The sequence below is a fragment of the Mycobacterium sp. pR1184 genome, from assembly GCF_041287235.1.
In the GTDB taxonomy this organism is placed as follows: Bacteria; Actinomycetota; Actinomycetes; order Mycobacteriales; family Mycobacteriaceae; genus Mycobacterium.
Window position 1 is genome coordinate 1 of sequence record NZ_JBGGKR010000021.1, and the last position, 57,671, is coordinate 57,671.

Below are 57,671 nucleotides of genomic sequence, written 5' to 3' on the forward strand. Positions count from 1 at the left end.
CGCGACAACCGCACCTGGCAACCCGACTCACCCCCGATCACCCAGTCGGCGGCTTGACATCGTCATTGAGAGTCCTTTCGATTGCACGCCTTTACATGCCAACGACCGAAATGGCACAGTATGACCCGCTGGCAGTCACTGTCAATAATGGCTCCGGGTAGGAAGGTCTGTTCATGAGCGTCCTCGAGGGCAAGATCGCGATTGTCACCGGAACCAGCCGGGGCGTCGGTGTCGGCATCGCGCATGAACTGCTGCGCGCCGGTGCCACGGTCATCGGCTGTTCGCGCGGGCCGTTGGACACCATCCCGGGTGTCGACGCAGACTCCGAGTGGGCGCCCCGGGCCTCGCAGCGCGTCTGCGATCAGGGCGACTGCGGCTCGATCGATTCCTTCGTTGCCGACGTGGTCGCCACCCACGGTCGGGTCGACATCCTCGTCAACAATGCCGGCGGCACCGTACCCGCGCCGCATGTAGAGAGCATTCCCGAACTCGTGCAACGGATTCAGGGTGCACCGCCGAGCGACGACGAGTACGAACGCACCGCGCTGTTCCACGCGTTCGCGGTACAGATGAACCTGATCAGTCCGCTCTGGTTCGCCATCCGGGCCTATCGGCAGATGGCAACCCAGGACGGCGTCGGCTGCGTCATCAATATCTCCAGCGGCGCCGGGCACCCGGCGGGCTCGCCGACCCTGGTCTCCTACGGGGCGGCCAAGAGTGGCCTCAACCACCTCACCCGATCACTGGCCGAGGAGTGGGGCCCGAAGGTGCGCGTCAACTGCGTGGCCCTGGGTCCCACGATGACCGAGAACTTCCGCTCGTTCGTGTTGCCCAAAGACGATCCCACCGGAGAGAAGTATTTCGCCGCCGTCCCGATGCGCCGTGCCGGCGAACCCGAAGAGGTCGGGCGCGTTTGTGTTTTCCTCGCCAGTGGCCAGGCCGACTTCGTCAACGGCACCACGATCGAATGCGACGGCGGCATGATGCCCGGCGTGCTCTACGAGGCCGGCCTGAAAACGATCACCGACCTGCTGTAAGCGTTGACCGTGCTCGCGGGAAGACCGTGGGCGCTTTCGCGCCTCAGCGGTGACGGAGTCGCGGTACTTTCGTCTCGGATGTGAACGCACGACGGCAGGGAGATTCAGATGAGCGAGCTGCAACCCACCCACGAGCAATTCGCGGCGCTCGCCGCGCGGCCGGCTGACGCGCCGGTGGTGATGATCAACCTCCTGAAGTTCAAGGCCGAGGACGGCCTGGAGCGCTACGCCCAATACGGGCGCGAGGTCACACCGCACCTCCAACGCGCCGGTGCGGCCGTCCGCTATATGGGCGGATCACCGTCGGTAGTGATCGGTGAGGGTGAAAGGCCTTGGTGGGATGCGATTCTCGTCGTTGAATACCCCTCGCCACAGGCCTTCATCGACATGGTGACGAATCAGGACTACCTCGAGGTCCACAAACATCGCGCCGCCGCCCTGGACCGCGGAGACCTTATCGCCACCTCGGTGTGGTCGATTGGCGAAAGCTGACGCTATGGGTCCAATGGGCCCTCGAGGCCGGGACCTATGGCCACTAGAACCCCGCGGTCGGTGCGGTTAGCGTCGGGCCAGGAATATCTACAGCCAGGAGGTGGGTCTCGTGGATACCCACTGTCTTCGAGGGTCGTCTGATCATGCGTGAATTCAGCGTTCCCACGAATTTCAGCATCGACGAGCGCGACAGCATCGTCGCCAGCGTGTACGCACATGAGCGGGACGACCCCGATCATGTGATCTTTCAGCGTCTGGTCAATGACGCGTGGCGGGATGTGACCTGCGCCCAAGCCGCTCAGCAGATCCGGGAAACTGCGCTTGGTTTGATCGCTGAGGGGGTGAACGCCGGGGACCGCGTGGCGATCCTGGCGGCTACCTGCTACGAGTGGGTGATTCTCGACTACGCGATCCTCTCGGTGGGAGCGGTCACCGTCCCCATCTACGACACCTCGTCGGCCGAGCAGGTCCGCTGGGTGCTGGAGGATTCGGGTGCGGTGTTGGTGATCACCCAAAGCGATGCTCACGGCCAACTGGTCAAGGAATTGAGCACCGAACTCCCCGCACTGCGCAAGATCCTGCACCTCGAGACGGGCGGGCTATCCGCGCTCGAGGAGCTGGCCACCTCCGGGAAATCAGTCGACGTGAGCGAACTGAACAAGCGGCTGGCGGCATTGCGGGCCGCGGACCCCGCGACGCTGATCTACACCTCGGGCACGACGGGCCGGCCTAAGGGCTGCCAGTTGACGCACTCCAATCTGCTTTACGAGACACGCGGTGCGGCAATGTATTTCCCGACGTTGCTGTGCAAGGGGCAACGGCTGCTGGTGTTCTTGCCGCTGGCCCACGTATTGGCCCGCGCGTTGTCAATGTCGGCCTTCGCCACCAAAGTCACCATCGGCTATACCAGCGATATCAAACACCTGATTCCAACCTTGGCCGCATTCAAGCCTACTGTCGTCGTGTCGGTACCTCGTGTCTTCGAAAAGGTATACAACACAGCGGAATTGAAGGCCCACGACAGCGGGCGGCGGGGCATCTTCGATGCGGCCGTGCGGACGGCGATCGAGTGGAGCATGGCTCTAGATGCCGGTGGCCCCGGGCCGCTGTTGCGGGCCAGGCACGCCCTTTTTGATCGGTTGGTCTACCACAAATTGCGCACTGCGCTCGGCGGCGACTGCCACGCCGCGGTTTCCGGTGGGGCCCCGCTGGGGAAGCGCTTGTGCCACTTCTACCGCGGTGCGGGCCTGACCATCTATGAGGGCTATGGCCTCACCGAGACCAGTGCCGCGATCACGGTGAACCTGATCGGCGAAGAGCGTCTAGGCACGGTGGGAAAGCTGTTGCCCGGCAACAGCATGGCAATCGCCAACGACGGAGAGGTGCTGGTGCGCGGTGGCGTCGTGTTCAGCGAGTACTGGCACAACGAAAAGGCGACTCGAGAGGCGATCACCAACGGGTGGTTCCACACCGGCGATCTCGGCACGATGGACGACGACGGTTACTTGTCGATCATCGGCCGCAAAAAGGAAATCATCGTCACCGCGGGCGGTAAAAACGTTGCCCCGGCCGTTCTCGAAGATCAGTTGCGGGCGCACCCGCTGATCAGTCAGGCGATGGTGGTCGGCGACAACAGGCCCTTCGTCGCCGCCCTGATCGCGATCGACCCCGAGGGTTTCGAGGTGTGGAAGCAGCACCACGGCAAGGGCGCGACCGACTCTGTCGCAGACCTGACCGACGACCCGGATCTGGTCGGCGAGATCGGCGGCGCGGTCGAACAAGCCAATCGCGCGGTGTCGCATGCCGAATCGATCCGCAAGTTCCGGATCTTGCCGGTCGACTTCACCGTGCTCACCGGTGAACTCACTCCCACTTTGAAGGTGAAGAGAAACATCGTCAGGATGCGGTTCGCCAACGAGATCGAGGCGATGTACGCAAAGGGGTGACCCGCGGCGTCGCGGTCAGCCCGGGCGCGAGATGCGCCGACATAGCGGTGCAGGATTGTGCCTTCGCTTCGCACCGCGATCGCGGTCTAATTGGGTGATGGAACTGATGAACCCCACCGACGGGATTTTTCTGCTGGGCGAATCCCGTGAACACCCCATGCACGTCGGTGGTCTGCAGCTGTACGAACCCCCGGATGGCGCCAGTCCGGAGTTTGTGCGGGAGTTCTACGACAGTCTGGTGGTCCAGCGCGATTTCCAGCCCACCTTTCTCAAGCGTCCGGCGACCTTCTTGGGCGGCATCGCCAACCTCGGGTGGTCCTACGACAAGGACCTCGATATCGACTATCACGTCCGGCGCTCCGCGCTGCCCTCGCCGGGCCGAGTCCGCGATCTGCTCGAGCTGACCTCGCTGCTGCACAGCGCCCTGCTCGATCGCCACCGTCCGCTGTGGGAGGCGTACGTGATCGAGGGACTCAAGGACGGCCGGTTCGCGATCTACACCAAGATGCACCACTCACTGATTGACGGCGTCTCGGCGCTGAAGCTGATGCAACGCGCCCTGTCGGCCGATCCCGAGGACACCCAGATCCGGGCCCCCTGGAGCCTACCCAAACTCAAGCGCACGTCCGCGCCGACCTCGCGGTTGAGTTCGTTGCTGCATACGGCGGGATCCCTTGCCGCGCTTGCCCCGTCGACGTTGTCATTGGCCCGTGCCGCGCTGTTCGAACAGCAACTCACGCTGCCATTCGGCGCCCCGCGCACGATGCTCAACGTCAATATCGGCGGCGCCCGCCGGTGCGCCGCGCAGTCATGGTCGGTGGATCGCATCAAGAACGTCAAGAACGCGGCGGGCGTGACGCTCAACGACGTCGTCCTGGCGATGTGTTCGGGTGCGTTGCGTTATTACCTGCTCGAGCAGGACGCGCTGCCGGAAACGCCGCTCTTGTCGATGGTCCCGGTGAGCCTGCGCCGGGAGGACGAGGCCGACGCCGGCGGCAACCTGGTCGGGGCCATCCTGTGCAACCTGGCCACCGACATCGAGGATCCCGCCCAGCGGCTGGAGGCGATCAGCGAGTCGATGTACAAGAACAAGACGGTGTTCTCCCAGCTGCCGCGGACACAGGCCTTGGCGCTTTCCGCGGTGAACATGAGTGCGCTGGCGATGTCGGCGGTTCCCGGATGGGTGAATTCGACGTCACCGCCGTTCAACATCATCATCTCCAACGTTCCGGGACCGCGTGAGCAGATGTACTACGGGGGCGCCCGCCTGGACGGCAGCTATCCGCTGTCTGCGATTCTCGACGGCCAAGCGTTGAACATCACCTTGGTGAGCAATGCCGACAAGCTCGATTTCGGGTTGGTCGGGTGCCGTCGTAGTGTCCCGCACTTACAGCGGCTGCTCGCGCATCTGGAGGAGTCGCTCAAAGACTTGGAACGCGCCGTCGGAGTCTGAGCCCGTTGCCGAAATTCAGTGCGGGAGTGCTGCTGTACCGGGCGCGCGACGGTGTGGTGGAAGTCCTGATCGCACACCCGGGTGGTCCGTTTTGGGCCCGCAAAGACGACGCGGCGTGGTCGATTCCGAAAGGCGAGTATTGCGACGGTGAGGATCCCTGGGCCGCCGCGCAGCGCGAGTTTTCCGAGGAGCTCGGAGTACCGATCCCGGCCGGACCGCGCCTCGACCTCGGTGCGCTGAAGCAACCCAGCGGAAAAGTGGTCACCGCCTTCGCCGTCCGCGGCGACCTCGACGCCCGTAACACGCGCAGCAACACCTTCGAGGTGGAGTGGCCGAAGGGCTCGGGCAGGGTGCGCGAGTTCCCCGAAGTCGATCGGGTCGAGTGGTTCCCGGTGGCGCAGGCACGCGTCAAATTGCTTAAGGGACAACGACCTTATCTCGACTTGCTGATGGCTAGCCCGGACGTGGCGGGACTCAGCGAAGGGTGTTAGTGCGTCGCCTGCGACGGCGGATCGCGAAGATGAGCACCACAGCGATCACGACGAATACGAACACCGCGAACCCAGCCAGCTCGACCGGGATGACCGTGTTGCGGTCGACGTAAATCACTTGCCGGTACGCGTCATCGTTGGCCGCGTTGGCAAAGGTGAAATCCGACGAGATCTGTTCCGGCTTAGGGATATTCACCTGCAGCTTGGTCAGATAGCCGCCGTGGTCGGCGGACAATTCGCGCAGCAGCGGGTTACGTACCTCGGCCGCGACATTGCCGGCGAATTGGACTTGCACCCTCTGGCCGACCGCAGGTGCGGCATCGGGGTCGGTGCGCTGTTGTCGATGATCGGACAGCGTAAAGACCGTGACTTGTTGGGGACCTGCCGCCGCGACCGATAGCCGCATCGGATAGACCAGTTTCGTCGACGGGAAGGTCATCCGCACCGGGTTCAGGCCCCCCACGATGGGGTTCGAACTGGTCAGTCGGATCGCGACGAACGACCATCCGTCACGCACATACGGACCCAGCGCCGCCGACACCGCCGGGCGGACGGCATAACCGTTGTCTTCCAACCACTTTTGCAATCCGCTCAGATCGCCGCCGGCCAGCGTGGTGGCCTCCAGCGGCCCGAGCTGGACCTGGTTGACGACCGTCGGTCCGCGAGGGGCCGCAGCAGCGTCAAGTGGCGCAGGCGCGCTTTGGCCAAACCCGCCCAGGACCCAGTGCCGGCGCTGCTGCACTCGGGGGGTAGTGAGCGTATCCAACTCGGCGAAGGTCGCCTTGTCGCCCTCGGTGACGTTTGCCGGGGTCGGCGTGGGCACCACCAGGGCGACGTTGTTCGTGTCGGCGTTCAAGGCCAGCTGCATGACGATGGTTTCGCTGGATCCGTTCCAATGCAGCAGCGCGACTTCGTGGTTCATGGCCGCCTGGCCGCCGACAGGAGGGACGATCGCGCCGCACGCGCAGGCGTAGCCCGGAGCAGCCGTGGCCACATTGGCCAGGGTAGCCAGGAGAACCGCGACCAGACCCAACCCGCAAGTGCGGGGCATCTTCATGCCGCACATGCTAGTTGCTGACGAGCGCGTAGTCACCCACTTCTCAGGGCCACCTAAGGTGCGGAATGCACAATATGGCCATGACGACTGTGCCGATTCAGCCGCCCGCCGAACCCGACGACCAGGCCGAATCGCAGAAGTTGCTGTTCGCATTCCTCGACCCTGCGACGCGAGCCAACCCGTATCCGCTGTGCGCACAGTTTCGCGACCGTGGACCGATCCTGTTACCCGAGGCGCACCTTGCCGTCTTCTCGACCTTCCGGGACTGTGACGACGCGTTGCGGCATCCGGCGTCGAGCAGCGACCGGATGAAGTCGGCGCGCGCTCAAGAACAGGTAGCAGCGCAGATCCGGGAGCTCACCGCTGCGGGTGCGCCACCGCCCGCGCAACCTCCGCCGGGATTTCTGTTCCTCGATCCCCCCGACCACACGCGCCTGCGCAAGCTGGTCAGTAAGGCGTTCGCGCCGAAGGTGGTCAATGCGCTGCGGCCCGACATCAGCGTCCTGGTGGGCGGATTGCTCGACGTGATTGCCGAGAAGGGCAGCTTTGACGTCATCGAAGATTTCGCGTACCCGCTGCCGGTCGCGGTCATCTGCCGACTGCTCGGCGTACCACTGGAAGACGAGCCGAAATTCAGCCACGCCTCGGGACTGCTTGCGCAAGCACTGGATCCGTTCGTCACCTTCACCGGTTCGGCCTCCGATGGTTTGCAGGAGCGCCTCGACGCCGGAACGTGGTTGCGGGGGTACCTGCACAGCCTGATCGACCGGCGTCGTTCTCGGCCCGGCGAGGACCTGATGTCGGGTCTGATCGCGGTGGAGGAATCCGGTGATCAGCTGACGGAAGAGGAGATCGTCTCGACTTGCCTGCTGCTGCTGGTCGCGGGTCACGAGACCACGGTCAACCTGATCGGCAATGCCGTCCTGGCGATGCTGCGAGATCCGGAGCACTGGACGGCGTTGGGCGCCGACGCGAACCGCGTTTCGGCGGTGATCGAGGAGACCCTGCGGTACGACCCGCCCGTACAAATGGTTGGCCGAATTGCCCTCGATGACATGTTGATCGGGCAGGTCGAGGTGCCCGCGGGTGATGTGATGATGTTGTTGCTGGCCGCGGCACACCGCGACCCTGCCGAATTCGACCGCCCCGATACGTTCGATCCCGATCGGGGAACGTTGCGGCACTTGGGCTTCGGTCGCGGACTGCACTACTGTCTGGGCGCACCGCTGGCGCGAATGGAAGCCGGCATTGCCCTGTCGGAGGCGGCTGCGCGATTCCCGAACGCGCGACTCGACGGCGAGCCGCGGTACAAGGCGAACGTCACGCTGCGGGGGTTATCCGAGCTGACGGTCGCGGTCTAGCCGCTTCGCCGCTCTAGTGGGGGCCCAGCTTGGGGGCGAACTGCGGGCAGAAGTAGGTGACCGAAGCGGCGATGAAGAACGCGGACTGATTCCGGTCCAGCCCGGAATGCTGATTGAGGTATTGGTATGCGTTCTCTTGATAGTCGAGCATGTCGCATATTTCCTTGGCATCCTCGATCACCGAGCCGTCCGGTGCATTGACGCCAATCCCATTGGCCCGTACCTGCCGGAGGAAGTCATCCGTTGGAGTTGCCTGCGCTACCGGGGCCGCCACTCCCGACAAGAGTCCGATAGCCGCCAAGATTGCCAGGGGCTTGCACGCGGCCGCCGCAGCGTTCATTCGTTGACTTCCTTTCGCCCCATCCATTAAGGATCGGGTTCCGCCGCAGGTCAATACGGAGGGAGACCATAAGCGGCTGTAGTGCACGTGGACCAAACAAGCGGTAAAGAATTATGACCTACGACGACGGCATTTGCCTGCCCGTGAAGCCGGGGGGCGTGGTCGTGGATTATCAGCTTGCCGATTTTTATCCGGGCGTGAACTGCGGGCAGAAGTACTTCACCGAGGCGGCGACGAACATCGCGGCCTGCTGGTCATTCAGGCCGGACTGCTGGTCAAGATATTGGAAGGCCGACTCCTGGTAGTCGAGCATGTCGCACACTTCCTCGGCGTCCTCGATCAGGTCGGCGTTCGTTTTGTGGAGTCCAACCCCGTTCGTGCGCACCGTGCGGAGGAAGTCGTCTGTTGTAGTCGCATGTGCGACCGGGCTCGCGCCTCCCAGTGAAAGCGCGAATGCCGCCAAGGTTCCTAGGGCCGCAGCCCTCACGGACAGCGCAGTGTTCATCTTTTAACTTTCTCTGTTCATTATCTAGACACCAACAATCGACCTTTGCTTTAGAAGGCGCAACAGATTTTCGCTTCCAGGTCGCTGTGCAAATACTGGACAGTCAGTCGCGGAACAGCTGCTGAATGCGCTCTGAGTTCGCGAAAACGCGGCCTTTTCAGCCCAGGCCGGGCACGATGTCGCCCAGGCTGAAGGTGACTGGCTGTTCGAGCTGTTCGTAGGTGCACGAGCGGGGGTCGCGATCGGTACGCCACCGGCTGAACTGCGCGGTGTGCCGGAACCGCCGGCCTTCCATGTGGTCGTAGCGGACCTCGACTACCCGCTCGGGTCGCAGCGGGACGAAGGACAGATCCTTGCCGGCGTTCCACCGCGAGGTTTCGTTCTTACGCGGGGTGCGCTCGCCGGCCTCGTGCGCGGCCCAGTTCCACGGGTGGTCGTCGAAAGTGGTTATCAGCGGCTGTAATTCGGTGAAGAGGCGCCGCCGTTCGGCCATCGGGAACGCGCCGATGACGCCGACCGATGCCAGCTGTCCATCGTCTTGATAGAGCCCCAGCAGCAGCGACCCGATCGCTTGGACTTCTGGGCCGCCGGACTTGTGCACCCGATAACCGGCGATCACACAGTCGGCCGTCCGCTCGTGCTTGATCTTGAACATGACACGCTTGTCCGGCTGGTAGGTAATGGTCAGTGGCTTGGCGATGACGCCGTCGAGACCGGCTCCCTCGAACTCCTCGAACCAGCGCTGCGCCGTCTCGAGAGCGGTGGTCGCCGGCGTGACGTGAAACGACGGCCCAGACCCGGCCAACGCGTCGACCAGGGCGGCGCGCCGGTCACTGAACGGGCGTCGGGTGAAATCCTGGTCGCCGAGGGCCAGCAGATCGAATGCGATGAATGCCGCCGGAGTCTGCTCGGCCAGCATCCGCACCCGCGAATCCGCCGGGTGAATGCGCTGTTGCAGCGCCTCGAAGTCCAGGCCATGGTCGGTCGCGATGACGATCTCACCATCGATCACGCACCGCTGAGGCAACTCGGCCTGGGCCGCGGCGATCAGCTCGGGGAAGTAGCGGGTCATCGGGCGCTCGTTGCGGCTACCCAGTTCGACCTGATCGGCGTCCCGGAAGCAGATGGACCGGAAGCCGTCCCATTTGGGCTCATAGGAGGCTTCCGGGGGTATCGCCTTGACCGACTTGGCCAGCATCGGCGAAACCGGCGGCATGACGGGAAGCTCCATTGGTCCATTCTGACGCGGGGCGTGCTGGAATCGAGGGATGGCTGCGGCATCCGAAGAGCTCGACGTCGACGGCGTCTCGGTACGTCTCTCCAGCCCGGACAAGGTGTATTTCCCGAAGCTGGGGTCGAACGGCACCAAGCGGCGGCTCGTCGAGTACTACCGCGCCGTGGCAGGCGGCCCGATACTGGACGCGTTGCGCAACCGGCCTACGCATCTGCAGCGCTTCCCGGACGGCATCGACGGCGAGGAGATCTATCAGAAGCGGATACCGCAGCATCATCCCGACTATTTGCAGACCTGCCGGGTCACGTTTCCGTCCGGACGGACCGCCGACGCGCTGATGGTGACGCATCCCGCCGCGATCGTGTGGGCGGCGCAGATGGGCACGATCACGCTACATCCCTGGCAGGTGCGCTGCCCTGACACCGAGCACCCCGACGAGCTGCGCATCGACCTTGATCCCCAGCCCGGTGTCGGTTTCGAGCAGGCGCGTTCGGTCGCGGTGGACGTGCTGCGTCCGTTGCTCGACGAGCTCGGCCTCGTCGGGTATCCCAAGACCTCCGGGGGCCGCGGGATCCACGTTTTTCTCCGGATCGCCACCGACTGGGATTTCATCGCGGTGCGCCGCGCCGGCATCGCACTGGCACGCGAAGTCGAACGCCGCGCGCCGGATGCGGTGACCACGTCCTGGTGGAAGGAGGAACGCGGCCAGCGCATCTTCATCGACTTCAACCAAAACGCCCGGGACCGCACGATGGCCTCGCCCTACTCGGTGCGACCGACGCCGATCGCGACCGTGTCGATGCCGTTGACATGGGATGAGTTGGCCGGCGCGGAGCCCGACAATTTCACGATGGCCACCGTGCCGGATCTGCTAGCCGGTCGCGCCGACCCGTGGGCCGGCATGGACGAGGTCGCCCAATCGCTGACCCCACTGCTGGAGATGGTCGAGGCGGACGAAGAGCGCGGCCTGGGCGATATGCCCTATCCGCCGAATTACCCCAAAATGCCGGGCGAGCCGAAACGAGTGCAGCCGAGTCGAGACACCGACCTGACCAGGAAAAACAAACCGAATTGATTAAAGTGTTCGTTGGGCGCGCACCGGTCGGCTGATTATTTCGTGCAATTGCCGACGACGTCCGCGGCCTATTCTGGCAGTCTGATATCAATTCATCGCAGCGTTGCGGTCGGGGGAAGTACGCGGTCGAACCGGGGGCGGCCAGGAAGGAACGAAGTAGTTGTGTCCGGTTTGAAGAGCAAACTCCTCGTCGCGGCGATCCTCGCCGCTGCCGCCACCGCGACCGCTGGGTGCACAACGCCCCTCACGATCGACTGCACCCCCTACGTCTGCACCGGCGGCTAAGAGTTCCTGACGGGCGAGGCGCCTGTCGGCAGGATCAGCATCGTCGGCGGGAACTTGAGCGCAGCGCTGGCCGTCGATTAGACAACAGTCATGACTGTGCCGGTTGCGGCACAAATCCCGCTTGGCCCGCCAATGCGCTCGGTGCGCCGTCGCGCGACGGCAATATCCAGGCGGCGACCAGTGCAATCAGGGCACCCGCCATGCCGGCTGTCGGCGCCGGTCCGGCCGGTCCACAGAGCACCATGTAGCCGAACGCGGAGCCGACCACCAGCAATGCCGAGTGCACAAAAGTCCAGCGGATGATGGAGCGCAGTCGGAACGACACAGCAATACCCAGCAACAGCGCAACAACGTGACCGATCGCGGTGAAATCTGCGCTCAACGCCGCCGCGACGGCGTTGCCCATCCACCACCCGACCCACACCGGCCGCCAGCGTGACGGTATCGATGCCGTGAGCGCCCCCAGAACACACACGGCGCCATAGCTGATCCCCACATCGGTGGCGCGCGCCAAGGACATCGGCAGCCAGCCCGCGGTCAGCGCCGTGGCGAGCCAGACGGCTACGACCAACGTGGCACCAATATGACCGAGTGCGAATGCGATGACCAAACCCTTACTGCGCCAGATCAATTCGCCCAGCGCCAGCAGACACACCAGGCCCGGTAGCCAAAGCAGCACGTGGCCGCCGTCGCTGACGAACGCGCTGCCGACCAGCGTGACGATTTGGCCGCGCGCCAGATTGTGCAAATTGGTGCTCATCTCCCGCACCGCGACGTCGTGCACATGCGGACCGAGTGCCGTCAGCAGGAAAGACACCCCGAGCAGCATGGCGGCGTACACGAGGGTGGCGGGTAGCCAGGCCGCCACCGACAGCACCCGCGAGCTCCACGCTGTCCGGCGATTCTCAATGCGAAGCACGGCGGTTGCACCTTCGTGAGTCCGGTCGACTATTGGCGGCCAATGGTCACCGTGTGGGTCAACAGCCATGTCCGACATGCCTATTCCCCCCTCACAGCGTTGACCACCATTGTGACGGAACCGGCGCGGTGCGGCCGGTGAGACCAATCACAGTCGCGGGCCCGCACATCGGCGATGGTTTCTCGGTCATTCCATCGATGCATAGCCGGGCCGGCGGCGCGCAACGACCGGATGGCGCGAACGAGGTGCGGGCTCAATCCGTGCCGGAGCGACAGATGCAGCTCGAACAGCGTCATGCTTCCAAATTGAGGTCTGCAGCGCCGGCGTGCCGCGTTCTTAACGGATTCTTCACACCCGGGTGCTCAATCTTCACGGTTCCGGCAACGATGCCCCGGAAGGCGGGCTAAGCCGCCAGCCTCGGCATGACGAACTGGACGTCGGCGGCAGACCGATGCTCATGTTGCTGCAGCCACGCCGACAGCGCCCTTGACGTCGTCGTCCCGCGGCTGTTACACATGGCCCTGCGTGACCTATTTGGGCGATCGCTCAAACGCGATGCGGTGGAGGTGCGGTGGGTAAGGGAAAGCATCGATGACTGTCGCCGAGGACACCGAGGTCTACTACGACCCCTATGACGTTGCCATCAACTCCGACCCGTACCCGACGTACGCGCGGCTGCGCGAAGAGGCTCCGCTCTACTACAACGAGCAATACGACTTCTGGGCGGTGTCAAGGCATTCCGATGTCGAGCACGGATTGGCCAACTGGCAGACGTTCTCGAACCGTCGCAGCGACATTCTCGAACTGGTGCACTCGAAGTTCGATATGCCCCGCGGCGTGATGATGTTTCAGGACCCGCCCGAACACACGATGCTGCGCGGACTGATGTCACGGGTGTTCACGCCGCGTCGGATGGCCGAACTCGAAGACCAGATCCGGCGTTATTGCGTGCGCTGTCTGGATCCGCTCGTCGGGTCGTCAGGGTTCGACATCATTGCCGAGCTTGCCTCGATGATGCCCATGCGAGTGATCGGCATGCTCTTGGGAATTCCCGAGTCCGAACAGGTTTCGGTCCGCGACGCCAACGACGCCAACCTGCGCACCAAGCCGGGGGCGCCGCTGAAGGTTTCCAACGCCGATTCCATCGCCGATGGCCGCATCTACGCCGATTATGTCGAGTGGCGATCGAAGAACCCGTCCGACGACCTGATGACCACGCTGCTCAACGTTGAGTTCGACGACGAGGAAGGTGTGCACCGAAAGCTGACCCGCAAGGAGGTCCTGCACTACACCCAGGTGGTGGCCGGCGCGGGCAACGAGACCACGGGACGGCTGATCGGATGGCTGGCCAAGGTGCTCGCCGAAAACCCGGACCAGCGTCGGGAAATCCATCAGGACCGCTCACTGCTGAACCGTACTGTTGATGAGACATTGCGGTTCGAACCCACGGGGCCGCACGTAGCCCGTTGGATGGCAAAGGATTTCGAGTGTTACGGGAGGACTGTTCCGGCGGGCAGCGCGATGTTGCTTTTGTTCGGCGCTGCCAACCGCGACCCGCGCCGGTACACCGATCCGGACACCTTCAATATCCACCGCGACAATATCTCCCACATCACCTTCGGAAAAGGCGTGCATTACTGCCTGGGGGCGAACCTGGCCCGGCTGGAGGGTCGCGTCGCGCTGGACGAGATCCTCAACCGCTGGCCGGAATGGGATATCGATTACGACACAGCACAACTCGCCTCGACCTCGACGGTGCGCGGCTGGGAGAGACTGCGAGTCGTGCTGCCGTAGCCCCGGCGCTGCAATCTGCGTGGCGGTTGTGGTTTTGCCCGCCTCATAGCGACAACCGATGCACGCGCACCTAGTTGTCGCTACGAGGCGGGCAATAGGACACACCCGCCTGTCCGGTCGGTACACCCGCGGGTGCGAATCAGTCCTGCGTGTCGCGACCGCGGCGGGTCTTCGGCTCCGGCATCTCGAATCGGTCCAGCAGCCGGTTCACCACTGCGATGGCCTCGTCGTGGCCCCCGGACGTACCCAGTCCCTCTTCCAGGATCAGGGTGCGGCCGATCGAGGCGATGAAGACCGCGATCGCCGCCGGCGGGAACTCGTCGGTGTCGATGTCGTGCTGGCGGATGATGAAGTTCAGCGCGGTGATCTGTTGCTCGCGCCACCGCTCTGACCATGCGGCGATCTCCGCGCGAATCTCCTTGCGGTGGTTGGCAAGTCCCATGAACTCTAGCAGCAGTCGGGTGTCCTTGGGTGCGATCAGCGTTTCCCAGAAGGCGTGCAGCGGGCGGTCGGATGACAATGCTGTTTGTTGGCGCTCCAGGTAGACGGCGGCACCGTTGCGGAAGACGGCCAGATACAGCTCGTCCATCGTCGGAAAGTAGTAGTGCACCAAGGCCGGTTTGACACCGGCCTTGGCGGCCACCCGACGCGATGTCGCTGCGGCGTAACCCTCCTCGACCATGACCTGACTCGTCGCGGCAACCAGCATGTCGCGCGTCGTGGAGTCGCGCGCCTTCGGTCGCTCGGATGCAGCCACAGTCCGGTCATATCACACAGCAGGTGTGGCGAGGAAAAGCGTTGAATCGCCCGAATCTTCGGTTTGGCGCACGGGGCCGTGCCGTCCGCGCCTGGCGCTCGATCGCTTGCACCCCGAAGCGAAGGCCGGCCCAGCGGCTTGACCGTGGTCGATGCCGGGTGATAGGCATGTGAAGCCGACCGTTGAGCGATCGCTCAGGAAAGGTGGACGACGGCTTGAGCGCGAAAACAGCGGTGGTGACCGGCGGTGCCTCGGGGATTGGCCGGGCCTGCGCCGACAGGTTGCGCAAAGACGGATTTCAGGTGGCCGTCATCGATCTCTCTGCCACCGACGACGGGTTCGGCCACGTCGCCGACGTCACGGATCGGGCGCAGGTCGACGCCGCGATGTCGGCCATCCGCGGCGCGCTGGGCCCGATCCTGGTGCTGGTCAACGCGGCCGGAGTGGAGGGCTTCAAGAAGTTCTTGAGCATGTCGTTCGAGGAATGGTCGAAGGTGATCGACGTCAACCTCAACGGTGTGTTCAACACCATCCAGTCGGTGCTGCCGGACATGGTCGAGGCGGGCTGGGGACGCATCATCAACATCTCGTCGTCCAGTACGCATTCCGGTCAACCGTTCATGGCCCACTACGTGGCGGCGAAGTCCGCCGTCAACGGGCTGACCAAGTCGCTGGCCCTCGAGTACGGGCCGAGCGGGATCACCGTCAACGCGGTGCCACCGGGATTCGTGGACACCCCGATGCTGCGCAGCGCCGAGAGCCGGCATCTACTCGGCGGAACCGTAGAGGACCACATCGCCCGCACCCCGGTTCGACGAGTAGGCAGACCCGAAGATATCGCCGCCGCGTGCGCCTTCTTCGCTTCCGAGGAAGCCGGCTACATCACCGGACAGATCCTCGGCGTCAATGGCGGCCGCAATACCTGACGGGCCAGATCTCAAGAGATCCAAGGAGTTTCATGTACGACAGGGACCGACTCTTCATTGACGGGAAATGGGCGGCGCCGATTGACGGCCATAATTCCATCTCAGTGGTGTCCCCGCACAGTGAGGCCGTCATCGGCCACGCGGTCAGTGCCGGACCTGCGGACGTGAACCGCGCCGTCGACGCCGCCCGGGCGGCCTTCGACGTCGGGCCGTGGCCGCGCATGCAACCGCCCGAGCGCATCGAGGCGATCACCCGGCTGGCCGGCCTCTACAACGAACGGCGAGCCGATATGGCCGCGCTGATCTCGGCCGAGATCGGAGCTCCGATCACCTTCGCCAAGCGGGCGCAGGTTCGGCTGCCGCTCACCATGATGTCGGCGTTCTGCGATCTCGCGGCCGGCTACCAGTGGTGCCAGGATCGTCCCGGGCTGTACGGCAAGAACATCCGGATCCGCAAGCAGCCGGTGGGCGTCGTCGCCGCGGTGGTGCCCTGGAATATGCCGCAGTTCCTCACTGTCACCAAGGTGGTGCCGGCGTTGCTGGCCGGCTGCACGGTGGTGCTCAAGCCCGCGCCCGAATCGGTGCTCGATGCGCAGCTGCTCGCGGATCTTGTTGCGGCAGCTGATCTTCCGCCCGGTGTGCTCAACGTGGTGCCCGGGGGCCGTGACGTCGGCGAGCTGCTGGTGCGGCATCCCGGCGTCGACAAGGTGTCGTTCACCGGTTCCACCGCGGCCGGCCGGCACGTCGCCCTGGCGTGTGCCGAAGGGCTCAAGCAGGTCAGCCTCGAACTGGGCGGCAAGTCGGCGGCCGTCGTGCTCGACGACGCGGACCCCACAGCCGTCGCGACCGGCATCCAGATGGCCAGCCTGGCCAACAGCGGGCAGGTCTGCAACGCGCTGAGCCGGATCCTGGTGCCGCACCAGCGCAAGGACGAATTCGTCGACGCGCTGGCGGCTGGTATGGCCTCGATGACCGTCGGTGACCCGGCCGATCCCGACACCCAGATCGGTCCGCTGGTGGCCCAGCGTCAGCAGGCGCAGGTCCGCGGCTACATCGAATCCGGCAAAAGCGAAGGGGCGCGGGTGGTTACCGGCGGCAGCGAGATGCCCGACGGCCTCGACACCGGTTGGTATGTGCGCCCGACGCTGTTCAGCGACGCGACCAACGACATGCGAATTGCGCGTGAGGAGATCTTCGGCCCGGTGCTGACGGTCATCTCTTACCGCGACGAGGATGAGGCGATTCGGATCGCCAACGACTCCGAATACGGGCTGGCCGGGTCGGTGTTCACCGGTGACGTCGAACGTGGGTACGGCGTTGCGGTCCGGGTCAGGTCCGGCACGTTCGGCGTCAACGAGGGCTACATCATGGACCCGGCCGCACCGTTCGGCGGCGTCAAGAACAGCGGATACGGCCGCGAGCTGGGCACCGAGGGAATCGACAGTTACACAGTGAGCCAGTCGATCTCGACGGCCGGCTGATTTAGAGCTTTTTGAGGCCGCCGACGACCTTTTTGAACGGGACGACCGATGCCAAGCCTTTACGCAGACTGCGCTGCAGCAGGCTTACATTGCTCATCACGAGGTAGCGCACTCCTGCGTCACGCCAGTGCGCGACCGTCTCGATGATCTCGTCGGGCGTTCCGTTGAGTAGGAACTCCCGCAGCACCGGCGGCGGAATCTTGGCTTGATGGGACAGGGCGGTTTGCTCGTCCCAGCCGTGCGGCACCAGATCCTGAGCACCGGCGAAGCCCGCCCCGAGCGGGTGCTGCACGCCGTGGCGAACGAAGACGTCGTCCGGTGCGTTCAGCCCGAACGCCCGCACAACTTCGGAATCGAGGGCCTCGTCGACGTCGTCGCGGCTGCGGCCGGTCACGACGAACACCTGAAGCGCCGGGAGGATCGACAGGGGATCGCGACCGGCGTCGGACGCGGCCGAGCGGACCACGTCAAGTCGTTGCGTGTAGTCCTCCGGCAGGTGCGCAAAGCTCGGATAGTAGGCATCGGCGTAGCGTCCGGCGGCACGCAGCATCCGCGGACCATGCGCACCGATCCAGATCTCGGGCCACTTGCCGCGATAGGGCGGCAGCTCGAACAGGGCATCGCGGAGGGGGAAAAACGGCGAATCCCTGTTGACCAGCTCGCCGCCCGAATTCCACAGTGCGCGGATGGTGGCCATCGCCTCCTCGAACCGGGCGACGGGCTTGGACCAGTCGACACCGTAGGGTTCGTTTCCCTCGCGTTCGCCCGGGCCGATGCCCAGAATTGCCCTGCCCCGGCTGATCAGGTGCAGCGTCGCAGCGGCCTGCGCGGTCACCGCGGGGTTGCGCCGGCCGCTGTCGGTCACTCCTACGCCTAAGCGGAGGCGGCCGATCCGGTTGCGCGCCGCGATGTGCCCGAGCATCGTCCACGGCTCCATGGCCGCATCGATCTTGGGTATGAGTCTGGTTGCACCGCAATACTTTTGCTGCCAGAGCGAGCGCGGAAACAACTGATTGAGGTGATCAGGTACCCAGAAAGAGTCGACCCGGTCGGCGACTGCGCCGAGGTAATTGGCCCGGGTAAAGGCATCTGCCGCGGACCTGGCCGCGAGGATCGGGTCCCCAACACCCACACGAAATCCAGTCAACGTCGGCCCTTTCCGGCAGCGTGGTCGAAGACGATTGCAGTATCGCCCGAGCCGGTCGCATTTGCTGGATGAATAGGTCCGGGCGCCCTGACGATCGCCATGATTAGGGAATTAGGGATCGGGGAATGGTGTGGAAAACCATTCACATACTTAAGGAACACCCGTGGCTGCGAGCTTTCAAGACGTCATCCAGTCCAAGTACCTCCTGTTGACGACATTCACCAAGGACGGACGTCCGAAGCCCACGGCGATCTGGGGTGTGCCCGACGGCGACAAGCTTCTCGTCATCACCGACGACGGCTCCTGGAAAACCAAGCGGATCAATAACACGCCGCGCGTGACGGTCGCCAAGAGCGGGGCCCTGGGCAAACCCAAGAGCGAAGAGGTCGAGGGCGTCGCGCGCGTGTTGCCGAAGTCCGAGACGCAGCGGGTCTACAGCGCCGTGCTGAAGCGGTATTGGTATCACGCCCCATGGTTCTACGTGCACTCGATCGTGCGCGGCGGCATCGACAAGGTCCACGTCGGCCTCGAGATCAAACCCGCCGATTAGCAACGCTTCCCGGCGTGCAGCGCCCCGGTTAGGGTTGACCGGTGGCACAGGAATCGACCCGGCCGTCGTCGCCGGTTTTGGCATTGGTCGCGGCGGCCCGCGTCGGCGTCGGCGCCGCCATGTTGCTGGCGCCGGATCGATTCTTCAAGCCCGGCTCGGGGACCGAGACGCTGCTGATGCAAACGATCGGGATTCGGGACCTGGTCATCGGGTCGGGTGCCTGCGCCGCGTTGCTGCGCGGTGGCGACGGCGACTTCCGGCGCTGGGCGGCCTTCGGCTTGATCAGCGACAGCGCCGACCTGCTGCTCGGGCTGCGCAGCGGGCCCCTCGTCGGAACCAAGAGCGCGATGATCGCCACGCTGGCTCCCGTGCCGTTCGTCGGCGCCGGCGTGCGCGGCTTCGTCCGCGGCCTTCGTAACGCCGGTTAGCTGTCGGCGCTGCGCAGCGCATCGATGGTGTCGGCCACCGTTTCGCGCGGATCCCGGTAGGTGATGCCGAGCTCTTTTTCGCTGGGCGAATCATCCGACGCCGGCATCTGCGTGTAGTACTGCATCCCCGCCGCGGTGAACGGCGTGTTGAACGGCAGGTAGGGCGTCGCGATATCGAGAACCGCTCCCGCCGCGCGGATTATGGTGTCGGGAACCGGAACCGCGACCATCGGAGTGTCGGCCACCTCGCCGAACATGCTCGCCAGCTCGCTGACAGAGACACGGTGCCCGCCGGCCATATAGCGTCGCGGCCCGCGCCCGGGTTCCAGCAGCGCCACGTGCAGCGCGGCCAGGTCGCGGGCATCGACGATCAACCACGCCGCTCCCCGCCCGGGTACCACGTGCAGGTCCAGCAGCGACTTCACGCCTTGACCGGCCTCACCATATTGATTGCCGACCGGCGGCCCGAGCACCATGCCCGGATAGGTGATGTTCACCGGCGCGCCCGCGTCCTGCAGGCCGCGGGCGTAGATCTCCACCTGGGCCTTGGACTTTCCGTAGCCGTCCGCCCCGCCGACCACCGGTAAGTCCGCCGACAGCGTCTCCAGGTTGGGATGAAATAGCGCGGTGAAGCTGGACACGTGCACGATCGGGTCCAGGCCGAGCTCGACCGCCTGGCCGAGCACGTTCTGCGCCCCCTGCATGTTGGTGGTCAGCATCTCGTTGGTCTGCCGGGGATCGGTCGCCACCAGGGCGGCGCTGTGCACGACGGCGTCGCACCCCTGTAACGCTTCGCGCACCGAGACACGATCGGTGATGTCGCCGACGGCGAAGTCCGACACATCGACGCCGAGTTTCGCGACCGAGGTGTGCAGCCGATCCGGGTTGCGTACCAGGAACCGCACCGAGTGCCCCGCGTCCGCGATGGCCTTGGCGGTCCACCCACCCACAAATCCAGTACCGCCCGTTATCAGAATTCGCACGCAGCGATTCTGCAAGGCTGGCTGGCCGCGGGGCAACCGGCAGTGCGTTAACTACAGGTGGCTGGCCACGAAGCTCGCGGCTTGGCCCGTCATGCCGTTCACGACATACGACGCGTGCGCGGCGCCGTCGCTGCCGCCGCCGCAGATGGGATCGCCCGGGGCGCACAGCTGCAGCGTCTTGGACTGGTACAGCGGACCAATCGCGATGTCCGGCGCGCCGTAGTGCTCCAGGAATTGATTCGACGGGGTGCCGAAGAGCGTGACGGCGGCGACGTGGTTGGCGACGTCCGCCGGCATCGGCTTCGGGACGTCAGCGGGAGAAATGCCCTGCGGCACGGCCGACGAGGTGACAAAGCCGGCCACGGCCGCGCCCTGCGAGAATCCGCCGAGCACTTCCTTGGTCTTCGGGCAGCTGGCCGCCATCGACTCGATGTGCGAGCTGGCGTCACGAATGCCGTCGATGAACGTCGCCGGGAAGTTGGGGCTGCCGAAGTCGCTGCTGGCGGGGTAATTCACCGGGTACACCGTCATGCTCCGTCCGCCGAGCTGCCCGCGCAGCGCGTCGACGAAGCCGGAACCGATGCCGCCGACACCGGGCGGCTCGCTGGTGCCGCGGGCGAAGACCAATTCGACGTCAGGACAGTCGGCGTTGGCCGCCGGGGCGTGGCCGATGACCAGCACGGCCGCCGCCATCAGCACGGCCGCCGCGCCGGCCGCCACGGGCCTGCGTATCCGGCCATTGATCACCTTCAAGAAATTCATGCGTATCCCACTGTGTTTGGTCTGACTTTGCTTACCCGTATTCGATGCAGGTAGCGGTATGGATTGCCCAAAGCATCTGTTCTCAATCGCTATCTGGGCACCAGGCGCAATACCGGGATGTGGCGGCCGATTGCCGCCGTCGCGGCGCGGTAGTCGCTGTAGCCGGGATAGGAGCGTTCGGCGAGGCCGTAGAGCCGCTCGTATTCCGCGGGATCGGTGACCTCGGTGGCCAGGAAGCGCTCCCCACCCAATTCGCACTCGGGATGGGCTTTGAGGTTGTAGTACCAATTCGGGTGGGTGGTGCCGCCGAAGTTGGAGGCGACCGCGATTACGTCAGGGCCGTCGTGGAAATAAGAGATTTGAGCCTGCCGCGGCTGCCCGGTTTTGGCACCCGTCATGTGTAGTGTCGCCGACGGCACAGCAAACATTCCCCAGGACACTTTGTCATGGGAGACCCGCATCAGCCACGGATCAGTCTTCGCCGCAATCCGTTGTGCCAGAAACTTTCCCGCTCCGCTACGAGCAAACTTCGTCATGGCGCGGTTGAACGCCGTGGTCCGGCGCTGCGGGTCGACAATCGGTAGCGGCATGAATCGACGATAATCCGATCCGCCGGCAGCAGGGTGTCTTCCGGGCAACCCGCGCGCCGATCGACGGATCGGATGCTCGGACACACACGAAGGCCCTCAGAAAAGCGACCAGCAGGTTTACCGTTGGCTTCAGTAAACCTGCTGGTCGAGAATCGCAATTACTTCTTGAAGGCGTCCTTCACCTTCTCGCCCGCGTCCTTCAGGCTGGACTTGGCCTGGTCCGCGCGGCCCTCGTTCTTGGTGCCGTCGTCGCCGGTGACCTTGCCGAGGGCTTCCTTGGCCTGGCCGCCGAGGTCCTCGATTTTGTTCTTGATCTTGTCTTCGGTACTCATGCGCTTGCGCTCCCTTCTCGCCTGACGTGGTTCTTGTGCTGGCTACCCCCGAATAGTTGATTCCCAAACGGTGGTAGCGGGTTCGAACCGTGTTTGGGTCGGCCGCGGTTCACCCGATGCCGCGTCATGGCTGGCAAACAGCGGTTATTCCGGCAGTCGTGGCATGGATCACAATGGTCCTATGAGCACCGCAACGGTGGTGGCGATAGTCGTAGTGCTGATGCTGCTGGGCCTGGGCATCGTGATCAATCAGCTGCTGCGGCTGAGGAAGTATCTGGGGGAGCCGCCCCCCGACCATTTGCCCGGCGCGGACGGCCGCGAGCCTCCGGAGCGCGAGCTGCCCGGGTGATTTTCACGCCTCCGCTCGACTGATAGCTTCAATCCTGTAATCGCACCTCATCGGGGAGGGGCCGCCGCGGCGGTAGCTGCCCGATGCGCACCGGGCCCGGGGGCACCATGACTCTGCTGGTAACCGACGACGGCCTGCCCCGCGGCGTGTCCGGGGCCGCCGATCCGCATTTCGCGAACGTCATCAAGAAGTTCGCGCAGCAATTCCCGGGACGGCGGCTCGGCGGGGGAGCACTGTCGGTGTACATCGACGGCGTTCCCGTCGTCGACGTCTGGACCGGGTGGTCGGACCGCGCTGGCACGCAGCCCTGGACCGCCGACACCGGCGCGATGGTGTTCTCGGCGACCAAAGGCGTCGCGTCGGCGGTGATCCATCGCCTGGCCGATCGGGGCTTGCTGTCCTACGACGATCCCGTCGCGGAGTACTGGCCGGAGTTCGGCGCGAACGGAAAGGCCGACATCACGGTGCGCGACGTCTTGCGCCATCGCGCCGGGCTTTCACACCTGCGGGGTGTCACCAAGGCGGAGTTGATGGACCACCTGGCCATGGAGGCTCGGCTGGCCGCCGCGCCGGTCGATCACCTGCGGGGCGTGCAGGCCTATCACGCGCTGACCTACGGCTGGCTGCTGTCCGGGCTGGCCCGCGCGGTCACCGGCAAAGGCATGCGGGAGCTGATCCGTCAGGAGGTTGCGCGCCCGCTGAACACCGACGGTCTGCATCTGGGCCGGCCGCCGCAGGGCTCGCCGACGCAGCCGGCGCAGATCCTGATGCCACAGAAGCTCATCGTGCGGACCCCGGTGCTCAACTTCATCGCGCCTCGGGTGGCCAATATGCGCTACTCCGGAGCGTTGGGCGCGATGTACTTCCCGGGGATCATGTCGCTGATGCAGGGCGACACCCCGTTCCTGGACGGCGAGATCCCCGCGGCAAACGGCGTGGTGACCGGCCGTGCGCTGGCCAAGGTGTACGCCGTGCTGGCCAACGACGGCCGCATCGACGGCAAGAAGTATCTGTCCAAGGAATTGGCACGCGGGCTGACCGGGCGAGCGCGCATCAAGTGGCCGGACGCAAACATGGTGGTGCCCATGCCTTTTCACCTCGGTTATCACGAGTCGCCGGTGCCGGGCCTGATGCACGGCTTTGGGCACGTGGGTCTGGGCGGAACGCTCGGCTGGGCCGACCCTGAGGTGGGTGGCTCGTTCGGCTACGTCCACAACCGGTTGCTGACCTCACGGGTGTTCGACATGGGATCGTTCGCCGGGCTGGCCGGGCCGCTACGCGCCGCGATGGAGGCCGCCCGGCACCAAGGACCGCTGGAGGTGCCCCAGTTGGGTGCGACCTATCCCAAGCCCGGCCGGCGGCGGGCGGCCGCGCCGGCCCGGGCTGCGTCGGGCGAGGGTTAGATCTTCGCGAAGCCGCGCGGCAGCGTCAGCGGTAGATCGGCGTAGGTGGCGATGCCGGGCGCGGCGGCGACCACGGCGGGAATCGCGTTGATCGCGGGCACCGCGGTCATGATGTGGCCGAGGTCCATGAACTCCTCGAGCGTCGTCGCCTCGAAGTACGGCGGCGGCAGGAAGCCGACCTTGGTCGTCACCGTCGGCTGACCGTCGATCTGGATGACCCAGCCGTCCTGCTCGATCTTCCAGTCGGGGTCCAGCGTCTGGCCCTTTTTCCACCGGACGTTGAGGTCGATCAGGGTCTTGCCGTTCACGATGCCCTGCCAGCTGATGTAGGTGCCGGCGACGTGTCCGGCCGGAATGGTCCACGACGCCATCTCGAGGTCCTCGGTGGTCTTGGCGAACTCGGCCACACACGTGATCTCGTCGAGCTCGACACCGAGCGCGTCGGCCACCAGCCGGACGGCCTCGCCGAAGATGGCGGTGCCCTTGGCGGCCATCGCCTGCAGGTCCGGGTGGTCGATCGGCTGCCCGAAACCCACCGGCTTCTCGGTCTCCGGGGAGTCGTAGAAGGTGGTGTCGGCGGCCTCGTTGACGGTGACCTTGTCGACGCGGTTGCACACCATGGACGAGACGATCGCGAGCAGTTCGGCGAAGCCCGGGCTGACGCCGGACCCGAAGATGGTGGCGCCGCCCCTTTCGCAGGCTTCGAGGATCCGGTCGCGGCCGTCGCCGAGGTTGTGCCCGGTGATGAACGACGCGGTGGTCACCACGTTGACGCCGGCGGACAGGATCGCGACCAGCTCGTCGACGTTGATCCACATCGGGTTGTAGACCACGCAGTCCGGTTTGAGGGCGAGCAGCGCGTCGATGTCATTGGTCGCCGCGACCCCGAGCGGGGAGATGCCGACCAGTTCGCCGGCGTCGTTGCCCACCTTGTCCGGCGACCAGGCGAAGCACCCGACCAGTTCCAGCATGGGGTTGTCGGCGATCGACTTGAGCGAACTCTTGCCCACGTTTCCGGTGTTCCACTGAACGACTCGATAGTTGTTTGGCACTCGCTCAGCATAGGGAATTGTTCGCACGCTTAATAGGCGGACTCCGACGCCAGAATCTCGGCGAGAAACGCGTCCGCCGGCGGCCGGTCCAGCCGGGCGTGCGCCCAACGGCGGATCCGGTCCCGGGTCTCGCGGGTCTCGTTCGTGTCGGCCCCGACGATCACCGCGGTCGCCGTCCAATCGTGATCCCAGGCGGCGGACTCGGTGATCGGCCGGCCCTGCGCATCGAGCAGCGGGAGGAGCGCGCGGCCCTCGCCATCCAGGGCGCCGGCACCGCTGATCGCGCCGGACCGCAATCGCACCCCGATGCCCGACGGCAAGTCCGGACCGACGATCGCCGCGCGCACCACAGCCCCCGCCGTCTCGACGTTCCAGTCGACGGTGCTCTCGCCCGCATCGAAGATGGCCGGGGGTACCGCGGTCCAGTTGATGGATGCGACGCCCCGGGCGATCGAGGTGCCGCGCGGACCCGCGTCGGCACCAGCGGCCAGGGCGTAGTCGTCGCGGCGGCCGCTCGGGATCGCTAACACCACACTCGAATCATCAAGGGCGGCAATTAGTTCCGCCCAAGCATCGTCGTCCACTCCGACCTCGTCGGCCAGCTCGGCGCCCGAGCGTACCAAGTTCACGATTCGGGCGTCGTCACTGCGGATATGGGTGAACAACGCCGCGGCATGCGGCACCAGCAGCCCGGTGACATCCGAATCCAGCGTGTCGTCGGCGAAGAAGTCCTGCGCGCCGGCGGTCAGCAGGGCGACCTCGAGGTCGAGCAGGGCGCGGTCCAGGCCCGCGATGCCGTCTCGCTGACTCGCCGGCCACCAGCGCCGCAGCCAATGCCCGACGGCCAACCGGCGCAGCGGGTCGATCGAACCCGGCACGATGTCGACGCCGGCGAGCTCGGTCACGGCGTCCGTCGCGTCCGCGGCAGCGGCCAGCGCGACGTGGCCGGCATCGCCGAACACGCGCCACAGCCAGTCCGCGCGCGACAGATCGGTGAAGGTGATCTGGGTCCGCTCATCGCCGGGTGGATCGTCGATCGTCCAGGACAGCACGGCGCCGCTGACTTCCAGCACCGCCGCGAGCGGCGTCGGGGCGGTGTCGGGCCCGACGGTCCAAAGACCGGACTCGGCAACCAATTTCATCCGGCCACCTGCAGTTCCAGCATCGACTTGATCCGCTGGCGGTGATCGAGGCTCACCGATCGCGCGACACCTTCCAGCAGGGACCGCATCTCGTCGACGTCCTCGCAGGACTCCTGCCAGACGTCACGTCCGTGCAGTCGAGCCCACAGCCGGCTCAGGTAGGGCGGCGCATACGCCGCGAGGTCGTCGACCACCTGGCGTTGCCGCGGATGCATCGGGCCGCCCTCGGCGAGGTAGCGCCGGGCGTGCAGCACGTACGCCTCCTTACGCAGCCGCGCCTGGATCTGTGCCGCCAGCGCATAGCGGCTGGTGACGGATCGGTCCAGCGGCGCCAGCTCGACCGCGACCTCGATGCCGGCCACCAGGGTGGCCTGCTTGTCCTCCGAGAGCAGCCCCCACGGAGCACAGGCGCGGTCGACCTCTTCTTCGCAAAGCAGCGGGATGTCGGGCAGCGCGTCGCGGTCCAGGGCGCGGCGCAGCGTCGCGCGCACCCGATCCACCACGCTGCGATCCAGCGGACGATCACCATCGGCGCCGCCCGCGATGCGCGGGGGCCGTTGCGGTGCAACCGAACTCAAGCCCAGCTTCACGATCGACCAGGGCACATCCGCCGATTCGACGCGGACCAGAGCGCCCAGGTTGTACGGGGTGGTGTCGCTGATCATGGCCGACCAGACCCGCTGGCGTGCGGTCGCGGCGCGGTGGCCGTGGGCCGGCCCGAGCACCGTATCCAGCTCAGCCAGGAACGGACCCGTCACGATCTCGGACGCCTGGACATCACGCCAGCTGTGTTCGAGCTGATCTGCAAGCGTGGCAACGACATCCTGTCCGGCCACGTATTGATGCAAGACTTCGATCGCGGTGCGGTCTCGGCCCTGGTGAATCTCGCCGAGCACGGCGGCCGCGGTTTCGCGATCCTGCGGCGCCGGCGCACCTTTGGTGACCGCCAGCTCGTAGCAGACCGGGAAATAGAGCTCCTGGGCGTTTCCGGAACGGATCCGCTGCCTGCGGCGCTCGAGTTTGAGGACCTCGAACCACGCTGCAGCGGAGCGTAATTCGGATGCGCTGCCCACGATCAGTTCGTGCATTGCAGCGGCGGTGTCGGGGGCGACCACCGGTGCCGAATACTGCGGATTGGACCGTAGCCGCAGCACCAGCGGGTCGATGATGCGTTTGACGGTTCGGGTCAATGGTCCGCCGTCGTCGCTGCTGAGCACCTCGACGCCGAGCCCGATCGCCCGCCACGCCTGGTCGATCACCGACCGGCGTGGATGGCCTGCGACCACGGTGGTGGCCAGCTGCGGGTCCGCGCTCATCAGCACAGGATAGGGGCATTTCACAGATACCCCTAGCCAAAAAGTTGGGTTCGGTAGCCGCCCGGCGCCCCGACCCTGGACGCATGAAGAAGCTGATGACATTGCTTTACCGGTTGGCATTCTGGCGGCACGGCAACGCCGGGGGCCGCACTGTCGGCGTCGGCACCGTGCGCACGGTGGCCGGCGAACGGCAGGTTTTCATCGAAGTGGTCGCCGTGTCGGGCGAGACGTTCATCGGCCGATTGGCGCGCTGCGAGGACGACCTGGACGTGTCGGTGCTGCGGCCCGGCCTCGTCGTTCTGGTCGCGTTCGATCCCACTGCCCGCGAGGAGCTTTCGCTGCCCGACGACGTACTGGCTGTTCATGCGTCGTGGCTGGCCGCGGTCTGAGTGCTAGCGTGCGCCGTCGACCGCGAAGGTGACCAGCGCGGCCCAATACAGCGGATTGGCGGACAGGTCGCCGTCGCGCCAGCTCCGCATCCGTTCGCGCTGCCATCGATTGACCGCGCGCCCCGCCTCATCGGCCTGGTGTGCGCGGTCCACGGCGACGACCACATCGGACATGGGGTCGTTCGCATCGACGTCGTCAGCGGCGAACTGACGGTAGGCGGCGGTGGTGGGTAGCGACCACAGCGTGGCGGTCACCAGCTGTGCGCCGCCCAGAATCATCGCCGCGACCAGGCCGGTCGCCTCGTCGAATCGGTAGTCCCCGCCCGACCCGCAGGCGAGCAGGGCCACCCGCGGCGGGATCGGCAGCCGCAGCGCCATCAGGTCCGACGCGGTGAGCGGGCGATGGTCCCCGATGGTGTCGGCGTCACCGTAGGCCGCCGCCGTACAAGCCAGATGCAGGGCCGCGCGGTCGGCCTGGGCGGCATGATCGTGTTGTGCATCAGCAGAACTCGCGTGGCCGACGTAGAGCAGCCTGCTGGGCGCCCGTGCCAGCAGGCCGGCCAGCCAGGCGCGGTCGGCGTCCGGACGGCGGAACAGTTCGACCGCCCCGTCTACTCCGGGCAGGACCGCGCGCTCACCCATCAGTTCGGCGAAGTGCCGAGCCAATGGCGTTTCCGCTGAGGGCCTGCCGAGCACCGAGCCGAGTGCGGAGTCGGGCCGTTGCCCAGGCACCCGCGGGTCGAGGACCAGCACCGGTGGACCGTCCCGGCGGGCTTCCCATCGCGCCGGGGTGCGCGGCGCGTGCACGATGTTGGCCGGCACCGCCATCAGCACGTCGACCAACTCCATCAGTCGGTGGCCGTCGGTGTGGTCACCGATATTCGCGAGCTGCCAAGGGATCCGGGCGGCCACTCGACCGCTGGACGTGATGGCGTCCTGGCGGGCGCGCACCAATTCCTCCTTACTGGGACCCGATTTCGGTACCGCGAGCAGTCCCCAGGGGACGCGGGCCAACCGCGCGCTGGGGGCCACGAACAACGCGGCACGCGGCGAGGACACACACTCGTTCAGCAGTTGCCAGCCCGGCGTCGAAATCAGCAGCACGCCCAGGATGTAGGCGACGGTGAGCTCGGTGTCCGGGTTCGCGAAAGGGCCGGTGGCCAAAGCACGCTCGATGGCGTCGCGACGGCTCTCGCTGTCGTGCGGCTCGGGGATGGCGTCGGTCAGCTCTTCGATGGCCGCCAGCAGCAGCGGCTCCTCCACCACCCAGGTGACGGTCCGCGACGGCTGTCCGATGATCCGCAGGCTGCCGTAGGTGGCGATCCCGACGTCGGCGTAGCGCAGGACCAAAGTGAGCCGGTCGCTCATGGCCAGGTCGACCAGGGGGGTTCGGCGGCGGTGACGTCACGGCCGTAGCGCTGCAGCGCCAGGGCGCGGTAATGGCTCATGATCGGTGGGCTATCCGGCTGCATCTGAAGCGGCGGCAGCGGGCCGAGTCGGGTGAGTGAACGGCCGGCCGCCGGCGGTCCGGCCGCGGCCAGCGCCGGTTCCAGGTCGGCGTCGACCAGCACCGTGGCGGTGCCCGTGGACGCCCACTCGCCGATGGCCGGACGCTGCGGGTCAGTGTCGAAAGTGCCCCGCGCGCTGTGGTATTCGACGAGTTCGCTGATCAGTTGGGTGTTCTCCCACTCGTACGCGACGGCGAAGGCCCCGGCCAGGATGGGTGCCGAAATGCTGGTGGCCCAGCGCGCTCGCGCATCGGCGTCGGCGATCGAAAACCGCACCGAGTCGACCGCGAGCGCGGCCGGGACCTTGAGCTCGGCGGCCTGTTCGAGTTTGGTCATGCCGCGCCAGTATTCGGGAGTTCCGACCTCGCCCTTTAGGATGCCGAGTCCCTCGGCCTGCCGCGCCTCGGTTTCCTCCAGCGTTTCGTCGGGATCGCCCGAGCTGTCGAAGCCGAGGTCCGCCAACGCATCCGCGCGCCACACCGTGCCGAGATGACTGTCCAGTTGGGCGTACTGCAGCCAACTGCTGCGTGGCGAGGAGTCGAGCAGTTCCCGGGCCTGGGCGATCAACTCGACAGCGTCGGCGAACTTACTCCAGAAGATCGCTATCCAACTGCGCTGCAACAGAATACGGTGCAGGTGCAATGGCTTGCCCAGCTCGCGCCAGTGCCGCTCGGCATGCTCCCAGCATTCGTCGGCGCCTTCCAGTGCACCGGATGCCAGCCGGGTGAGTCCCATGTACAACCAGCACCGCGCGACGTCGTGTGCCCGCTCATATCGTGCGATGACGGGATACGCCTCGGCGACCAGCTGTTCGGTCCCCGCGTGATCGCTGACCAGCCAACGCGCCGCCGCACGCTCCAATTGCGTTCTGGCCTCGGCCAATTCCCACCCACGCGACTTCGCCCGGGCTCCGGCTCGACGCAGCCAGGGTTCGGCTTCGCTCAGCCGGCCGGTTTCGACGCAGAACCTGCCGTATCCGGTGGACGCGTCCACCCGCAGCTGGTCGTCGAACTCGTCGTCGCCCAGGCGATCGATCGCATCAATGATGTTCTCCCACAATGGAACAGAACGCACATGCAGGTCGTCGTCACACAACGCGGTCGCGCACAACACCTGCGCGTGCACGATCAGTCGGGCGTGCTCGTCGGCCAGCTCGGGAAACGTCTCGTCGGACCGGCTCAACTCGGCCAGCGCCGTCTCGGCGCCTTCGTGATCGCCCAGCGCGGCCCTCACGCCGGTCTGCAGGAACTGCGCTCGTCGCGAATAGCGACGGATCATCCGCGCAATGTCGGCTGCCGGCATCGTCACCGAAGCGGCGGCTTCCGGCATCGTGCCGGCCAAGATCGCGGAGTAGATGGCCAGGCAGTCGCGGATGCGCCGGATGCACTCGTGCACTCCGTCATTCGCGCCGCGCGCCAAGTAGATAGCGCCGAGCTGAGCGAAGACCTCCAGGATGTCCTCGTCACGGTCTTCCTGCTCGATCGCGGGCACCAGGGACAGCAAAAGGTCCCGGGCGCCGGTCTCGTCGGCGACCAGTGTCAGGCGGCGTGCTCGCTCTAATTCGCCGGAGATCGACACGGCTGCATCATAAGTCTCGGGCAGGCCGGTGCGGCGGACGTGTGAGTGAGGCACGTCCGCCGCCCGGAGTGGAACCGATTAACCGCACGTCACCTTGATGCTGAAGTCCTTGGTGATCATCCCGGCCATCGGGTTTTTCAGGTCGGCGCCCTGCGCCTGCCCGGTGATGGTGTAGGTCTTGCCGTCGACCGCCACGTTGGCCGACCCGACCTTGGCACCCATGTTGTTGGCGACCGACAGGGCGTTGCCGTCCACCACCAGCGCCAACGATTCAACCTTCGGGGTCGCTTCGTCGGTCATCACGACGGCCAGTGCCTGCTGCGCACCGCCGGTCGAGCCGCTGCCGATGTCGATCTTGCCGCCCTGCCGCACGCAGGTCACCGACGCCGGGTTGACGCCCGCCAGGTCGGTCCCGCCGACCTTGACCTGAGCACCGCTCCCGGAGGCGACGCTGGAGGCTGTGCTCGACGCCGGGCTGGCCGAGTGGCCGCCGCTCGAGCAGCCCACTACGGTCGCTGCCACGCCGAGCGTTCCGATTGCGCCTACGAGAAGACGTTTCACTTGTCGTTCCTTCCTTCATGCGTCGCCCCGTTGGCGTCGTCATGAGGCAAGTACAGAACTCCGGCGTTGCTACCGATCCCAATTTTCAGGTGCAGCCGGTAGGCTCCGTCGGCGGGGACCTGACGAAGGGACAGATCCGATGGCCAGCGTGAAATGGTTGGAAACGCCTGAGGCACATGACTTTCCGGCAGCGTCCGATTACCTGGATCTACTCGCCGATCCGCCGACGGTCAAGAAGCTCGCCAAACGGCTGCAGAGCGGATCGGTGACGCATAAGAAGGCCAAGGACATCCTGCGGGCCGCACGGCTGAGCCTGTTACCCGTCGATAACCCACACGTCGCCGCCGATCTCACCAAGATCGAGAAAGGCATTGCGCTGTCACCGATCCTGCTGGTGCGCGGCGACATCGTGACCGGGGTTCCGCTGCAGATCGCCGACGGCTACCACCGCGTCTGCGCGAGCTATCACTCCGACGAGAACACCGACATTCCGGTGATCCTGGCCAGGCTGACCCACCAGCAGTAGCGCTTCCGGCGAGTGCTTGAGTGTCCTTGTGATAGAGATCCAAACTGTTGGGTCGGTGCGGGTGTTGACCCTGTCGTCGGGGCGCGTCAACGCCCTCGACGTGGACGTGCTCGACGAGCTGACCCGAACCTTTCGTGAACTGCAGGAGTCGGGAAACGGTCCGTTGGTCGTCACCGGCGCCGGCCGGGTATTTTCCGCGGGGGTCGACCTCAACCGGGTGGTCGAAGGCGGGCGTGACTACACCGATCGGCTGGTTCCGGCGCTGTCGGACACGTTCGACGCGCTGTTCAACTTTCCGTGGCCGACCGTTGCCGCGATCAACGGCGCCGCGATCGCTGGCGGGTGTGTGCTGGCATGCGCCTGCGACCGCCGGCTGATCGGACCCCAAGCCGGTATCGGTGCGGCCGAGGTTCGCGTCGGCGTCTCTTTCCCGGTCGCCGCGCTGGAAGTGATGCGCTATGCCTGCGGAGATCGCGCCGAGGAGGTGCTGCTCGGCGCCCGCACCTACCAGGGGACCGAGGCGATCACCCGCGGGCTGGCCCATCGCGTCGTCACCGACGATCTGATCGAGGCGGCGGTGGGCGAGGCCGCCGAGCTCGGCGAGCTGCCGGTCGAGGCCTATCGCGATACGAAGGCTCAGTTGCGCGCCCCGGCCGTGGCGCGGATTCGTCAAGGAGCCGCGACCGACGCCGACGTGCGCCAGCTGTGGGGTTCAGACGACACGCAACAGCGGCTGGCCGCCTACGTGGAAAGCCTCAAACGCCGCGACTGATCACTCGTCGAGCGCGACTCCGCCGCGGGTGCGCCTGCGCCGCATGCGATGCGAGCCCTTGCCCTCCGGGCGACGGTTGCGCAACCCGGAGCGGGGTTCCTCGGTGTCGTCGTCGGCCTCGTCGGATGGCTCCGCGGCGTCGTCGGTCACCGGCTTCTCGGCTTTGACGGCGTCGACAGCTTTGGCGGTGGGCTCGACGGATTCTGGTGCGGGCTCTTCGGCTGGTTCCGGCTCGGCCTCTTCGGCCGTGACGGTCTCGGCCTCGGTGTCCTCGGCTTCGTCGACCTCGGCGGCCTCGGTGTCCTCGGCTTCGGTGGCGTCCTCGGCGTCCGTCTCGTCACCCTTCTTACGGCGCAGACGACGCTTCTTGGGCTTCTTCGCCTTGATCGGCTTCGGCGGAGGCGGCGGCAGCTCGGCGACAAACGACAGATAGAACGCGAAAAATCCGAGCAGGGCAATCGCCGCGGCCGCGCCGTAGATCCCGAACAGATACTGCCCGGCAGCATCCAAGCTGAGCCAGATCTCGCTGATCGCGGTGCCGATGATCAGCACCCCGGCCAGCACATGCCCCACGATCGACCAGACCCGCAGCGTCAGGGCCATTTGCGGGACGCCCAGCTCCGGCTTGCGGGTCCGCAGCTGGGTGAACACCACAGGCAGCGCGGCCAGGGCGATCAGCGCGCCCGCGCCGATGCGGCCCGCCATCCCCAGTCCGCGCGAGGTGTCGCCCATCAGCTCGGACCAACGAGGCAACACGCAGAGGAAATAGAGGACGCCGGCACCGATCGAAAACACCAAGTGCCACGGTATGGCGACCTTGCGCCCCATACGCCTCCCTCATACTGGTGAGCCCACGTCAGCCTAAAGGCAGCCAAACAGATTCCAAACGACCGTTTGGCCGCGTCTGCCAACCGAGTGGACCCGATTTGCGGAGGATGCGGGATTTGAACCCGCGAGGGCTGTTAACCCAACCCGCGTTCCAGGCGAGCGCCATAGGCCACTAGGCGAATCCTCCGTGGCAATGGTAGCGGCTGGGTCAACGTGGAATGTCGGTCGGCCGTCATCGGCTGCCCCGAGCCAGGTATTACACTCGCCATGGACCCCGCGCGGCGTCTATCCTGTGAACTCCCCCAGGGCCGGAAGGCAGCAAGGGTCAATGGGCTCTGTCGGGTGCGCGGGGTCCCCTATGTGCTAGGCCGGGCAACCAGCGCTTACGCCGCGAGCCGGCCCGTCACCCTCCGTTCGACAGTGAAGGGGCCTCCAAAAACCATGGCGGCGTTCGATTCCCTCAGCCCCGACGAGCTCACCGCGCTGCACTCCCGCAACCAGCAGGACTATGCGGAACTGCAGGCCAAGAAGCTGCACTTGGATCTGACCCGCGGAAAACCCGCCCCCGAGCAGCTCGATCTGTCCAACCAGCTGCTGAGCCTGCCGGGCGACGACTTCCGCGATGCCGAGGGCACCGACACCCGCAACTACGGCGGCCTGCACGGCCTGCCCGGACTGCGGTCCATCTTCGGCGAGTTGCTGGGCATCCCGGTGCCCAACCTGATCGCCGGGAACAACTCCAGCCTGGAGCTGATGCACGATCTCGTCGCCTTCTCGATGCTCTACGGAGGCGTGGACTCGCAGCGGCCCTGGAAGGACGAGCCGGGCATCAAGTTTCTCTGCCCGGCGCCCGGCTACGACCGGCACTTCGCGATCACCGAGACCATGGGCATCGAGATGATCCTGGTCCCGATGCGCGACGACGGCCCGGACGTCGACATGATCGAGGAGCTGGTCGCCGTCGACCCGGCGATCAAGGGGATGTGGACGGTGCCGGTGTTCGGCAACCCGACCGGCGTGACGTACTCCTGGGAGACCGTCCTGCGCCTGGTGCAGATGCGGACGGCGGCGCCCGACTTCCGGATCTTCTGGGACAACGCGTACGCGGTGCACACCCTGACGCACGACTTCCTGAGTCAGATCGACATTCTCGGGCTGGCCGCCGCGGCCGGCAACCCGAACCGTCCGTACGTCTTCGCGTCCACCTCGAAGATCACCTTCGCCGGCGCGGGCGTCAGCTTCCTGGGCGGGTCGCTGGGCAACATCGCCTGGTATCTGCAGTACGCGGCGAAGAAGTCGATCGGCCCGGACAAGATCAACCAGCTGCGGCACCTGCGCTTCTTCGGCGACGCCGACGGGGTCCGCCTGCAGATGCAGCGTCATCGGCAGATCCTGGCGCCGAAGTTCGCCCTGACGCTCGAGATTCTCGAGCAGCGGTTCGGCGACTCCAAGATCGCGTCCTGGACCGAGCCTAAGGGCGGCTACTTCATCAGCCTCGACGTGTGGCCCGGGACCGCGCGCCGGACCGTTGCGCTGGCCAAGGATGCCGGTATCGCCGTCACCGAGGCGGGTGCGACGTTCCCGTACCGCAAGGATCCGGAGGACAAGAACATCCGCATCGCGCCCACTTTCCCGTCGTTGCCGGACCTGCGCGACGCTGTCGACGGGCTGGCGACCTGCGCGCTGTTGGCCGCTTCCGAGGCGCGGTTGGGCGCCCCGGCGCCCAGTGTGAACTGACGGCCGCTGATGGCGTTGGGTGTGCGCTGAGGGCGCCGGGTGTGCGCTTTGGGCTTTGAGTGTGCGCTGATGGCGGGAAATCGGGCGAAATCCCGCCCTGGACGCACACTCGAAACCGCTGACGCACACGCGACGTCGCTGCTGCACACTCGACGCCCGGCCCGGGCCCTAGTCGCACCGCGCCGGTAGCCTGCTGACCGTGGCTCTCTACCGCAAGTACCGACCGGCAACCTTCGCCGAAGTGGTGGGGCAGGAGCATGTCACCGAGCCGCTGTCCATCGCGCTGGAAGCCGGCCGGATCAACCACGCGTACCTGTTCTCCGGGCCGCGCGGCTGCGGAAAGACGTCGTCGGCCCGCATCCTGGCCCGGTCGCTGAACTGCGCGCAGGGGCCGACGGCCACCCCGTGCGGGGTGTGCGATTCGTGTCAGGCGCTGGCGCCCAACGCGCCCGGCAGCATCGACGTGGTGGAACTCGACGCGGCCAGCCACGGCGGCGTGGACGACACCCGCGAACTGCGCGACCGCGCCTTCTACGCGCCGGCGCAGTCGCGCTACCGGGTGTTCATCGTCGACGAGGCGCACATGGTGACGACCGCGGGGTTCAACGCGCTGCTCAAGATCGTCGAGGAACCGCCCGAGCACCTCATCTTCATCTTCGCCACCACCGAACCGGAGAAGGTGCTGCCGACGATCCGGTCGCGCACCCATCACTACCCGTTCCGGTTGTTGCCCCCCAAGACCATGCGCTCGCTGATCGGTCGGATCTGCGAACAAGAGAGTGTGGTCGTCGACGACGCCGTGTACCCGCTGGTGATCCGTGCCGGCGGTGGTTCGCCCCGCGACACACTGTCGGTGCTCGATCAGCTGGTGGCCGGCGCCGACGACAACCACGTCACCTACCCGCGAGCACTGGGGCTGCTGGGCGCCACCGACGTCGCACTGATCGACGACGCCGTCGACGCGCTGGCCGCCGGCGACGCCGCGGCGCTGTTCGGCGCGGTCGAATCGGTGATCGACGCCGGCCACGACCCGCGCCGCTTCGCCACCGACCTGCTGGAGCGGTTCCGCGATCTCATTGTGCTGCAAGCGGTTCCGGATGCGATAAGCCGCGGCGTGGTGGACGCCCCGGAAGATGTGCTGGACCGCATGCGCGATCAAGCGGCCCGAATCGGTGCGGGCACGCTGACCCGCTACGCCGAAGTGGTGCAGGCGGGCTTGGGCGAGATGCGCGGTGCGACCGCGCCGCGGCTGCTGCTCGAAGTGGTCTGTGCCCGTCTGCTCTTGCCGTCGGCCAGCGACGCCGAATCGGCTCTGCTGCAACGCGTCGAGCGCATCGAGACCCGGCTGGCCATGTCCATCCCCGCCTCGGAAGCGGCGCCGATCGCCGCACCCCCGGCCGCACCACCGCCTGCCGAGCCGGCTGCCCGCCCGGCCGCACGCCCACCGGTCGCGGCCAAGCCCTCCGAACCCGAGCGCGAGCCGGCCCCCGAACCGGTGGTGGCGCCGCCTCCCGATCCGGTGCCGAACCCCGAGCACACTTCGGCCACTATCTCCGAACCACCCTCTGCCCCAGGCGAACTCAATGCTGCAGCGGTGCGAACGATGTGGCCGACGGTGCGCGACAAGGTGCGCGAGCGCAGCCGCACCACCGAGGTGATGCTGGCCGGTGCCACCGTACGCGCCGTGGAGGGCGACACCCTGGTGCTCACCCACGAGTCGGCGCCGTTGGCCAAGCGGCTGTCCGAACAGCGCAATGCCGACGTCATCGCGGAGGCGCTCAAGGACGCGCTGGGCGTGAACTGGCGGGTCCGTTGCGAGGCCGGCTCCCCGGCGGCGGCACCGGCCGCGCCGCCGACGCCGCCCAGTAACCCGGTCGCGTCGCCGCCCCCTCGTCGCAGAGTCGTGCCGCCACCCGTCGAGGACGAGGCCCCCGTAACCGATGCTGCCGCTGCGGAATCCGCTCAACGTGACGAAGAAGAACACATGCTGGCCGAAGCCGGTCGCAGCGACCCGTCGGCACCGCGCCGAGACCCCGAAGAGGCCGCACTCGAACTGCTGCAGAACGAGCTCGGCGCACGCCGGATCGACGGGGTCTGAGCCTCGTTAAGGTCGCCACCACGGGCGCAGCGGCAGATCGTCGGCGCCGCGCCGCTCCACGTTGGCGGCCAGCACGTGATGGAGCTGAAGGTTGTTCTCGTCGAACGCAACTCGTGAAGCCGCCATGTACAGGCCCCACACCTTGGCGACGGCAAGGCCCACTTCGTCAACCGCGTCGTCCCAGTGCTCGACGAGGTTGCGGCACCAGTCGCGCAACGTCATCGCATAGTGGTGGCGGAAGTTCTCGGTGTGCAACACCTCGAAACCCGAGTCCTGAATGTCGATGATGATGCGTCCCGAACCGGTCAGCTCCCCGTCGGGGAAGACGTAGCGGTCGGTGAAACCACCGGCAAACGTGTGCTGCTCGTTGTCGTGACGGGTGATGCAGTGGTTGAGCAGTAGTCCGCCGGTGCGCAGCTTCGACTTGAGGAAACTGAAATACGTGGGGTAGTTCTTCACCCCGACGTGTTCGGTCAGCCCGATCGACGAGACAGCATCGAAGCCCGACTCCAGCACGTCGCGGTAGTCGGAGTGGCGCACCTCGGCCAGATCGGCGAGGCCCTCGTCCTCGATCGCCTTTTGGGCCCACTTCGCCTGTTCGGCCGACAGCGTCGCTCCGATGGCCCGGACGCCGTGGCGAGCGGCGTAGCGAACCATGCCGCCCCAGCCGCATCCCACGTCCAGCAACCGGTCGCCCGGTTGCAGCTTGAGCTTTTCGAAGATGAGCCGGTACTTGTTGTCTTGGGCTTCTTCCAGCGTCGCATCGGCGTCCGGATACACCGCGCAGGTGTAGGTCATCGACGGCCCCAGCACCCATTCGTAGAACGTGTTGGACACGTCGTAGTGGTGATGGATGGCTCCCGCGTCGCGGGACTTACTGTGCAGCAAGCCTTCTGCGAACCGGCGCCACCGCGGCGGCGTTTCCAGCGCCGGCGGGGCAATCGGCACCAGGTGTTCGATACCGATCGAGCGGACCACCTGAGCCAAGGTCCACGCCGACGGCCGCTTGAAGTCCACGCGGTCAGCCAGCATTCGGAGCAGCTCGTAGGGATCGCCCGGATGCACGCCGATGGGCTGCAGGTCTCCCGAGATGTACGCGCGGGCGATGCCGAGCTCGCCGGGCGCCGTCGCCAGATAGGTAGTGCCGCGCGGCGAGCAAAGGTCCAGTCCCAGCTTGGCATCTGCGCTTCCGGCTGTGCTGCCGTCGTACGCGGTGAACTTGAGTGGGTGCCCGCCGCTTGCGGTGAAGATGGCCAGCACCTCGGCCATGTTCAGCTTGCCCGTAATGGAGTGGTCGGGCTCTTTGGTTGTCGTCATCGCCGTTGCACCGCCTTTGCGTAGAGATCGAGCAGACGAGAGTCGGGATCGTAGGACTTCTTGACCGTCTTGTAGGCCTCGCCGCCGTACAGCTGGTCGAATTCCTCACGGGTGTAGAAGGAGTCGGAGTACAACGACTTGTGCCCGTCGAGCTCACTGACCTTCGCCTCGATCGCCCGGTTGGTAACGCCCACACCGTCACCGGCGGGCACCGAGGACCAGAACCCGATGTTGACGTAGCTGACCTCCGCCGGTATCGGGTACAGCGGCCAACCCTCGTGATCGCGAAGTCGCAACGGGCACAACCAGATCGGCGTGATCGGCACGTTTTCCAGAAACCACTCCAAGAATTCGCAGGCGCGCCCGATCGGCACCTCGACGTCCTGGACCACCCGCTCCCGGGCCGGACGCCCATGGCGGGCCTGCATCCGGTCGGAAACCCCGAAACGGCGATCCATCGCCACGAGCTTGGAGTAGACGCTGCTGCGCCGGTAGCGGCGCGGCCACCAGCGGCGCACCCGCGGGTTCTGCACGCCGAATGCGCGTGAGCACCAGAACCAGTCGGTGTCCCAGCGCCAGAAATAGTCGTGCATCGTCAGCCGGTCGTCTTTGGTGTCCGCCGGGCCTGCGGCGTCATGCCGCATCGACTGGTAGTAGATGTCTTTGCCGGTGTAGTCGCTGACCGGCCCCGGGGTGGTGGTGCGTCGGCCCACGCACAGGTAGCTCTCGTCGGGACCGAAGACCACCCCGTCCAGATAGTCGACCGGGATCCCGCCATGCCCGCCGGTGTCGATGATGCGTTCGGCGGCCGCGACCAGTTCGGGCAACGAGTGAAATCGGATGTGCCGCAATGTCACAAACGGGGTGATCGGTTCCAGCTCGATCCGCAGCCGGGTCGAATAGCCCAGTGTTCCGTAGGAATTGGGAAAAGCCCGGAACAGATCGCAGTGCTGATCGCGTGAAGCGGTGACTAACTCACCGGCGCCGGTGAGGATATCCATTTCCAGCACCGATTCGTGGGGCAAACCGTTACGGAAGGACGCGGATTCGATGCCCAGGCCACTGACCGCACCGCCGAGCGTGATGGTCTTGAGTTGGGGAACGACCAGCGGCGACAGGCCGTAGGGGAGGGTCGCGGCCACCAAATCCTGATAGGTGCACATGCCGGCCACATCGGCGGTGCGGGCTTCGGGATCGACACTCAGGACCCCGGTCAGTCCCGAAGTATCCAGGCCGCGGGCATCGCGTTTAGTGCGGGCGCGGAACAGGTTTGACGTGGGCTTGGCGAGCCGGACCACGGACGTTACGGGGATGGAGCGATAACTCGCCATCAACCGATCGACGCCCGACGTGTGAGCCGAGAGTGCAGATCCAGAGCCTGGCACCACATATACCCTAGTCTTCGACCACACCCCGTGCACCCGCTCGCGAGCGGCATCACAACAGAGGAGTCGCGCCTGATGGCACAGGTCAGCGCAGCCAGCACCATCTTGATCAACGTCGAGCCCGGGGCCACGCTCGCCGCGGTGGCGGACTATCAGACCGTCCGCCCGAAGATCCTGTCCTCGCACTACAGCGGTTACCAGGTGCTGCAGGGTGGCCAGGGCCAGGGCACCGTGGTGAAGTGGAAGCTTCAGGCCACCAAATCGCGGAGCCGCGACGTGCAGGCGACCGTCGACGTCGCTGGTCACAGCGTCATCGAGAAGGACGCGAACTCGTCGATGATCACCAACTGGACGGTGGCTCCGGCGGGCCCCGGATCCAGCGTGACCGTCAAAACCAGCTGGACGGGCGCCGGCGGGGTCAAGGGCTTCTTCGAAAAGACGTTTGCCCCGTTGGGACTGAAGAAAATTCAGGGTGAGGTACTGGCCAATCTGAAGAAGGAGCTCGAAGGCTAGGCCTCAGCGCTGCCTCACCCGGGTGTGCAGATAGAGCCCGAGTTGCTCGCCGTAGGTGCTCAGCGCATCGGCCGTCAGCATCTCCAGATGCGTGCTGTCGACCGAGTAGATCGCGATTTCTCCGGCGACATATGGTCGCCAAAGCCGCTGCTGGGACCGGGCCGCTCGCCCGGTTCGAAGGCCTCGCCACCGTGACCTTCCCCGCCTTTCGTCGGTTCTGCCCCGGGCGGCGGAGAAAATGACCACGTCGCCGTCGAACACCCCGGGCGTATGGTCCAGCAGGTATCGCTGGTTGGTCTGGACGCTGTGCACCATGAGCTCCAGCAACTGCTGGGGCGGCAGCGGGATCCCAGCTCCGTGCTGATGCACCAATTCCGCGGCCTGCCGGTATCCCAGCGGCCCGGACTGTGCGGGAATGTCGATCCGATTGGTCCGCAGGATGTGCTCCAGGATGTGGCTTTCATCCAGCGTCTGATTCTTTGCGATAGCCCGGTTGGCGGTGAGTCTCGCGACGAACTTGTTGGCGCTGAACACCGGGTCGATCAGCACCAGGCTCTCGACGACGCGTCCGCGTCGCTGCAGTTCGATCGCGAGTTCGTGGGCGACGACACCGCCGAACGACCAACCGAGCAGCTTGTAGGGCCCGTCGGGATAGCGGGCTTGGATACGGTCTGCGTAGTTGGCCGCGATGCCGCGAATCGAAGCCGGCTCGGCTTCGCCGTCGTGCGAGATCTGGTTGATCCCGATGATCGGGCAATCCAGGTACTCGGCCAGCGCACGATAGGCCCAACTCAGTCCGAGGCCGTCGTGAATGCAGCACAGCGGTGCGCCGGGGCCCTCCTGGAAGACCTCGACTCCGACCACCTCCGCGGCGCTGTCCTGGGCGCCGAGCTGCTCACTGAGATTTCGCACCGACGGGGCGTAGAACATGGTGCGTACCGGAAGGTGGACGTCGAGAGCCGCGTTGACCGCGGCGATCACGCGCATCGCGGATAGCGAATCGCCGCCGAGGTCGAAGAACGAGTCGTCGACGCCGACCCGCTCGATCCCCAGGACTTGGGCATAGATCCCCGCGATGACCTGCTCCGTCTCGGTTTGCGGGGCCTGGAATGGCGTGGCGGCGAACACCGGCGCCGGAAGCGCCTTGCTGTCGATCTTGCCCGACGAGGTCAACGGGAACTCGTCGATCACCACGATCTGCGCCGGCACCATGTACTCGGGTAGCCGCGCGCTCAACCGCTGGCGCACCGCGCTGATCTCCATGTTGGTGTTGGGGTTGTTGGCGTGCGCGCTGCGCTGGTGGGCCTCGGGGCGGGGCAGGTAGAGGTCGGTCAGCGGGAGATCGGCGGAGACGAGGAAGACGGCGTCAAGGCTGCCCGGCTCGGCGCCCCAGGTGACCGCGACCTGGTAACCGGCGTTTTCCCCGAGGCGGTGCAGCTGTTCGGGAGTGACGCTCTCGGGGCCCGGTGGGGGCGGGGTGAGTGCATCGGCCAACGGTCTCCCGTCGGCCAGCGCGCGTTCGATGCGCACATCGCTGTCCAGTCCGGCCCGCGGGATTCCGGTCACGCGCACCGCGGCGGGGCGTTGCGAGGCCAGGCGGGTGTGCAGGCCGAGCAGGCCCGCGCATTCGCTCCACGTCCAGCTGGGCGCCGACGCCACGGAACGTAGGGGTCCCGGGGTCTTGCGGATGACGACGTCGTAGCGATACCGGTTGAGTTCGTTGTCGGCCATGCCGCGCTTGACCTGGATGTCGAGTCCGGCAGCGGACGGGTGGCCGGCGGCCCAGGTGGTGAAAAACTCTGGGGCCAAGAGTAATTCAGGTTCGCTGACGACGGCCCGGTGTACTCGCTGGCGGATCTCGGCAACGTCGGCGGTGGTGGTGCGGGCCAGGGCGACCCCGGTTTGGAAGGCGTCCTGCAGGGCGTGGTTACGGATGTCGCCGAGGAACAGTGCGCCGCCCGGCGCGAGCAACTCCATGGCGTTGCCGATCAGGTCGGCCAGGTATGCCGCGTTCGGGAAGTACTGGACGACCGAGTTGACGATGATCGTGTCGAAGTAACCGGAAGGCAATCCCTCGGTCACGTGGGCGGGCCGGGCCAGCAGTTGGACCCGATCACGCCACGGGATCTGCAGCTGCTCCAGCGAACGGGCGAGGTTCTCGATGGCCACCGCCGACATATCGGTCGCGACATAGCGTTCACAGTGCGGGGCGATCTGCGACAGCAACAGCCCGGAACCGGCGCCGATCTCGAGTACCCGCCTCGGCCGCAGGCCCGTGATCCGGTGCACTGTGGCCGCACGCCACTCCTGCATCTCTTCGAGCGGAATCGGTTCACCGGTGTAACTGCTGTTCCAGCCCCGGAAATCCATGCCGAATCGCGGCACCGCGTCCTGGCCGTCGTACAGGTCGTCGTACACGTCTTGCCACTGGCCGACGATTTCGGCGTCGTGGTCGGCGGTGCTGGTGCGCCGCAGGGTGAGGTAAGCGACGAGGTTTTCACCGGCGTTGCCGTGGTGCACCATCGTGACGGCCTGGCTGACCTGCGGGCAGTCCAGCAGGGCATTCTCGATCTCGCCGAGCTCGATGCGATAGCCGCGGATCTTGACCTGGTCGTCGGCGCGCCCGACATACCGCAACTGCCCCTCGGCGCTCCAGGACACCAGGTCGCCGGTGCGATACATCCGTGTTCCCGGCCCACCGAAGGGGCACGCCAGGAACCGCGACGCCGTCAGGTCCGGCCGGCGCACGTATCCGTCGGCCAGGCCGGCACCGGCGACGTACAGCTCCCCGACCACGCCGGCCGGAACGCGGCGTAACCAGTTGTCCAGCACGAAAAACGCCAGATGGGCCAGCGGCCCGCCGATGGGGCTGACCGGGCTGCCGACGTCGCCGTCGACGAGCTCCCGGAACGAGGCGTGCACCGTCGTCTCGGTGATGCCGTACATGTTGATCAGCCGCGGCGAGCGCGGATGCCTCTGCAGCCACGTCCGAAGACGTTGTGGCTCAAGGGCTTCACCACCGAACACCACGGTTTGAAGCGCCAGCTGTTCGACGGGCTCGGGGGAGAGCGCATCGGCGGTTTGCAGCGCATAGAACGCCGTCGGGGTTCGGCTCAGCACGCCGACGCGTTCGGCGACCAGCAGCGCGTGGAAGTCCTCGGGCGAACGGGCCACCGATTCGGGCACCACCACCAGCCGACCGCCATAGAGCAGCGCACCCCAGATCTCCCACACCGAGAAGTCGAAGGCCAGCGAATGACATTGTGTCCAGGCCTGTTTCATCGCCATCTCGCCTTCCAGCGACTGCAGTAGCCGGGTCACGTTGCGGTGCGCGACGGCGACACCCTTGGGCGTGCCGGTGGTACCCGACGTGTAGATGAGGTACGCGGTGTCATCGGGGGCCGGCATGGGTAGAGCGGTGCTCGGGTAGCCGGAGATGCGGGGATCGTCGACCGAAATGACCGCCAGGTCGTGCCCGTCCAGACGGCCGGACAGCATGGCAGTGGTGATCGCGGCGACCGGCTTGGCGTCGGCGACCATGAATCCGATCCGGGCGTCGGGGTGGGCCGGATCGATCGCCAGGTAAGCCGCCCCGGTCTTCAGCACCGCCAGGATCGCGATGATCGCCTCGGCGGAGCGGGTAAACAGCAGTGCCACAGTCTGTCCCGGGGCCGCCCCGTGAGCGGTCAGCAGATGCGCCAGCCGGTTCGCGTCCTCCTCGAGCTCGCGATAGGTCATCGACAGGCCGGCGAAGGTGACGGCCAGCGCACCGGGTGTGCGCGCGACTTGCTCGGCCCAGCGCAGCGGGATCGACGCGACGTCGGAACTGGGCCCGCTCAGCACTGCCCGGTTGCCCCAACGGTCCAGGCGCTCATACTCTTCGGGCTCAACGAGATCCACCGACGACAGCCGCTGGGTCGGGTCGGTGGTGATGGCCACCAACACCCGTTGCAGTCGCTCGATCAACGCACTGATGGTCGCCGCATCGAACACGTCGGTGCGATATTCGACCGTCCCGCCGATCCCGGCCGGGTCACCGGCGTCGTCCCAGTGCTCGGCGAGATGGAACACCAAATCCATTCGGGCGGTTTGGGTGTCCATCGGCAGCTGAGCGACCTGCAGATCATCGAGGGTCAATCCGGTGGCGGAGTCGACCTGCTGTCCCGGTGCGCTCTGCCAGGCCAGCATCACCTGGATCAGCGGGTGATGAGTCAGGGAGCGGGTGGGATTGATGCGCTCGACGAGCACCTCGAAGGGGACGTCTTGGTGCTCATAGGCGGAAAGGCTGCGTCGACGGACCTGCGCCAGCAGCTCGGCATAGCTGGGGTCGCCGTCCACCTCGACGCGCAACACCAGGGTGTTGACGAAGAAGCCGACCAGTTCGTCGAGCGCCGGGTCACGCCGCCCTGCGATCGGGAAGCCCACCGCCACATCGGAACTGGCGCTGACCGCCGAGAGCAGTACCGCCAGGGCGGCCTGAATCACCATGAAGCTGGTCGCGTTGTGCTCGCGGGCGGTCTCGCGGATGCGCTGTTGCAACTCGGCCGGCCACTGCAACGCCACGTGGGAGCCGCGATAGTCGGCGACCAACGGGTAGGGCCGATCGGTGGGCAGCTGCAACCGCTCGGGCATTCCGGCCAGCGCGTGTTCCCAGTACGCCAGCTGCGCGGCGATCGGGCTGTCGGCGTCGGCCAGATCACCGAATTGCTTGCGCTGCCAGAGTGTGTAGTCGACGTACTGCACCGACAGCGGCGCCCGTTGCGGGTTCCGGTGCTGGCGTCGAGCCCGGTAGGCTTCGCCGATGTCCCTTACCATCGGCGCCAGCGACCATCCGTCAAAGGCGATGTGGTGCACCACGATCCCGACGTAGTATTCCTCGGCAGTCACCGAGTAGATCTGCGCGCGAATCGGGATCTCGGCCGACAAATCGAACCGGTACTTCGCCAATTCCACCATTTCGGAGACCATGTGGTGTCGCGCCAGCGGTACCACCGCATCGCGGCCGCGCCGCCACATTCCCGGCGCGGCCGGTAGCACCTCCTGGTACGGCACGCCGTCGATCTCGACGAAGATGGTGCGCAGCGACTCGTGGCGGGCGATCACGTCGTCGAGGGCCGCGTCCAGTGCCTCGATGTCCAGTGACCCGCTGATCCGGAACGCGGTCGGCATGTTGTAGGTCGCGACCCCGCCCTCGAACCGGTAGAGGAACCACAACCGGGACTGCGCGAAGGACAGCGGAATCAGAGCCGGCCGCTGGCCCGCGACCAGCGGCTGACGCCGGCCGGTTCGGTCGCTGCCGATGCGGGGTGCCAACCGCGCGACGGTGGGTGCGTCGAACAGGGTGTGGACTTCGAGGTCGGCGTCGAGAGCGGAGTTGACAGCGGTGATCAGGCGCATCGCGGAGAGGGAGTCGCCGCCCAGGTCGAAGAAGGAGTCGTCGGTGCCGACGTGCTCGAGTCCGAGCACTTGGGCGTAGATGCCGGTCAGAATTTCCTCGACGGCAGTGGTGGGCGCGCGGTAGTTGTCGCGGTCGTGGTAGTCCGGCGCCGGCAAGGCGCGGACGTCGAGTTTGCCGTTCGTGGTCAGCGGCAATGCCTCGAGTGCCACGATGGCGGCCGGGATCATGTAGGCAGGAAGCTTGTCCGCCAACGCATTTCGCAGCACGGTAGGGTCGGCGGTTCCGGTGACATACCCGACCACGCGGGTGGTGCCGGGCGGGTACTCGCGAGTGATCGCCGCGGCCTGTTCGACGCCGTCCAAACCGGCCAGCGCAGTTTGGATTTCACCCAGCTCGACACGGTAGCCGCGGATCTTGACCTGCTCGTCGGCGCGCCCGACGTAGTCCAGCTGCCCGTCGGGATGCCAACGGACCAGGTCTCCGGTGCGATACATTCGTGCCCCGCGCTCGCCGAAGGGGCAGGGCACAAATCGTGCTGCCGTCAATCCCGGCCGGTGCAGGTATCCGCATGCCACGCCGTCGCCGGCGACATACAACTCACCGACCACGCCAATGGGGACCGGACGCAGCCAGTCGTCCAGCACGAACAGCGCGGCGGTCGAAACCGGCCCGCCGATGGGTGCGGTCCCCGAGCCCGCCGTCAGCGGCGCACTCATCGAGGCGTAGACGGTGACCTCGGTCGGACCGTAGGCGTTGATCACCACGCGGCCGTCCGCCCATTGGTCCACGACGTCGGCGGGGCAGGCCTCACCGCCCAGCAGCACCGCCACCGATCCCAATCGGCTCGGTGTCAATGTCGCCGCGGCTGAGGGGGTTTGGGTGAGAACCGTGACGCGTTCATTGACAAGTAGTTCGTGGAAGTCCTCGGGTGAGGCGGCCACCGACTCCGGTACCACGACCAGGCGTCCGCCGCCGAGCAGGGCGGCCCAGACCTCCCACACCGAGAAGTCGAAACCGTAGGAGTGGCATTGCGTCCACACCTGTGCCAGCGGCAAGTGTGTAGGGGTTGAGCTGACCAGGTGGGCCAGGTTGCGATGAGTCACCGCAACACCTTTGGGAACACCGGTAGTGCCGGATGTATAGATCAGGTACGCGATATTGTCGGGCGACGGTGCCACCGGCGCGGTGGCTGGCTGGGTATGCACGACGGGGTCGTTGACGTCGACGATCGATAGGTCGTGGCCGTCCAGTCGCGGGCGCAACTCGTCGGTGGTGAGCGCCGCAACCGGGGTGGCGTCGGCGAGCATGAACCCGATCCGTGCATCGGGCAGGGCCGGGTCGATCGCCAGATAGGCCGCTCCGGTCTTGAGCACCGCGAGCATCGCGACAATGGCTTCGGGTGAGCGCGTAAACAGCAGTGCCACAAATTGTCCGGGGCCGGCCCCGTAGCCGGCCACCAGGTGCGCCAGCCGGTTGGCGGCCTCGTCCAGCTCGCGATAGCTGTGCTGGCGTCCCCGGAAACTCACCGCCACCGCGTCCGGGTCGCGCTGCACGTGCTCGGCGAACAATTCGGGGATCGACACCGGCGCGGCCGCGCGCCGGGCCAACACGGCTCGGTTGCCGACCTCATCCATCAGGGCCTGCTCGTCGGAGTCCAACAGCTGAACCGACGACAACCTGCGAGCGGGTGCAGTGGTCATGGCCAGCAGTACGTCGTGCAGCTGCAGGATAAGGGTGTCGATGCTGTCCGCCGCGAAAATGTCGGTGTTGTACTCGACGCGCAGCCCGAGTTCCTTGCCGGGCATGGCTTGCAGCGTCAGGGGGTAGTGGTTGTATTCGCGCGCGGTCATCTCGGTGATGGCCAGCCCGTCGACACCGGCGAGGCTGGCTGCGTCGACGGGGTAGTTTTCGAACACGAACAGCGTGTCGAAGAGTTGGTCGTGACCCGTGACGCGATGGATCTCGGACAGCGCCAGGTGCTGGTGCTCGAGGGTGTCGTTGTTGGCGCGATGCAGTTGATTGAGAAGGTCGGCGGTGGTGGTCAGCGGCGTGCAATTGGCCCGCACCGGGACGGTGTTGATCAGCAGGCCCACCATCGAGTCTGCGCCGGGCAGCTCGGTGGGACGGCCGGACACCGCGGTGCCGAAAGCGACGTCGTGCTGACCGGTCAGCCACATCAGCAGCTGTGCCCAGCCGACCTGCAACACCGTGTTGAGCGTGGTGTGATGTGCGCGAGCCAGGTCACTCAGCGACTGGGTCATCTGTTCGCTGACCCGAGAAGTCCCGACCCCTCTGCGCCCCAGCCCGATTCGCGCCGGTGGTCCCACCAGGGTGGGAATCTCGAACCCCGCGAACGCCTTTCGCCAGGCCGTCTGCGCGGCACCGATGTCACGCTCGGCCAGCCAAGCGACGAACCGGCGGTAGGGCGTGGGTGCGGGGAGTCGATGCCCGAAATAGCTGGCGAAGATCTCCTGGGCCAGGATCGGTAGCGACCAGCCATCCAACACGATGTGGTGGTTGGTGAGCAGCAGTCGATGGCGATCCTTGGCGGTGTGGATCAAGGCGACCCGGAATGCCGGCGGCTCAGTCAGATTGCATACCGCACTTCGTTCGGCCGCGCACACGCGCTCGACGGACTGCGCATCTTCGCCGAGTTCGATGTATTGCCACCCCGGCACCGGATCGGCCGGGATGACCTGGACCGGTTCGTCGAATTGACGGCAGAAGCGGGCGGCCAGGTTGGGGTGGCGGCCGATCACGGTGTGCACGGCGCGGCGCAGCCGGTCGGCGTCCAGCGGCCCGGTGATGGTGATGCCGAGTTGCATGGCGTAGATATCGTCGGTATTGCCGTGGATTGTGTTGGCGTGGAACAGCAGTCCTTGCTGCAGGGGGGTGAGCGGCAGGATATCGGCGGTGGGATCCTGCCGGCACAACTCGTCGATCTGCTGCTGATTCAGTCGGGCCGGGACGATGTCGGACGGGGTCAGTCCGCCGCCGCCGCGCTGGACGTGAGCGCAGATTCCCGTCAGGGCGTCGAACCACAGCCGGCTGAGCCGGCTGATCTGCGACTCGTCGATTGCCGAGGGTGCCCAGGTCCAGTTGGCGTGCAGTGCAGGTCCGGTGTCGGTGTCCAGCGTGCTGGCGTTGAGTTCGACGCTGTGCCCCAACGGCATTGGAATCGCAGCAGACGCCGCCGCCATCGAGAGCCCGTCTTGGCTGATCTGCCATAGGTCGTCGGAGAGTTCGGTCGCGCCGCCGAGTCGCCCGAGATAGTTGAACCCAATCGCCGGGTCGGGCCCGGTCAAGTCGACCTCGGGGTTGAGATAGCGCAGCAGCCCGTAGGTGAGTCCGTCCGGCAGCGCGCGCAGCTGTTCTTTTGCATCCTTGATCAGCGCACCCAGCGCCGGGTCACCGGCGCGCACCTGCGCCCAGTTCAGGCCGTCAACGCTCAGTGCCACCGGGTATTTGGTGGTGAACCAGCCCACAATGCGCGACAGGTCCACATCGTCGGCCAGCTCCTCGTGTCGGCCGTGGCCCTCGACTTCGATGCCGATCGGCGAGTCGATGTTCAGAAACTCTGCCCAGGCCATTGCGAACGCGATCAGCAGAATGTCTTGCACGCCGGCGTGAAACGCCGCGGGCACCTCCCCCAGCAGCATGCGGGTGGTCTCGGTATCCAGTTCCGCCGCCATCTGGCCGGCACTTGCGTAGGTGTCGAGGTCGGGGTTGGGTGCGGGAATTGCGGACGGGGTCGCCAGCACACGTGTCCACGCGTCGGCCTGCTCGACGACCTGCGCGGTGCGGGCATATTCGGACAGCAGTGACGACCACCGGGCGAACGACGTTCCGCCCGCGGGTAGCGCGATCGGCTGCCCGTTGTGCTGCTGACCCCAGGCGATGTTGATGTCCTCCAACAGGATTCGCCACGACACCGCATCGACGGCCAGGTGATGGATGATCAGCATCAGCTGCCTGGTGGCGCTCGCCCACACGGCGCTCAACATTGTCCCGGCGGCCGGGTTCAGCCGCGCCCGGGCCGCGATCAACGCCGTTTCAGACAGTTCGTCAACGGTGGCCAGGCACCCGCGGGCATCCGCCGAACCGACCTCGGGTACTTCCAGGGAGCCGTCGCCGGCTACGCGCAACCGCAACATGGCATGCCGATCGAGCAACGCCTGGAGAACGAGCACGACGTCATCTTCGGTCACTGCGGCGGGCGCCTGCACCACCAATGCCTGGTTGAAATCCTCGACCGGACCGTCGGTGTTCAGCAGCCAGCGCATGATCGGGGTGGCCACCGCGGGCCCGACGCCCTCATCGGCGGTCGCACTGGCGTCGGCCACCGTGGCAACCTGGGCCAGCCGCGCGACCGTCTGCTCGACGAAAATGTCGCGCGGACGGCACACCACACCGGCCGCCCGGGCCCGCGCGACCACTTGCATCGACAAGATGCTGTCGCCACCCAGATCGAAGAAGGAATCGTCGACCCCGACCCGCTCGAGGCCGAGGACTTCGGCGTAGATCGTGGCCAGGATTTCCTCGGTGGCACTGCCAGGAGCACGGTAGCGATCCACATCGCGATACTCCGGAGCGGGCAGGGCGCGAGTGTCGAGTTTCCCGTTCACCGTCAACGGCAGCGCGTCGATCGGCACCACCGCCGACGGGATCATGTACGGCGGCAGCCGATCGGCCAGCGCCGCGCGTATCTGCGCGGGGTCGGCGGTGCCGGTGATGTAGCCCACCAGGCGTGCGGTGCCGGGGCGGTCTTCGCGGGTGACCACCACCGCCTGATCCACACCATCCAAACTGGCCAGCGCGGAACGGATCTCGCCGAGCTCGATACGGTAGCCGCGGATTTTGACCTGCTCGTCGGCACGCCCGAGGTAGTCGAGCTGTCCGTCCGTGCGCCACCGCACCAGGTCTCCGGTGCGATACATCCGTTGTCCAGATGATCCACCGAAGGGGCAGGCGACGAACCGCGATGCCGTCAGGCCGGCTCGTCCGAGATACCCGCACGCCACGCCGTCACCGGCGATGTACAACTCGCCGACCACGCCAATGGGTACCGGGCGCAACCAGCCATCGAGGACAAACAGCGCCGCCGTCGACACCGGCGCACCGATCGGCACCACCGCCGTGTCCGGCGTCAACGGCGCGCTCATCGACGCGTACACGGTGGCCTCGCTGGGGCCGTAGGCGTTGATCACCACGCGACCGTGCGCCCATTGCCTCACCACCTCGGCCGGGCAGGGCTCGCCACCGAGCAGCAACGCCGTCGACTCCAGCCGTTGCGGTGCCAACGCCGCTACCGCGGAGGGAGTTTGGGTCAGCACGTTGACACGCTCGGCGACGAGCAGGGCATGGAAGTCGTCCGGTGCGGTCGTCACCGCCTCGGGCACTACCACCAGCCGGGCTCCGCCGAGCAGGGCGGCCCAGATCTCCCACACCGAGAAGTCGAAAGCATACGAGTGGCACTGCGTCCACACCTGCTCACCCGGCAGCTCTCGCGGCGTCGACTCCGCCAAGTGCGCCAGATTGCGGTGCGTGACCGCCACCTCCTTGGGAGTGCCGGTGGTACCCGAGGTGTAGACGAGGTAGGCGATCTCGTCGGGCGACGGCGCCGGCAGTGCCGTGCTGGGCTGAATGTCCACCGCGGGGTCATCGATGCTGATGACCGCGAGGTCGTGACCGTCTAAGCGGTGCAGCAGCTGCCGGGTGGTGATCGCGGCGGACGGCGCGGCATCGGTGAGCATGAAGCCGATTCGAGCGTCGGGAAGCGCCGGGTCGATCGCCAGGTAGGCAGCACCCGTCTTCAGCACCGCAAGCATCGCGACGATCGCCTCGGCCGACCGCTCCACTACGACTGCCACACACTGCCCAGCCCGCACGCCGTTAGCAATCAGTAAGTGCGCCAGCCGGTTCGAGGCCTCGTCGAGGCCGCGGTAGGTCAACGGGTCGCCCTCGAAGGTGATTGCCACCGCTTCGGGTGCGCGGGCTACATGTGCGGCGAACAGTGCCGGGACCGACTTCGAGGCCGCGGCAGGCCGGGTCAATACCGCGCGGTTGCCGATCTCGTCGAGGCGGGCGCGCTCGCTGACGTCCAGTAACCGGATCGAGGAGAACCGCCGGGTCGGGTCGGCGGTGACGGCGTCCAGCACCCGTTCGAATCGCCGGATCAGGATGTGGATGCTGTCGGCGTCGAATACGTCGGTGCGATACTCCACCGTCCCGCGGATGCCGGCGGGCTCACCGGCGCGGGTCCAACGTTCGACCAGTGAGAAAGCCAAATCCATTCGCGCGGTATGAGTGTCGATCGGCAGCGGGCTGGCCTCGACATCACCCAGCGCCAGCGCGGCGGCCGGGTCGTCGCCGTACAGGTTCTGCCAGCCCAACATCACCTGGACCAGCGGGTGATGCGTGAGGCTACGGGAAGGGTTGAGGCGTTCGACGAGAACCTCGAAGGGCACGTCCTGGTGTTCGTAGGCGGTCAGGCTGCGCTGGCGGACCTGGGCCAGCAGCTCGGCGACGGTGGGATCGCCGTCGACCTCGACGCGCAGCACCAGCGTGTTGACGAAGAACCCGACCAGCTCATCGAGTGCCGCCTCCCGGCGCCCCGCGATCGGGAAGCCCACGGCCACATCGGAACTCGTGCTGACGGACGCCAGCAGCACGGCGAGGGCGGCTTGCACCACCATGAAGCTGGTCGCGTTTTGCTCGCGGGCCAGCGTGCGTACCCGCTGCTGCAATTCGGCCGTCCACTCGATGTCGACGGTCGCGCCGCGCTGGTCGGCCACCGCCGGGTAGGGCCGATCGGTGGGGAGCGTCAAGCGTTCCGGAATGCCGGCCAGCGCGTCTTGCCAGTAGGACAGCTGGGTGGCGATGGGGCTGCCGGGGTCGTCAAGACGACCGAACTGTGCGTGCTGCCATAGCGTGTAATCGGCGTACTGAACCGGCAATTGCATCCAGCCCGGTCGTTCTCCGGCACACCGCGCGGCATACGCCGCGCCCAGGTCACGTACCAGCGGGGCGACCGAGGAGCCGTCGGCGGCGATGTGGTGCACCACGCCGACCAGGACGTGCTCGTTTGGGCCGAGGTGGAAAAGTGTTGCGCGTATTGGAATCTCGCTCGTCAAGTCGAAGGTGTGTCCCGCCGCGGCCTCGAACGCGGCGTTCTGCTTCGCCGTGGTCCAGTCGCGGGCATCGACTACCTGCCAGGCGAACTCGGCGCGCTCGACGGCCACCACCACCTGCTGGGGGACGCCGTCGGGCGCCACATACAGCGTCCGCAAGCTCTCGTGCCGGGCGACCACATCGCCGAGCGCGGCACCCAGCGCGTCGACATCGAGGTGACCGGACAACCGCAACGCGACCGCCATGTTGTAGACCGGGGACGGCCCCTGCAGCTGATCCAGGAACCACAAGCGGGATTGGGCGAAGGACAGCGGCACCACCGCGGGGCGCGGCCAGGCCGCCAATGGCTCCAGCCATCCTCGGCCCGTCCCGACACGCGGTGCCAGCCGGGAGATCGTCGGAGCGTCGAACAGGGTGTGCACCTGCAGGCCCGCGTCGAGGCCGGAGTTGATCGTGGCGATCAGGCGCATCGCCAACAGCGAGTCACCACCGAGGTCGAAGAATGAGTCGTCGACACCCACCTGTTCGACACCGAGGACTTGCGCGTAAATGCCGGCGAGGATCTCCTCGATGGCGGTGGAGGGGGCGCGGTAATCGCCGCCGCTGCCTTGATATTCGGGTGCGGGCAGGGCACGGATGTCGAGCTTCCCGTTGGGCGTGCGCGGCAATGTCTGTACGGCGACCAACGCGGACGGCACCATGTAGGACGGCAGCCGCTCGACCAGTGCGCTGCGCAGCGCGGCCGTGTCTGCGGATCCGGTGATGTAGCCGACGAGCCGTTTGGCGCCGAAGCGGTCCTCGCGGGTGATCACCACGGCCTGTTCGACGCCGTCGAGGTTGATCAGGGCCGTTTGGATTTCGCCGAGTTCGACACGGTAGCCGCGGATCTTGACCTGATCGTCGGCACGGCCCAGGTAGTCGAGTTGCCCATCGGGGCGCCAGCGCACCAAGTCTCCGGTGCGATACATCCGATCGCCCGGTTGCCCGTAAGGGCAGGCGACAAATCGGGATGCGGTCAACGCGGTGCGGCCGAGATAGCCACAAGCCACGCCCGGCCCGGCCACATACAACTCGCCGACCACTCCGGGCGATACCGGGCGCAACCAGCCGTCGAGGACGAACAGGGCCGCGGTCGATACCGGCGCTCCGATCGGCACGACGGCGGTGCCCGGTGTCAGCGGGGTGCTCATCGAGGCGTACACGGTGGCTTCGGTGGGGCCGTAGGCATTGATCACCACCCGGCCGGGCGCCCACTGATCCACCACCTCCGCGGGGCATGCTTCCCCGCCTAGCAGCACCGCTACCGACTCCAGCCCTTGCGGAGTCAATGCCGCTGCAGCCGAGGGGGTTTGAGTGAGCACGTTCACCTGTTCACGCACCATCAGGGCGTGGAAGTCCGGTGGCGAGCTGGTCACCGCCTCGGGTACCACCACCAGGCGGGCACCGCCGAGCAGCGCGGCCCAGATCTCCCATACCGAGAAGTCGAAGCCATAGGAATGACATTGCGTCCACACCTGTGGCACGGGCAGCGCAGCCGGCGTCGACTCGGCCAGGTGTGCCAGGTTGCGATGAGTAACCGCAACACCTTTCGGGACACCGGTGGTGCCGGAGGTATAGATCAGGTAAGCGACGTCCTCCGGCGACGGCGTCGTGTCGGGCGCACCGGTGGGTAGCAGATCGACGGCGGGGTCGTCGATGTCGATGATCGGCAGATCGTGCCCGCGCAGCCGCGGCCGCAGGGCCGCGGTGGTGAGCGCGGCGACGGGCGCGGCATCGGTGAGCATGAATTCGATGCGGCTGTCGGGATGCGCGGGGTCGATCGCCAGGTACGCCGCTCCGGTTTTGAGTACCGCCAGCATCGCGACGACGGCTTCGGCGGAGCGTGAAAAGAGCAGTGCCACCGAATGTCCCGGGTGAGCACCCTGATCGGCCAGCAGATGCGCCACCCGGTTGGCGGACTCGTCCAGTTCGCGGTAGGTGATCGAGTGACCGTCGCAGGTGATCGCGATCGCATCGGGGGTGCGCACCGATTGCGCGGTGAACAGCTGCGGAATCGACGTGGCAGCAGGACCGCGTCGCGTCAGCACCGCCCGGTTGCCCAACTCGTCGAGGAGGGCGTGCTCGGCGTCGTCCAGCAGCTGGATCGAGGACAGCCGTTGTTCGGCATCGGCGGTCATGGCCGCCAGCACCCGGTGCAATCGCCCGATCAGCGCCTCAATGGTTTTCGCGTCGAAAAGCTCCGTGTCGTATTCCACACGCAGGCCGAGTTCGTCGGCGGGCATCGCCTGAAGGGTCAGCGGGTAGTGGTTGAATTCCCGGGCGGCCATCGCGGTGATGGCCAACCCGTTGCCCAGCACGGTCGACGTGTCGATGGGGTAGTTCTCGTAGACGAACAGGGTGTCGAACAGCTGGTCGTAGCCTGCGACGCGCTGGATTTCGGTGAGTGCCAGGTGCTGGTGATCGTAGGTGTGGTTGTTGGCCCGGTGCAGCTGGTCCAGCAAGTCGGCCGTCGTGGTGGCCGCGGTGCTGGTAGCCCGCACCGGCACGGTGTTGATCAGCAGACCGACCATCGAATCGGAGCCGGCCAGCTCGGGCGGGCGGCCCGAGACAGCGGTGCCGAAGACGACGTCGCGCTGGCCGGTCAGCCACATCAGCAGCTGCGCCCAGCCCGCCTGCAACACGGTGTTGACGGTGGTGTGATGCGCGCGGGCCAGCGCGCCCAGGGCGCGGGTCGTCTGTTCCGACAAAGTCGAACCGGCGGTGCCGCGGCGTCCGGGCCGCACGCGTCCCGGCGGTCCCACCAGCGTGGGGGAGTCGAAGCCGGCCAACGCTTCTCGCCAGGCCAGCTGTGCCGCGTCGATGTCTCGTTCGGCCAGCCAGGCGACGAACTTCCGATACGACCCGGCCGCGGGTAGTCGCTGCCCGTGGTAGCTGGCGAAGATCTCCTGCGCCAGAATCGGCAATGACCAGCCATCCAGCACGATGTGGTGATTCGTCAGCACACAGCGGTGCACGTCGTCGCCGGTGCGGATCAACGCCACCCGGAATGCCGGCGGTTCGGTCAGATCGCAGACCGCTTTGCGTTCGGCGGCACAGACCTGCTGGATGCGCTCCTCGGAGCTCAGCACGTAATACCGCCAGGGCACAACGGGATTGACGAGCAAGACCTGCACCGGTTCGTCGAACTGACGACAGAATCGGGCGGCCAGGTTGGGGTGACGGTTGATGACCGTACGCACGGCCTCGTGCAGCCGGTCCGCGTCGAGCGGTCCCGCGATAGTGAGGTCCAGCTGCATCGCGTACAGGTCGTCGGCGTTGCCGTTCGCGGCGCTGGCGTGGAAGAGCAGCCCCTGCTGCAGCGGAGTAAGCGGCAGGATATCGGCCACGCGGTCTTGCCGGCACAGCTCGTCAAGCTGCCGCTGGGTCAGCCGGGCCGGCACGACATCTGACGGTGTCAGCCCGCCGCCGCCTCGGCGAACGTGTGCGCAGATCCCCGTCAACGCCTCGAACCACAACTCGCTGAGGTGGTCGACCTGCTCGCCGCCGAGCACCGATGGCGCCCATGTCCACGTCGCCTGCAGACGTGGACCGGTGTCGGTGTCGATGGTGACCGCGTTGAGTTCTACGCTGTGTCCCAACGGCATTGGGATCGCCGAGGCGGTGGTCGCGACCGCCGCGCCGTCCCGGCTGACCCGCCACAGATCCTCGGACAGCTCGGCGGCGCCAGCGCCGAGTCGTCCCAAGTAGTTGAACGCGATCGCGGGGTCGGCTCCGGTCAGTTCGGCGTCAGGATTGAGATAGCGCAGCAGCCCGTAACTGAGTGGATCGGGCAGCGCGCGCAGCTGTTCCTTGGCGTCCTTGACCGCCGCACCCAGCGCGGCCTCACCGGCGAGCACCTGCGCCCAGCCCAGATCGCCGATGCGCAGCGCCACAGGGTATTTCGTAGTGAACCATCCCACCGTGCGGGACAAGTCGACACCGGCGGCCAATTCGTCGTGGCGGCCGTGGCCTTCGACATCGATACCGATGGCCGCGCCGGTGTCCAAGAACTCCGCCCAGGCCAGGCCGAACGCGATCAGCAGAATGTCTTGTACGCCGGTGTGAAACGCCGTGGGGACCTCGGTGAGCAGCATGCGGGTCGTCTCGGCATCCAGTTCGGCCGCCAACTGTCCCGCGCTGGCGTAGGTGTCCAGTTCGGGCCGGGGTGCCGGCAATGCGTTGGGTACCGCCGCGACCTGCCGCCACGCGTCCGCGTGTCGAAGCACCGCCGCGGAGCGGGCGTGCTCATCGAGCAGCGAAGCCCATCGGGCGAACGAGGTCCCCAGCGCCGGTAGTGCTATCGGCTGCCCGCTGCGGTGCTGGGCCCACGCGATATTGAGGTCTTCCAACAGGATTCGCCACGACACCCCGTCGACGGTCAGATGATGAGCGATCAGTACCAGCTGGGACGTCGAGGTAATCCACAGCGCGCTCACCATCGTCGCGCTGCCCGGATCCAACCGCTCCCGTGCCCGCGCCAGCACCTCGTCGGAGAGCACTTCCACGGATTGCAAACAGCTCCGCGCGTCGACCGACCCGGCCTCGCGTACCTGCAGCGACCACGCGTCGTCGACACGCAGCCGCAGCATTACGTGCCGATCCAGCAAGGCCTGCAACATCATTGCCACGTCGGCCTCGGTTACACCCGCGGGTGCCTGCACGACGACCGTCTGGTTGAACTGCT

Annotated in this window: 41 protein-coding genes, 1 tRNA gene and 1 other RNA gene (1 of these 43 running past the window's edge); 21 read left to right on the top strand and 22 right to left on the bottom strand. The window is 66.4% G+C overall.

What is annotated here, in order from left to right; all coding sequences use genetic code 11:
* Positions 1-173: 173 nt before the first annotated feature.
* The 5 genes from ACAG21_RS26910 to ACAG21_RS26930 all read left to right on the top strand — a co-directional run bounded on the left by ACAG21_RS26910 (position 174) and on the right by ACAG21_RS26930 (position 5,419).
* Positions 174-1,037, top strand: a complete 864-nt coding sequence (locus tag ACAG21_RS26910; protein WP_370499306.1) for an SDR family NAD(P)-dependent oxidoreductase — start codon at positions 174-176, stop codon at positions 1,035-1,037.
* Between the two features lie 108 nt (positions 1,038-1,145).
* Positions 1,146-1,529, top strand: a complete 384-nt coding sequence (locus tag ACAG21_RS26915) for a DUF1330 domain-containing protein (RefSeq protein WP_370499307.1) — start codon at positions 1,146-1,148, stop codon at positions 1,527-1,529.
* 143 nt (positions 1,530-1,672) lie between these two features.
* Entirely contained in the window at positions 1,673-3,475 is a 1,803-nt protein-coding gene (locus ACAG21_RS26920) for a long-chain fatty acid--CoA ligase (RefSeq protein ID WP_370499308.1), read from the top strand.
* 97 nt (positions 3,476-3,572) lie between these two features.
* The gene (locus ACAG21_RS26925) at positions 3,573-4,928 is read left to right on the top strand and encodes a wax ester/triacylglycerol synthase family O-acyltransferase (RefSeq protein ID WP_370499309.1); all 1,356 of its coding nucleotides are present in this window, start codon (positions 3,573-3,575) and stop codon (positions 4,926-4,928) included.
* Positions 4,929-4,933: 5 nt separating this feature from the next.
* Positions 4,934-5,419: an NUDIX domain-containing protein gene (locus tag ACAG21_RS26930; RefSeq protein ID WP_370499310.1), complete on the top strand. Its 486-nt coding sequence runs from the start codon at positions 4,934-4,936 to the stop codon at positions 5,417-5,419.
* On the opposite strand, the gene ACAG21_RS26935 is transcribed toward ACAG21_RS26930, so the two are convergent.
* Positions 5,403-6,476 (bottom strand): DUF2330 domain-containing protein, encoded by a 1,074-nt coding sequence (locus tag ACAG21_RS26935; RefSeq protein WP_370499311.1) that lies wholly within the window; start codon positions 6,474-6,476, stop codon positions 5,403-5,405. The genes ACAG21_RS26930 and ACAG21_RS26935 overlap by 17 nt on opposite strands.
* An 80-nt stretch (positions 6,477-6,556) precedes the next feature.
* On the opposite strand from ACAG21_RS26935, the gene ACAG21_RS26940 reads away from it, so the two are divergent.
* On the top strand, positions 6,557-7,837 hold the full coding sequence (locus ACAG21_RS26940; RefSeq protein ID WP_370499312.1) for a cytochrome P450: 1,281 nt from the start codon (positions 6,557-6,559) through the stop codon (positions 7,835-7,837).
* A gap of 13 nt (positions 7,838-7,850) precedes the next feature.
* Here the strand turns inward: ACAG21_RS26940 and ACAG21_RS26945 are convergent, their stop codons facing one another.
* The 3 genes from ACAG21_RS26945 to ACAG21_RS26955 form a co-directional block, all read right to left on the bottom strand.
* A complete protein-coding gene (locus ACAG21_RS26945; protein ID WP_370499313.1) occupies positions 7,851-8,177 on the bottom strand; it encodes a DUF732 domain-containing protein in 327 nt (108 codons plus the stop codon).
* A gap of 187 nt (positions 8,178-8,364) precedes the next feature.
* Positions 8,365-8,682 carry a DUF732 domain-containing protein gene (locus tag ACAG21_RS26950; protein WP_370499314.1) on the bottom strand — a complete coding sequence of 106 codons (318 nt, stop codon included), beginning with the start codon at positions 8,680-8,682 and terminating at the stop codon, positions 8,365-8,367.
* Positions 8,683-8,839: 157 nt separating this feature from the next.
* Entirely contained in the window at positions 8,840-9,913 is a 1,074-nt protein-coding gene (locus ACAG21_RS26955) for an ATP-dependent DNA ligase (RefSeq protein ID WP_370499315.1), read from the bottom strand.
* A gap of 37 nt (positions 9,914-9,950) precedes the next feature.
* On the opposite strand from ACAG21_RS26955, the gene ligD reads away from it, so the two are divergent.
* A complete protein-coding gene (ligD, locus tag ACAG21_RS26960; protein WP_370499316.1) occupies positions 9,951-10,991 on the top strand; it encodes a non-homologous end-joining DNA ligase in 1,041 nt (346 codons plus the stop codon).
* 373 nt (positions 10,992-11,364) lie between these two features.
* Here the strand turns inward: ligD and ACAG21_RS26965 are convergent, their stop codons facing one another.
* Positions 11,365-12,195, bottom strand: coding sequence for a rhomboid-like protein (locus ACAG21_RS26965; RefSeq protein WP_370499317.1), 831 nt, complete (start codon positions 12,193-12,195; stop codon positions 11,365-11,367).
* A 591-nt stretch (positions 12,196-12,786) separates the two neighbouring features.
* Between ACAG21_RS26965 and ACAG21_RS26970 the strand changes: the two genes are divergently transcribed.
* A complete protein-coding gene (locus tag ACAG21_RS26970; protein ID WP_370499318.1) occupies positions 12,787-13,989 on the top strand; it encodes a cytochrome P450 in 1,203 nt (400 codons plus the stop codon).
* 139 nt (positions 13,990-14,128) lie between these two features.
* Here the strand turns inward: ACAG21_RS26970 and ACAG21_RS26975 are convergent, their stop codons facing one another.
* Positions 14,129-14,698: a TetR/AcrR family transcriptional regulator gene (locus ACAG21_RS26975; protein ID WP_370499358.1), complete on the bottom strand. Its 570-nt coding sequence runs from the start codon at positions 14,696-14,698 to the stop codon at positions 14,129-14,131.
* 263 nt (positions 14,699-14,961) lie between these two features.
* Between ACAG21_RS26975 and ACAG21_RS26980 the strand changes: the two genes are divergently transcribed.
* Entirely contained in the window at positions 14,962-15,672 is a 711-nt protein-coding gene (locus tag ACAG21_RS26980; protein ID WP_370499319.1) for an SDR family NAD(P)-dependent oxidoreductase, read from the top strand.
* 32 nt (positions 15,673-15,704) lie between these two features.
* Positions 15,705-17,153, top strand: coding sequence for an aldehyde dehydrogenase (locus ACAG21_RS26985; RefSeq protein WP_370499320.1), 1,449 nt, complete (start codon positions 15,705-15,707; stop codon positions 17,151-17,153).
* A 1-nt stretch (position 17,154) separates the two neighbouring features.
* Here the strand turns inward: ACAG21_RS26985 and ACAG21_RS26990 are convergent, their stop codons facing one another.
* Positions 17,155-18,300 (bottom strand): LLM class flavin-dependent oxidoreductase, encoded by a 1,146-nt coding sequence (locus ACAG21_RS26990; protein ID WP_370499321.1) that lies wholly within the window; start codon positions 18,298-18,300, stop codon positions 17,155-17,157.
* A gap of 163 nt (positions 18,301-18,463) precedes the next feature.
* Between ACAG21_RS26990 and ACAG21_RS26995 the strand changes: the two genes are divergently transcribed.
* Both ACAG21_RS26995 and ACAG21_RS27000 read left to right on the top strand, forming a co-directional pair.
* Positions 18,464-18,850 (top strand): PPOX class F420-dependent oxidoreductase, encoded by a 387-nt coding sequence (locus ACAG21_RS26995; protein ID WP_370499322.1) that lies wholly within the window; start codon positions 18,464-18,466, stop codon positions 18,848-18,850.
* Between the two features lie 41 nt (positions 18,851-18,891).
* The gene (locus ACAG21_RS27000; RefSeq protein ID WP_370499323.1) at positions 18,892-19,278 is read left to right on the top strand and encodes a hypothetical protein; all 387 of its coding nucleotides are present in this window, start codon (positions 18,892-18,894) and stop codon (positions 19,276-19,278) included.
* Here the strand turns inward: ACAG21_RS27000 and ACAG21_RS27005 are convergent.
* The 4 genes from ACAG21_RS27005 to ACAG21_RS27020 all read right to left on the bottom strand — a co-directional run bounded on the left by ACAG21_RS27005 (position 19,275) and on the right by ACAG21_RS27020 (position 21,945).
* Complete coding sequence (locus ACAG21_RS27005) at positions 19,275-20,261, bottom strand: SDR family NAD(P)-dependent oxidoreductase (protein ID WP_370499324.1); 987 nt, start codon at positions 20,259-20,261, stop codon at positions 19,275-19,277. The two genes, ACAG21_RS27000 and ACAG21_RS27005, sit on opposite strands and share 4 nt — an antisense overlap.
* Positions 20,262-20,312: 51 nt before the next feature.
* Entirely contained in the window at positions 20,313-21,023 is a 711-nt protein-coding gene (locus tag ACAG21_RS27010) for a cutinase family protein (RefSeq protein ID WP_370499325.1), read from the bottom strand.
* Positions 21,024-21,112: 89 nt separating this feature from the next.
* The gene (locus ACAG21_RS27015) at positions 21,113-21,613 is read right to left on the bottom strand and encodes a nitroreductase family deazaflavin-dependent oxidoreductase (RefSeq protein ID WP_370499326.1); all 501 of its coding nucleotides are present in this window, start codon (positions 21,611-21,613) and stop codon (positions 21,113-21,115) included.
* Between the two features lie 158 nt (positions 21,614-21,771).
* Positions 21,772-21,945 carry a CsbD family protein gene (locus ACAG21_RS27020; RefSeq protein ID WP_370499327.1) on the bottom strand — a complete coding sequence of 58 codons (174 nt, stop codon included), beginning with the start codon at positions 21,943-21,945 and terminating at the stop codon, positions 21,772-21,774.
* Between the two features lie 181 nt (positions 21,946-22,126).
* On the opposite strand from ACAG21_RS27020, the gene ACAG21_RS27025 reads away from it, so the two are divergent.
* Both ACAG21_RS27025 and ACAG21_RS27030 read left to right on the top strand, forming a co-directional pair.
* Entirely contained in the window at positions 22,127-22,294 is a 168-nt protein-coding gene (locus ACAG21_RS27025) for a hypothetical protein (RefSeq protein WP_370499328.1), read from the top strand.
* Between the two features lie 107 nt (positions 22,295-22,401).
* Positions 22,402-23,697, top strand: a complete 1,296-nt coding sequence (locus ACAG21_RS27030) for a serine hydrolase domain-containing protein (protein ID WP_370499329.1) — start codon at positions 22,402-22,404, stop codon at positions 23,695-23,697.
* Here ACAG21_RS27030 and ACAG21_RS27035 read toward each other — a convergent pair.
* Genes ACAG21_RS27035 through ACAG21_RS27045 form a run of 3 tightly spaced genes read right to left on the bottom strand, consistent with a single transcriptional unit; the run spans position 23,694 to position 27,207 of the window.
* Complete coding sequence (locus ACAG21_RS27035; RefSeq protein ID WP_370499330.1) at positions 23,694-24,749, bottom strand: dihydrodipicolinate reductase; 1,056 nt, start codon at positions 24,747-24,749, stop codon at positions 23,694-23,696. The two genes, ACAG21_RS27030 and ACAG21_RS27035, sit on opposite strands and share 4 nt — an antisense overlap.
* Before the next feature lie 29 nt (positions 24,750-24,778).
* Positions 24,779-25,891 (bottom strand): hypothetical protein, encoded by a 1,113-nt coding sequence (locus tag ACAG21_RS27040; protein WP_370499331.1) that lies wholly within the window; start codon positions 25,889-25,891, stop codon positions 24,779-24,781.
* On the bottom strand, positions 25,888-27,207 hold the full coding sequence (locus tag ACAG21_RS27045) for a hypothetical protein (RefSeq protein WP_370499332.1): 1,320 nt from the start codon (positions 27,205-27,207) through the stop codon (positions 25,888-25,890). The genes ACAG21_RS27040 and ACAG21_RS27045 overlap by 4 nt, the downstream gene beginning before the upstream one ends.
* Positions 27,208-27,251: 44 nt before the next feature.
* Between ACAG21_RS27045 and ACAG21_RS27050 the strand changes: the two genes are divergently transcribed.
* Positions 27,252-27,596, top strand: a complete 345-nt coding sequence (locus ACAG21_RS27050; protein ID WP_370499333.1) for a hypothetical protein — start codon at positions 27,252-27,254, stop codon at positions 27,594-27,596.
* Between the two features lie 3 nt (positions 27,597-27,599).
* Here ACAG21_RS27050 and ACAG21_RS27055 read toward each other — a convergent pair whose 3' ends face one another.
* The 3 genes from ACAG21_RS27055 to ACAG21_RS27065 all read right to left on the bottom strand — a co-directional run bounded on the left by ACAG21_RS27055 (position 27,600) and on the right by ACAG21_RS27065 (position 31,243).
* On the bottom strand, positions 27,600-28,964 hold the full coding sequence (locus ACAG21_RS27055) for a CHAT domain-containing protein (RefSeq protein WP_370499334.1): 1,365 nt from the start codon (positions 28,962-28,964) through the stop codon (positions 27,600-27,602).
* Complete coding sequence (locus tag ACAG21_RS27060) at positions 28,961-30,682, bottom strand: hypothetical protein (protein ID WP_370499335.1); 1,722 nt, start codon at positions 30,680-30,682, stop codon at positions 28,961-28,963. The genes ACAG21_RS27055 and ACAG21_RS27060 overlap by 4 nt, the downstream gene beginning before the upstream one ends.
* Before the next feature lie 78 nt (positions 30,683-30,760).
* Positions 30,761-31,243, bottom strand: coding sequence for a lipoprotein LpqH (locus ACAG21_RS27065; RefSeq protein WP_370499336.1), 483 nt, complete (start codon positions 31,241-31,243; stop codon positions 30,761-30,763).
* A gap of 139 nt (positions 31,244-31,382) precedes the next feature.
* Between ACAG21_RS27065 and ACAG21_RS27070 the strand changes: the two genes are divergently transcribed.
* Both ACAG21_RS27070 and ACAG21_RS27075 read left to right on the top strand, forming a co-directional pair.
* A complete protein-coding gene (locus tag ACAG21_RS27070) occupies positions 31,383-31,769 on the top strand; it encodes a hypothetical protein (RefSeq protein WP_096290463.1) in 387 nt (128 codons plus the stop codon).
* Between the two features lie 55 nt (positions 31,770-31,824).
* Entirely contained in the window at positions 31,825-32,541 is a 717-nt protein-coding gene (locus ACAG21_RS27075; RefSeq protein ID WP_370499337.1) for an enoyl-CoA hydratase/isomerase family protein, read from the top strand.
* Here ACAG21_RS27075 and ACAG21_RS27080 read toward each other — a convergent pair whose 3' ends face one another.
* Both ACAG21_RS27080 and ACAG21_RS27085 read right to left on the bottom strand, forming a co-directional pair.
* A complete protein-coding gene (locus tag ACAG21_RS27080) occupies positions 32,542-33,369 on the bottom strand; it encodes a hypothetical protein (protein WP_370499338.1) in 828 nt (275 codons plus the stop codon).
* Between the two features lie 101 nt (positions 33,370-33,470).
* Positions 33,471-33,556 (bottom strand) — tRNA-Ser (locus tag ACAG21_RS27085).
* Between the two features lie 79 nt (positions 33,557-33,635).
* Here ACAG21_RS27085 and ffs point away from each other — a divergent pair.
* The 3 genes from ffs to ACAG21_RS27100 all read left to right on the top strand — a co-directional run bounded on the left by ffs (position 33,636) and on the right by ACAG21_RS27100 (position 37,204).
* Positions 33,636-33,730: signal recognition particle sRNA small type (ffs, locus tag ACAG21_RS27090), an RNA gene on the top strand.
* An 80-nt stretch (positions 33,731-33,810) separates the two neighbouring features.
* A complete protein-coding gene (locus ACAG21_RS27095; RefSeq protein WP_370499339.1) occupies positions 33,811-35,106 on the top strand; it encodes an aminotransferase class I/II-fold pyridoxal phosphate-dependent enzyme in 1,296 nt (431 codons plus the stop codon).
* Positions 35,107-35,305: 199 nt separating this feature from the next.
* Positions 35,306-37,204, top strand: coding sequence for a DNA polymerase III subunits gamma/tau (locus ACAG21_RS27100; RefSeq protein WP_370499340.1), 1,899 nt, complete (start codon positions 35,306-35,308; stop codon positions 37,202-37,204).
* A 6-nt stretch (positions 37,205-37,210) separates the two neighbouring features.
* Here ACAG21_RS27100 and ACAG21_RS27105 read toward each other — a convergent pair whose 3' ends face one another.
* Together ACAG21_RS27105 and ACAG21_RS27110 are read right to left on the bottom strand one after the other, a co-directional pair.
* Positions 37,211-38,521: a class I SAM-dependent methyltransferase gene (locus tag ACAG21_RS27105; RefSeq protein ID WP_370499341.1), complete on the bottom strand. Its 1,311-nt coding sequence runs from the start codon at positions 38,519-38,521 to the stop codon at positions 37,211-37,213.
* A complete protein-coding gene (locus ACAG21_RS27110) occupies positions 38,518-39,852 on the bottom strand; it encodes an FAD-binding oxidoreductase (protein ID WP_370499342.1) in 1,335 nt (444 codons plus the stop codon). Before ACAG21_RS27110 ends, ACAG21_RS27105 begins: the two co-directional genes overlap by 4 nt.
* 129 nt (positions 39,853-39,981) lie before the next feature.
* Between ACAG21_RS27110 and ACAG21_RS27115 the strand changes: the two genes are divergently transcribed.
* Positions 39,982-40,419 (top strand): SRPBCC family protein, encoded by a 438-nt coding sequence (locus ACAG21_RS27115; protein ID WP_370499343.1) that lies wholly within the window; start codon positions 39,982-39,984, stop codon positions 40,417-40,419.
* Positions 40,420-40,422: 3 nt separating this feature from the next.
* On the opposite strand, the gene ACAG21_RS27120 is transcribed toward ACAG21_RS27115, so the two are convergent.
* Positions 40,423-57,671 carry the 3' portion of a non-ribosomal peptide synthase/polyketide synthase gene (locus ACAG21_RS27120; RefSeq protein WP_370499359.1) on the bottom strand. 10,804 nt of this gene lie beyond the right edge of the window, so 17,249 of the gene's 28,053 nt are visible here — the last part of the coding sequence; its start codon lies beyond the right edge, outside the window; the stop codon is at positions 40,423-40,425.

Bases quoted from the DNA above. Each gene is read 5' to 3' on its own strand.
- ACAG21_RS26910 (WP_370499306.1), top strand. From the start codon at position 174: ATGAGCGTCCTCGAGGGCAAGATCGCGATTGTCACCGGAACCAGCCGG.
- ACAG21_RS26915 (WP_370499307.1), top strand. From the start codon at position 1,146: ATGAGCGAGCTGCAACCCACCCACGAGCAATTCGCGGCGCTCGCCGCG.
- ACAG21_RS26920 (WP_370499308.1), top strand. From the start codon at position 1,673: ATGCGTGAATTCAGCGTTCCCACGAATTTCAGCATCGACGAGCGCGAC.
- ACAG21_RS26925 (WP_370499309.1), top strand. From the start codon at position 3,573: ATGGAACTGATGAACCCCACCGACGGGATTTTTCTGCTGGGCGAATCC.
- ACAG21_RS26935 (WP_370499311.1), bottom strand. From the start codon at position 6,476: ATGAAGATGCCCCGCACTTGCGGGTTGGGTCTGGTCGCGGTTCTCCTG.
- ACAG21_RS26940 (WP_370499312.1), top strand. From the start codon at position 6,557: ATGACGACTGTGCCGATTCAGCCGCCCGCCGAACCCGACGACCAGGCC.
- ACAG21_RS26945 (WP_370499313.1), bottom strand. From the start codon at position 8,177: ATGAACGCTGCGGCGGCCGCGTGCAAGCCCCTGGCAATCTTGGCGGCT.
- ACAG21_RS26950 (WP_370499314.1), bottom strand. From the start codon at position 8,682: ATGAACACTGCGCTGTCCGTGAGGGCTGCGGCCCTAGGAACCTTGGCG.
- ACAG21_RS26955 (WP_370499315.1), bottom strand. From the start codon at position 9,913: ATGGAGCTTCCCGTCATGCCGCCGGTTTCGCCGATGCTGGCCAAGTCG.
- ligD (WP_370499316.1), top strand. From the start codon at position 9,951: ATGGCTGCGGCATCCGAAGAGCTCGACGTCGACGGCGTCTCGGTACGT.
- ACAG21_RS26970 (WP_370499318.1), top strand. From the start codon at position 12,787: ATGACTGTCGCCGAGGACACCGAGGTCTACTACGACCCCTATGACGTT.
- ACAG21_RS26975 (WP_370499358.1), bottom strand. From the start codon at position 14,698: ATGCTGGTTGCCGCGACGAGTCAGGTCATGGTCGAGGAGGGTTACGCC.
- ACAG21_RS26985 (WP_370499320.1), top strand. From the start codon at position 15,705: ATGTACGACAGGGACCGACTCTTCATTGACGGGAAATGGGCGGCGCCG.
- ACAG21_RS27010 (WP_370499325.1), bottom strand. From the start codon at position 21,023: ATGAATTTCTTGAAGGTGATCAATGGCCGGATACGCAGGCCCGTGGCG.
- ACAG21_RS27015 (WP_370499326.1), bottom strand. From the start codon at position 21,613: ATGCCGCTACCGATTGTCGACCCGCAGCGCCGGACCACGGCGTTCAAC.
- ACAG21_RS27020 (WP_370499327.1), bottom strand. From the start codon at position 21,945: ATGAGTACCGAAGACAAGATCAAGAACAAAATCGAGGACCTCGGCGGC.
- ACAG21_RS27025 (WP_370499328.1), top strand. From the start codon at position 22,127: ATGAGCACCGCAACGGTGGTGGCGATAGTCGTAGTGCTGATGCTGCTG.
- ACAG21_RS27030 (WP_370499329.1), top strand. From the start codon at position 22,402: ATGACTCTGCTGGTAACCGACGACGGCCTGCCCCGCGGCGTGTCCGGG.
- ACAG21_RS27040 (WP_370499331.1), bottom strand. From the start codon at position 25,891: ATGAAATTGGTTGCCGAGTCCGGTCTTTGGACCGTCGGGCCCGACACC.
- ACAG21_RS27045 (WP_370499332.1), bottom strand. From the start codon at position 27,207: ATGAGCGCGGACCCGCAGCTGGCCACCACCGTGGTCGCAGGCCATCCA.
- ACAG21_RS27055 (WP_370499334.1), bottom strand. From the start codon at position 28,964: ATGAGCGACCGGCTCACTTTGGTCCTGCGCTACGCCGACGTCGGGATC.
- ACAG21_RS27070 (WP_096290463.1), top strand. From the start codon at position 31,383: ATGGCCAGCGTGAAATGGTTGGAAACGCCTGAGGCACATGACTTTCCG.
- ACAG21_RS27080 (WP_370499338.1), bottom strand. From the start codon at position 33,369: ATGGGGCGCAAGGTCGCCATACCGTGGCACTTGGTGTTTTCGATCGGT.
- ACAG21_RS27095 (WP_370499339.1), top strand. From the start codon at position 33,811: ATGGCGGCGTTCGATTCCCTCAGCCCCGACGAGCTCACCGCGCTGCAC.
- ACAG21_RS27105 (WP_370499341.1), bottom strand. From the start codon at position 38,521: ATGACGACAACCAAAGAGCCCGACCACTCCATTACGGGCAAGCTGAAC.
- ACAG21_RS27110 (WP_370499342.1), bottom strand. From the start codon at position 39,852: ATGGCGAGTTATCGCTCCATCCCCGTAACGTCCGTGGTCCGGCTCGCC.
- ACAG21_RS27115 (WP_370499343.1), top strand. From the start codon at position 39,982: ATGGCACAGGTCAGCGCAGCCAGCACCATCTTGATCAACGTCGAGCCC.